The organism is Chryseobacterium herbae, assembly GCF_025154075.1.
In the GTDB taxonomy this organism is placed as follows: domain Bacteria; phylum Bacteroidota; class Bacteroidia; order Flavobacteriales; family Weeksellaceae; genus Chryseobacterium; species Chryseobacterium herbae.
Genome location: NZ_JAOAMU010000006.1, coordinates 115,343 through 173,013, shown reverse-complemented (window position 1 = coordinate 173,013; position 57,671 = coordinate 115,343). Strand labels below are relative to the sequence as shown.

Genomic DNA, 57,671 nt, shown 5'->3' with positions numbered 1-57,671 from the left:
TTTTTATCATCCACTTTTTCTACCAGTAAAGCAGTCATGATCTTAGGATATTCCTTATGAATGATTTCCAGTGTTCTGGGGTCAAACGACTGAATAATTACCCGGTCCTGAATACCTTTTTTGACAATAATTTCCATCATCAGCTTTACAAATTCCTTAGGTTCCGGATGAAATATGTTGTCAGAAAACGGACGTGTTTTAGTTTCTATATTATAAAAAGGCAAGGGTCTTTTCAGTTCACGGGAATAAGCCTCACAGGCATCTATTACATCTGCGAAGAGCGGCTTCTGAACCTTCATCTTCTTCTGGTCAGGATAGCGGTCAAGTTTCTTTGAGCCTACATCAAAGGTTTGAATCTTTGCATAGGACATATCATAAATTTTATAGTAAAACCCTGAGTCTTTAGGAATATAGGTTCCATCAGGTTTTGTTATTAATTCAGGGGAAAGGAAAGCATCATGGGAAAGGATTACTTTTTTGTCTTTCGTGATCGCAAGGTCCATTTCCAGCGTCGTCACATTCATTTTCAGGGCATTCTTCATGGCCGGAATTGTATTTTCGGGATATAAGGACTTTCCTCCGCGATGCGCCTGATTATCGAAAGACTGAGAGGAATACCATTGGGCCAATACCAGAAAAGCACCCGTTAAAAATACGTTCTTCATTTCGCTACAGTTTAAGAGAACAAATTTAGAATTTGCCCATGTACTGTATAATAAAGGAATATTAAGCTTTTGATACATTTATAAGAACAAAAAGAAGCCAGACTCAATGCCTGGCTCCTTCTTTTATTTTGAATGGTAGAATATTAATTAAATAATTCTACCTCCTCTCCTTTTTCTACAGGGTATTCTTCTGTGAAACATCCGAAACAGTGGTTGGAAGATCCTAAAATTTCTTTCAGGTTTTCTGTGCTTAAGAACTCTAAAGAGTCTACACCCAGATAATCTCTAAGCTCTTCGGTGGTCATGTTGGCTGAAATCAAATCATCTTTTGAAGGAGTATCGATTCCTAAGTAGCACGGAGCAATAATAGGTGGAGAAACACTTCTGAAGTGGATCTCTTTTACGCCTGCATCCTTTAGTATTTTCACCAATCTTTTGGAAGTAGTTCCTCTTACGATAGAATCGTCGATGATCACTACTCTTTTATCCTTGATCTCTGAAATAATCGGGTTAAGCTTAAGATTCACTACCCTTTCTCTCATTTCCTGAGTCGGAACAATGAAACTTCTTCCGATGTATCTGTTTTTGATCAGAACCGGACGGAAAGGTATTCCGGAGGCTTTTGAGAACCCTATGGCAGCCGGAACTCCCGAATCAGGAACCCCGATCACGATATCAGCTTCTACAGGTGCCTGCTCCCAGATCTTTTCCCCGGACTTTTCTCTGATTTCATATACATTGATATTTTCCAGCGTAGAGTCAGGTCTTGCGAAGTAGATGTATTCAAAAGAACAGATTCTCTGCTTCCCTCTTGCTTCATTCACCATATAAGACTGAAGTTTTCCAGGCTCATTTTCGTTGGTATAAATGATCTCTCCCGGAAGGATATCACGTACATACTGGGCGCCTACTGCATCCAAAGCCACAGATTCAGAAGCCACAACGTAAGTATTTTCGTTAACAGCACCTAAAACCAATGGACGGATTCCGTTGAAATCTCTGAATGCAAAGAATTTATTTCTCGTCATCCCTACTACGGAATAAGCGCCTTCAATTTTCTCCATGGTGGCTTTGATGGCTCCACGAAGTCCTAAATCAAGATTTTTCTGGATCAATCTTAAAATAACCTCAGAATCGGAAGTAGCCCTGAAGACAACGCCTTCAGCTTCCAGTTCATTTTTTAATTCTCTCGCATTGGTAAGGTTACCATTATGCGCTATAGAAAGAATAATCTGGTCGTACTCGTTTTTCGCGAAGAACGGCTGGAAATTATACTTCTTTTTGTCTCCTGCAGTGGTATAACGGGTATGCCCGATTGCAGAATTTCCCATAAAAGCCTCAGGTTCCTGAATTTCTTTATAAACGTCTAAAACCAGTCCTTCATCTTTCATGTTGGTGATTCTTCCATCTTTTAAAACGGAAATACCACACGCTTCCTGTCCTCTGTGCTGGAGGGCAAAAAGGCCGAACTGTGAAAGCGAAAACGTATCGAGATCATTGTCAGAATACAGTCCGAAGATTCCGCACTCCTCATTGGGAGCATCCAGTCTTTCTTCTTCCTGCGTTCTGAAAAGATTCCTCCCGTAGGTCTGGCCTTTAAACTGTTTTAAATATTCACTTTTATGAATGTCTAAACTTTTCATTTCTATTTTTTCTAAATTAGAAGTTAGATATTAGATGTTAGAAATTAGTCTAAGTCAACTTCAATTATAATTTTAAACTTTCTTTTAATGAGTATATCATCTTCTGAATTTCAGCTAAAAGTTCTTTTAAAGGTACTACTTTAGCTTCAGAAATAAAACCCAGATCTATTAATAACTGTAATTGGGTTTGCAGTTCATAGGTAGAACCAAATGCAATTCCAAGAAATTGATAGAACTCATTTTTATTATTTCTTCCAGCTCCTTCAGCAATATTAGAGGGTATTGAAACGGCACATCTTCTTATTTGAGAAAGTAAGCCAAATTTTTCTTCAACTGGCAGTTCTGCAGAAACCAAATAAACTTCTTTTACCAAAGCCATCGATTTCTTCCAGACCTTCAAATCTTCTATCCGGTGCGATTTCATACTAATTTCTAATATCTAACTTCTAACTTCTCCAATTTACTTACCAAGTAAATTTTTCAGTCGGTTGTAGATCTCTACGTAAGCTTCCGTCACTTCTCCAAGATCTCTTCTGAATCTGTCTTTATCCAGTTTCTTCATGGTATCTTTATCCCAAAGTCTGCATGTATCAGGAGAAATTTCGTCAGCAAGGATAATTTCCCCGTCTGCAGTTTTTCCTAATTCAATTTTGAAATCAACCAGGATGATGTTCATTTTATCAAAAAGATCGATCAGGATTTCGTTGATATCAGAAGTAAGCTCATACATTTCATCCAATTCCTCATAAGTTGCTGCTCCTAAGAAAACGGCATGGTGATCGTTGATAAGCGGATCTCCCAACTCGTCTTTTTTGTAGCAGATATCGAAGATGGTCACCGGAGATTTAATTCCTTCTTCCACTCCTAATCTCTGAGCCATACTTCCTGCAGAGTAATTTCTTACCACCATTTCCAATGGAATGATGGATACTTTTTTTACCAGCTGCTCTCTCTCGTCTAATTGTTTGATGAAATGAGTTTTAATCCCTTTTTCATTTAAGTATTCAAAAATCAGAGTGGTGATCGCGTTGTTCATTTCGCCTTTCAAATCAACAGACCCTCTTTTTTGAGCGTTAAATGCTGTAGCGTCGTCTTTAAAACGTACCACTACTTCATTAGGATTATCGGTAGCAAATACCTGTTTTGCTTTACCTTCGTACAACATTTCTTTCTTTTCCATTTCTAAATTCTTATTAGTTAGATTTATTTTATATTACTTTATTAAAATTCCTGTTAATACAGCCAATCCGAAACTCAACAACGTTCCGATCAGTACATATTCCGTGAGTTTTCTCTGTTTAGCCTGCGCCAGATCACTGAATCTGAAAACCGATTTGGCAGCCACCATAAAACCTACGCCTTCCCAGTGGTTCACCATAATAAAAGTGAAAACCAGAAGACGTTCTAAAATTCCAATATATTTTCCTGCACTCGACAGCGATTCGGTCTGCAAACTGCTTTGCGTTTCCGGAACCGGTGTCCATGAAGACAATAATATTTTAATAAAAATGGAGGCAGGTGTTGACAGAAACAATGCTGCCATCGCTATTTTTAAAGTTTCCTGATTGCTCAGAAAATCAAAATTGAATTCTTTGAAATAAAATGAAATTCCCAGAATCACAAGAATATGCAGCATCTGGTCAATGAAAAACCATCTTTTCTTATTCTTTACGTTTTGAAAGATCAGTTTTGAAGCATCAATGATAAGATGCGTGATCCCAACCAAAATGGAAACCCACCACAGATCTGCGTTCCAGAGGAAAATAAAACTTAAAACAGTATGGATCAGAACATGCAGGTACAAATACGGGCTTTTCAGCTTACGGCGTTCCTTATCTGCAACCCAAGAATCTGGCTGAAGAATAAAATCTCCGAATAGATGTGCCAATATGAGTTTAGTAAAGATCATGCTTACAGTTCTGAGATTTTCTTTCTAAAATATTGATTAGTTTCTACGATAAGTTCGTAGTTGGCGCGTTTCAGCCTCTGACTTACGGAGGACTGTGAGATGGCAAATTTCTTGGCGAGATCTTCCTGTGTGATATCCTGGTTCATGATCATTTCGTGAATGATCTCTGCCGTGGCTACCGTCCAGCTGTCGAAATCTTTGGAAGACCATTTCAGGAGGATGTTTAAATCCCGGTCTACGGCTTCGTTGGAGGTTTTTATAGAAACGGTGTGTCCGTCGCTTTTAAGGTCGTTGAGCAGTCGTCCGGAATGTACATAAGCCGTTCCATTGGATTCTGTGATTTTTTCAGAGGAAAAATTCTCTTCACCAATGCCTATAGCAATTCTTACATCTAAATTTTCCTGACTTCTTATGAGAGACTTTATGGCTAGAAAACGCCAGAACACTTCATCAATGCTACACTTAAACTGGAACTCGTCTCCTCTGTAGATTTCCCATGCGAGCGGTGAACTTCCCCAGTTTTCCAGGAGATTCTTGAGTCTGGTGATCCAAACTTCCGTGTCTGCATGCTGTGAATTTATAATATCACCGGTTATGACCGCTATCATTATGCAAATATAAGCATAATTACTTATAAATAAAAAATATAAGCAGAAACACTTATAGATATTGATTATTAGTGAATCTGCTTATATCAATTATGTATTGTTTATAAGCTTTTTAGCGAAATGAATAAAAATTAATTGCCATTATATGTAAGATTGCTTTGCTCCGTTTGCAATGACTGTTAGGTATATTTTTTATTTTTTAATAAACTGATACACTTTTTCATCAAGCTTTAAAAAATAGAAACCGGTAGAAAGATTCTGAAGAGAAATATTCTTCTTGTTTCTGAACGGATCCTTCTCCGTATAAATCACTTTTCCTGAAACATCCAGTACCTGAGCCATTTTAATATCCTGAGTTTCTCCGCTTACAAAAAGATCATCATGAACCGGGTTCGGATAAATCTTAAATTCTTTGTTTGAAGTGATAAGATCAGTCGTAGATAAAGTTCCCCCAAGATTCTGGCAGTAGTTTATAGCATAAGAATCCCATTCACTTAAAGTAAATGTGCTTGTCGGCTGGTTGACTGTGCTTTTTCTGTAAAGAGAAATATTACCATTTGCATTCGCCGTACTTTTCACACCGACTCCATCTACAGTACCAAAACCCTTATAGGCCAATTCTACATATTGACTTCCTGTATACGTCATAGGAGTAGAAGCCGTAACAAATTTAGCTTGTGAATTAGTATAACACGTGAATGCAGCGTTGGGATTTAAAACGACAAATGTTTGATTATTGGCAATTTTACCCTCAAGCTGAAAACTATCTGAGAAATAATAACTGGTTCCACTGCTAAACTGAATATTCAGATTGTAATTATTCAGATTAACTTCATGTCCTGTTTTATTGGTAATTTCTATAGCTTTATTATTGCCACTTCCTTCAATATATTTGGTAATCATTAAATCCTTTGAGAAACCGTCTGAAGCAATGGTGGCTGCCGTTGCGACGTTACTCATTGGAGATTCCAGATATCCCTTATCATAGGATTTTACGGTAAAAGTATAAGTTGTTGATGGAGTCAGCCGATCAATGGTGATATTGGGGCTTTTGGTCGTAGCAATAGGCGTTGCAGCACCATTCATATAAATTTTGTATCCTAAAACATCCGTATCTGTGCTTGGAGTCCAGCTTAAATTGACAAAATTGGCATTCTGTTGAGCCACCGACAGGTTTATCGGTGCAGAAGGTGCCGTTGTATCGGGTGCTTCAGACCAGATTGAATCAACCCAACCCGGGTTATCAATAAATGGATTTCTATTTTTCTGAATACTGTACACCGCATTATTTCTGTCTATTTCCCTTTGTGAAACAGGATCCAAAGCATTCCATTGTTTTAACATCGTAATATAAGCGGGTTCAAAGGCACGTTCTTCCGTTCCATCGAACTGGGATTCGTCATTGGCCGGAGTGGTTCCTGCATTATGATTAAAACCGTTCAGCTTTCCTTCATATCTTACCGCAAAATACAGTAATGCTCTGGCAACATCTCCTTTAAATTCATTGATTGGTTCATAAACACGTCCTGTATACGCCAAACCCGGAGTCGCATCGTTGGCTATCTTTGAACCATTCGTAAAATTATAATAAACTGTTGATCCCGCTACACCATAAGGGTAATTGGACCTTCTCTGATTGATCCATGCATCAACCGGTACTACATAAAACAGATCAGAATACATAGGATAATTACTGATGCTTCCTGTACTGAATGTACTTTGGGGAACCATATGCTCCCGGTTCCACGCCAGCCCTTCGCCTGTAATGGAACCAGATCCCTGCAATTGTGTGGAATTATACTCATACGAATCTGCTCCACCCGGAATTTCTGAGTAAATATCCAATAATATATAGTTCCCATTGGAAGGATTGTTGGTGTTATTATGATCATAATAAACATCTAAATCTGTCTGTTTATAATATTCCTGCAAATCGCCATAGTGCCAATTGACATTCTTTTCAGCAATAATATCATGCAACTTAGACTTCAGGGCGTAGCCCGTAAGTCCTACTGCTCCGTCATAATATCCCGCCGGAATCTGGGCGGAAACAAATGAAGAGATTAAAATAATAGGTAGTAGAAGTTTTTTCATTCCTTAAAAATTGGGAGGCTAAAATAGTAAATTAAAACACTTAAAGTTCTGAATAATTTATTAAAAAATCATTAATTATGATAATATAAAAAATTGATTATTAAAATATTGCGTAAACGATCTTATGAGCTAAACAATTATTTTTCGCTTTCCCGCAATTTAATTATCTTTGGGAACTAACTATTTTATCTATATGAACACAGAGACTATTGACAACATTAAAATGATAGCGGAAACAGCAAAAGAATTTGCTGAGAAAAATATCAGACCTAATATTATGGAGTGGGACGAGAGCCAAACATTTCCAAAAGACTTATTTCACCAGTTAGGAGAAATGGGATTTATGGGGATCGTAGTTCCTGAGCAGTACGGAGGTTCAGGTCTGGGTTATCATGAATATGTTACCATTCTGGATGAAATCTCTCAGGTAGACCCTTCTATCGGTCTTTCTGTAGCAGCACACAATTCACTTTGTACCAATCATATCTATGAGTTCGGAAATGAAGAGCAGAGACATAAGTGGCTTCCACAGCTTGCTTCTGGAAAAGTAATTGGCGCATGGGGACTTACAGAGCACAATACAGGTTCTGATTCAGGAGGTATGTCTACAACTGCTGTAAAAGACGGCGATGAGTGGATCATCAATGGAGCTAAAAACTTCATCACGCACGCGATTTCAGGAGATATTGCCGTAGTGATGACCAGAACTGGTGAAATAGGAGCTAAAAATAACTCTACCGCTTTTGTTTTGGAAAAAGGAATGGCGGGATTCACGTCAGGAAAGAAAGAAAATAAACTGGGAATGCGTGCTTCTGAAACGGCTGAGCTTATTTTCGACAGCGTTCGTGTACCGGATTCACACCGTTTAGGAGAAGTAGGTGAAGGTTTCAAGCAGGCTATGAAAATCTTAGATGGTGGTAGAATTTCTATCGCTGCTTTAAGTTTAGGAACAGCTAGAGGTGCTTACAAAGCTGCTTTAAAATATGCTAAAGAAAGACATCAGTTTGGAAAAGCAATCGCTGAATTCCAGGCCATCAACTTTATGCTTGCTGATATGGCAACAGAAATTGATGCCGCTGAGCTTCTGATCCAAAGAGCATCCACATTGAAAAATGCCAAGCAAAAAATGACCAAAGAAGGCGCAATGGCTAAATTGTATGCTTCTGAGGCTTGTGTAAGAATTTCCAACAATGCCGTTCAGATCTTCGGAGGTTACGGGTATACAAAGGACTTCCCTGCTGAGAAATTCTACAGAGATTCTAAATTATGCACCATCGGTGAAGGAACTTCAGAAATCCAGAGAATGGTAATCGGAAGAGACATTACAAAATAATTGATCATTTTCAAATACTGACCTAAAAATCAGATTGAGAATTATTTCATTAATAAACCAATAGCATACGTATTTTGCGTATGCTATTTTCTTTTTATGAGATAATATATTTTTAATAATATTTAATGTATTGCATAATATATTAAACAGACACTCTAAATTTTTCTTAAATAATTTTGTTTTTCGTAATATAATTTTTATTAGCTTTGATATTCCACAACCAAAACAAATAATTAATATGAAAAAACAACTATCCATGATTGGAATGCTTCTGATTACAGGCATTTCTTTCGCGCAGACTGATCGTCTCTGGAGTGAAGGTTCAAAAAAAGCACCTTCAGACATTTTTGAAAACAAAACCCAAATCACTAATCCGAAGATTTACAGCTTAGATTTCGCCGGATTAAAGAATGCACTTTCCAAAGCTCCCAAAAGATTAGCCGCGGGAGAAAAATCAGAAACCATCATTTCTTTTCCCAATTCTGAAGGGAAGATGGAAAATTTCAAAGTAAGGGAAAATTCAAACTTCGACCCTCAGCTTGCCGCGAAATATCCGGATATCAAATCTTATGTAGGCGAAGGCCTCAACGACCCTAATTCAACAGTTTATTTCAGTATTTCTTCACTCGGACTTTCTTCCATGGAGATTTATGGTGACAAATCTGCTGTTTTCATTGAACCCTACGCTAAAGATCTTTCTTCTTACATCGTTTACAGAAAATCAGACAAAAAAGATGATCTGAGTAAATTTGAGTGTACCGTTATTGATGTCGCTCAAAAAGGAGTATCCAACAGCAATATCGCTGCAAGACCCAACGCAGACGATGCTAAATTAAGAACATTCAGACTGGCACTTTCCAGTACCGGGGAATACACAACCTATTTCGGTGGTACGAAAGCCAACGCTCTCGCAGCAATGAACAACACGATGACCCGGGTAAACGGTGTCTTTGAAAAGGATTTTGCAGCCAGAATGGTACTTATTGCCAACAATGATGCTGTAATTTATACAAATGCCTCTACAGACCCATACTCTGCTGCTGCTTCAATGAGCAACTGGAACTCCCAGCTTCAAAGTACCCTTACTTCGGTAATCGGGGAAGCCAATTATGATATCGGCCATTTATTCGGAGCTTCCGGAGGAGGCGGAAATGCCGGATGTATAGGCTGCGTCTGCACAAACGGCTCAAAAGGAAGCGGATATACTTCACCACTGGACGCCATTCCTTCAGGAGATAATTTTGATATTGATTTTGTAGCTCACGAAATGGGTCATCAGTTCGGAGGAAATCACACCATGTCTCACAGCACGGAAAGATCCGGAAATAATATGGAGCCGGGATCAGGATCTACCATTATGGGATATGCAGGGATTACAGGACAGGATGTTCAGCCTCATTCAGATGCGTTCTTCCATGCGGTAAGTATCCAGCAGATCACCAATAATATTAAAGCCAAAACATGCCCGGTAAGCACTGCTACAGGAAATGCCATTCCTACAGCCAATGCCGGCCTTGACTATACCATTCCTAAAGGCACACCATTCATGCTTACAGGTGCCGGAACCGACACCAATGGAGATTCATTAACTTATATCTGGGAACAGATGGACAGTGCTACATCTTCCCAAACAGGAGCAAACTCTGCAGCTAGCGCGACCAAAGCATCCGGTCCTACTTTCAGATCATGGACACCTACTACTTCTCCAACGAGATACTTCCCAAGAATGGCATCCATACTAACGGGAGGTACTACTACAGCGGGTACAGAAATCACAGTAGAAGCCTTATCAAATGTTGCAAGATCATTAAATTTCAGATTCACTGTTCGTGACAACAGAGCCGGAGGTTCAGGAAACAATTCTGATGATGCTTTGATCACCGTAAACGGAACAGCAGGACCATTCAGTGTATCTTCACAAAACTCAGCAATATCTTATACGGGAGGGACCTCTCAAACTGTTACCTGGGATGTAGCAGGAACTACTGCCAACAGCGTAAATGCTGCTAATGTAGACATCCTTTGGTCAACAGACAGCGGAAACACCTGGTCTACTCTTCTTGCCGGAACGCCTAATGACGGATCTCAAGCGGTAACCATTCCAAATTCATCTACGACAACAGGAAGAATTATGGTAAAAGGTTCCAATCACATCTTCTTTGATGTGAACAATGCCAATATCACAGTCAATGCAGGTTCAGGTACAGATACCCTGGCTCCTACAGCTCCTACCCTTGCAGCTTCCGGAACTACAGCTACCACGACCAACCTTTCCTGGAGCGGCGCTACCGACAACGTGGGTGTTACAGGATATGATGTATATATGAACGGATCTGTGATCGGTAATATTGCATCTACGACTTATACTGTAACCAGCTTAACACCTGCAACCACTTACAGCTTCACTGTTAAATCTAAAGATGCAGCAGGAAATATATCTCCTTCAAGCAATACAGTGAGCGTGACAACACTTACAGGAGGAACTGTAACCTACTGTTCATCTTCTGCAAGCAATACAGCAGACGAAAGAATCGGAAACGTGAAATTCGGAACGATCAACAATACTTCAACAGGTACTGCCGGATATGAAAACTTCACGTCTGTTTCTACCAATGTAACGAGAGGAACCGCTTATACGGTCTCAGTAACTCCAACATGGACTTCAACGGTTTACAGCGAAGCTTACGCAGTCTATATCGACTATAACGGCGATGGCGACTTCACAGACAGCGGAGAATTAGCATGGACTAAAGCCGGCTCTACTACGACTCCGGTAACAGGAAGCATTACGATTCCTGCTACTGCTACCGTCGGGTCTACAAGAATGAGAGTGATGATGAAGTACAGCTCCATTCCTACTTCTTCATGTGAAGCGTTTACGTACGGTCAGGTTGAAGACTATACCCTTAATATCGTTTCTTCAGGCAGAGGAGAACTTTCTGATACCAAAGATTTAATCGCCGGATTCAGACTGTATCCAAACCCGGTAAAAGACGTATTACATATTTCAAACACGACATCTGAAGATTACAAGATCTTCGATATGGGTGGAAAACTAATCAATTCAGGAAAACTGGAAAGAGGCAGCGTAAATGTAAGCGGACTTATCAAAGGAGCTTATATGATCCAGATTGGAGACCATGCCAAGAGATTCATTAAAAACTAATAACCTCAGACCTATTTATTCAATACTGCCTCTTTTGAGGCAGTATTTTTTTTACACCTTATTTTCCTTTCAATTGTATTTTTTTATAGCGAACTAAAAATTGAATTATTATTTAATGTTAAAAATAAAAAGTTCATTAACGACTCCGTAAAACATTAATAATGAGTATGTTTTGAAATAAATTATTCACTAGATTTGGAGTAAACCAATTTTAAAACATCATATGAAAAAACAATTATCGATGATCGGGATGCTCATGATTACAGGCATCACTTTCGCACAGACTAATCAATTATGGTCTGTTGCTTCACTCAAAAAATCAGCTGAAGTATTTGGAAACAAAACAGGAATTGAAGAACCAAAAGTCTTCAGTCTTGACATTGCGGGATTAAAAAACGCACTTGCAAAAGCTCCCAAAAGATTGGCTGCGGGAGAAAAATCAGAGACCATCATTTCTTTTCCTGATTCTGAAGGAAAGATGGAATATTTCAATGTGACTGAGAATTCAAATCTGGCCCCTGAGCTTGCCGCAAAATACCCGGATATCAAATCTTATATAGGACAAAATGTAAAAGATGCAAGTTCCACGATCTTTTTCAGTCTTTCCCAATTAGGACTGTCATCTATGGAAATTTATGGGGACAAATCTGCGGTTTTCATTGAGCCCTACACAAAAGATCTTTCAACGTATGTGATTTACAAAAAATCGGATAAAAAAGAAGATCTGAGTGCATTTGAATGCAAGGTTGTAGATGAAGTACATAAAGCAGCTCCGAATACCACCGGAAGACCCAATGCTGATGATGCCAAATTAAGAACATATCGCATGGCATTATCCTGTACGGGAGAATACACTGCTTATTTCGGAGGAACTAAAGCGAATGCTCTAGCGGCCATGAATAATACCATGACCCGCGTCAATGGTGTTTTTGAAAAAGATATGGCCCTGAGAATGGTATTGATTGCTAACAATGATGCTCTTATTTACACCAACGCTTCCACAGATCCATATTCTCCCTCTTCTTCAATTGATAACTGGAATTTAGAATTACAGAATAACCTGACCAATACCATTGGGAATTCAGCGTACGATATTGGACATTTATTCGGAGCTACCGGTGGCGGCGGAAATTCAGGCTGCCTTGCCTGCGTCTGTAGAGATGATACAGCATCCACTGTTGATGAAAATAAAGGAAGCGCAGTCACTTCGCCACTTGATGCCATTCCTTCCGGAGACACCTTCGATATAGATTTTGTTGCTCACGAAATTGGACATCAGTTTGGCGCGAACCATACCTATTCTCATGGAAACGACGGAACCAATTTCAGAATGGAACCCGGCTCGGGATCTACCATTATGAGCTACGCCGGAATTACAAATCAGGATGTTCAGCCAAACGCAGATGCATTTTTTCATGCAATCAGTATCCAACAGGTTACCAATTATATCAAGACTACAACTTGTGCAGTTGCTACCAATACAGGAAATGCTATTCCTACTGCCAATGCCGGTCTGGATTATACCATTCCGAAAGGAACCCCATTTATGCTGACAGGAACAGGAACCGATGCGAACGGAGATTCTTTGACGTATATATGGGAACAGATTGATAGTGCACCATCTTCTCAAACCGGAACAAGTTCTGCAGCGAATGCCACAAAAACAACCGGTCCTACTTTCAGATCGTGGACTCCTTTAACTTCTCCTAAAAGATATTTCCCAAGAATGGCCTCTATTCTGACAGGTGCTACCACAACTGCAGGTACAGAGATCACAGTGGAGGCTTTATCAAACGTAGCAAGATCATTAAATTTCAGATTTACCGTTCGCGATAACAGAGCCGGAGGTGCAGGAAATAATTCTGATGATGCATTAATCACAGTAAACGGAACAGCAGGGCCATTCAGCGTAAGCTCACAAAACTCAGCAACTACCTATACCGGAGGAAGTTCTCAAACGGTAAGCTGGAATATTGCAGGAACAACTGCCAATGGAGTAAATACTGCCAACGTTGATATCCTATGGTCAACAGACAGCGGAAACACCTGGACTACTCTACTTGCAGCAACACCAAACGATGGATCTCAGGCAGTAACCATTCCTAATTTATCAACTACGACGGGAAGAATTATGGTAAAGGGTTCCAATCATATTTTCTTTGATGTCAACAACGCGAATATTAAAGTGAATGCAAGTGTCGCAAAAGCCGTTCAGGAAACCAAAGAAGTACTTACAGATATTAGAGTATATCCTAATCCTGTAAAAGATGTTCTGAACATTTCCAACACCATCTCTGAAGAGTATAAGATCTTCGATATGTCCGGAAAAATCATCAGTTCAGGAAAACTGGAAAGAGGCAGTGTGAATGTAAGTAAACTAATCAAAGGGGCTTATGTGATCCAGATTGGAGAAACCACGAAGAGATTTATTAAAAACTAACTACACTTTAATTATCATTTGAAAGGCCGTTCGTAATGAGCGGTCTTTTTTGCATGAATGAAAATGATGATTGATGAATGATGCTATTTCATCTTCATACTCATCAATAACAATAGATAAATATTTATTGTTAAAAATGAGTCAATTAACAAATTTAATTCATTAATAATATTTTATTTAAAAATATTCACCACAATTTGATTTTTTGATTTAAATTTATCACTCAAAATTATTCCTCAATTGTACCATTGAACTCGCTTTTATATAAGGAAATTTATGAAACTGAATTTTCTTCAGTCACTGCATTTGCAATTTCTGACAGGTATAATAAATTCAATCAACTTACTCCTTCTATGCTGGCCTTTTATATATCTTATCACTACTTCCAACAGGAACCGGAAGGGTGAATAATATACTTCTTCAAAAAAACTAAAACCATAAAAACTTTTACCATGAAACACTTATTTAAGTACATTTTCTTTTTTGCAATTGCTTCTTTTTCAATTGCCTGTAGCTCCGATAACGATGAGGAGATCATCATTGATCCGGGAGCCGTTACCCACGTATTTTATAAAAATGCGGACGAGTTTGCTTTAACCTATGATACGGCTGGAACTGTAAGTCCAACAATCAGAAACCAGGCCTTTGATCTGTACAAGCTTGGCAAATGGACTGAACTGGAAGCGCTTTTTAATGCCAATAACCTGAATGGAGGCTGGCCACCGGCAAACGGCGGATACAATATCTATGATGATGTTCCTTTCCAGACAGGGCAAAAATTTGACCGATACAGCGGGGCTGTCGGCAACTATAACGGAACTGGAGTCCCTACTTTAGGAGGAAGTTTCACCAGTCCGATTATCAATGGATATGTTTACACTTTTACCCAAAGAGCTTTAAATCAAGCTGAAAACAAATATGATTTCTATTATGAAATAGATGTTCTGAATAATCTACTGCCTTTCAAATCTCAGGTAGGAGACGTGATTCCATGGTTTAATCAAGCTGGTGGCGGGAAACAGACTATGTGGAAAATTCCGATTGATATCACAACAGGTTATCAGAAAACATGGAATAAATTAGCACAGGAAGGATATATAAAAATCACCATTAAAAGAAGTCCAAGCGGAAAATATAATAACTTAGTGGGCACAGTTATTCAGCAATAAATAAACTTATATGTATTCAATCTCAAAAAAAATAACAATTGGCCAACAAGCTCTTATTGCAAAGAATTTTTTCAGCAATGATGAGATTATTCCATCTGCCGTAACGACATTCACCTGTTGTGACTGTGGCCATACAAACACCATTACAATAATACCTTACGAAACCGGATTTCCGATCTTTCAGATTTACAATGAGGACAAAGTGTTGTCAAAAACAGAATTATTAAAAAACAAAATGGTCACCGAAACTTCAGCCAGGATGATTCATTTCGGAGCATTAACGGTTACTGATTTACCCACATTATACTTTGGAACTGAATGTGAATCCTGTCATTCAAACTACATCGTTGTATTCAGTTATGGCGAAAAGCAACCGGGACTAACCCTATTAAACATTTCAGGTGTCTGGAAATATGAGGATTCGGAATAATTCATTTTGAATACAATATATAAACATTCTTCTTGAAAACTCAGAATTCAGAAGATCATTCATAACAAATCCACAGTTTTCATGCTGTGGATTTTTCATGGACATATGGGCCACAATATGCAGTCTCCATTACAAATTTTCCGAAATCGTTTTCTATCTTTGCTGTAAATAATAAAATTCATGGATAAAATTGATAGTCTGAACCAAGTTGCAGAATTCCACACCACTTTTAAAGCCCCTATTTTAGATACACCACAGATCCCTTCTCAGGAAAGATGCAATCTTAGAGTTGAACTTTTGCAGGAAGAATTAAATGAACTGAAGCAGGCTATTGCTGACAATGATATCGTAGAAATTGCTGATGCTCTATGTGATCTTCAGTATGTATTAAGCGGTGCTGTTCTGGAATTCGGACTTGGCAGTAAATTTGTAGAGCTATTCAACGAAGTACAGCGCTCCAATATGTCTAAAGCTTGCGATAATGAAGAGCAGGCAGAGGAAACTGTAGCATTTTATAAAGAAAAAGGAGTAGAATCTTTTTATGAGAAATCAGGAGAGAAATTTAATGTCTACAGAAAAGCAGACCATAAAGTTCTTAAGAATAAGTACTACTCCCCTGCAGATTTAAAAACAATCATCGAAAAATAATATGAAGAAATTTATTACCAATATTGTTGCCGTTTCAAGTCTTTTTCTGGCTTCGCAGCAGTTCAGCGCCCAAAAAGTGGTGATGAACCGTGAAGTAGAGACTCAGAATGATGGCAAAATGCTTTTGGGAAACCAATTCAAAGAGCAGTTTTTAAAAGCTCCCTATGCAGACTGGTACGTGAAAGAGCATGATGAATATGCTGTAGATCAGAAAGCTGTAGATCAACTGAGAAAAGCTAAGTTCAATAGCTATTCACTGGTTGTTTTTATGGGAACCTGGTGTGAGGACAGTCACAGAGATTTCCCGAGACTGATGAAGATCCTGGAAGATTTAAAATATCCTGATAACAAAGTCACAATCATTGCTGTGAACCGCAAAAAAGAATCTCCCACGGGAGATGAAGTGCGTTACAATATTCAGAAGGTTCCGACTATTATCGTAGAAAAATATGGTAAGGAAATCGGAAGAATCATAGAAATGCCTACCTCCGGATATATTGAAAGAGATCTGGTTGAAATTGTGAAAAAAGATGACAGTTCTGTAATCAAAGAAATCTTTGGCAAATAGTGTTGAGAAATTATAAAGTAATTATATCATTCGCAGCGGGAATTCTCGTTATGCTGATTCTGTTTTTCGGGCTAAAATCATGTTTTAATCTCACCGAAAAAACGGAAAAGTCAGATTATTATATCCTGACCAACCAGATTTCCAAGATGAACAAAATGGTAGTCATGGAACAGGACATCTCCAGCATGCAGAAGACGAAAATGGGCTACGAAGTGTTTGGAAAAGAGGTTTCCAACAACAGCATTATCACGTACACCAAAACCAATGCGCAGGTTTCGTATGATCTTAACAAAATGAAGATCCAAGTAGATTCTATCAACAAGAAACTGGTGATTACAGCACTTCCTGACGCAGATATCAGAATTACACCAAGTGTTGAGATTCAGTCATTGGATGATTCTTTCTTCAACAGAATTTCGGAAAAGGATATTAAAAATGTAACCCAGAAAGCGAAGGAAACAGCCATTAATTCTGTTAATCAGAACCAGCTGAGAAACGAAGGACGGAAACAATTAATGGAAAATCTGAATAATATTTTCGTTTTGGCAAAAGCTTTGAATTATACTATAGAAGATGAAACCGGCAAGCTCGGTGTTTTAGGACTCTAAAAATTTAAAGCTATGGATTCAGAAGACCACAAAAAGAAGGAATCTGCCAATTCAGCAGAAACAAAAAAACAGAATGAGGATTTTCAAAATATTCCTGCTTCCTCAGAAAAAAGTAATCCACCTGATATTGACAAAGAAGATGTTCAGAAGTCTTCTAAAAACAAATCAGGAAAAACGGATAATACTAAAAAATAAACCAGAAGGTTCTGCTCGCTTGAGTGGAACCTTTTTTATGAGTAACCAAACCCCTTTCGTTATTGAAAATTTTAAACCACAAAAGTCACAAAAGCTTTTTGAACACTTAAGTTGATTTCAAGTTTAAATTCAAGCTGCAGAGAAGAGCACTTAAGTTTTATAAAAAATCAAAGATTTTTATTGATGATGTCAAAAAAATAAATGATCGTTTAATCTGGTAGAAAGAAAACTTTAAACCATTAAGGCTTATTAAGCTTGTAAGAATATTATGGTTTAGTTTCGCTTGAGGACGTACAACTTAAAAAATCAAATGATTTTTTCTTAACTCACCTTACATCCTTCATTGATCTTAATGTTTTAAAAAGCGTACATTAAAATCTGTGTCATCTGAGAAATCTGCGGGAGATAAAAAAACAAAAGCTTTTGTGACTTTTGTGGTTAAAAAAAAGTAAAATACTAAGCAGCCAGAAACAGAAAGATTCCGCTCAAATGAATGAACAGAACCTTTCTTTCTAATCTATTATTATATGGACTTAAATGATCATACGATGGTGGATTTTCCTATTTTGATATTTTCAAAATTGTAATAGGATTTCTCAGAGTACTTAATATAATCCGCGATAAAACTTCCCACTTCACTTGTAGAATAATACTGCTCCGTATTTAGATCTATTGTGACATACCTGTTCTCTATAGCGTGCTCCACCGCTCTTCTCAATTTTTCTGCCGCTTCAGGAAGTTCGAGATAATCAAGCATCATCGCAGTACTTAAGATTGAGGCTATAGGATTGGCAATACCTTTCCCCTTCGCCTGTGGATAAGAACCGTGAATAGGCTCAAACAGTGCATTTTCCTCGCCAATTGATGCAGAAGGCAGAAGCCCGATAGAACCACCGATAACGCTCGCCTCGTCAGAAATAATGTCCCCGAACATATTTTCAGTAAGGATGACATCAAACTGTTTCGGATTGAGGACCAGCTGCATCGCTGCATTATCTACAAACATATAATTCAGCTCCACATCAGGATATTGAACAGCAATTTTCTGGCAGGTTTTTCTCCAGAGTCTGGAAGTGTCCAAAACATTCGCTTTGTCAATGAGCGTCAGTTTTTTCTTTCTTTTTTCTGCTTCTCTAAAGGCCATGTGCGCGATAGGAATAATATCTTCTGTGCTGTATTTGCAGACATCGTAAGCATATTTTCCATCGGGATCTGTAAATTTTTCTCCGAAATAAATCCCGCTCACCAACTCCCTGAAGATCTGAATATCCGTTCCTTCAATAATCTCCCTTTTTAAAGGGCTTTTGTCAATCAGTGAAGCATACGTTTTCAAAGGTCTGATATTCGCATACAATCCCAGTTCTTTACGAAGCTTCAACAAACCTTGTTCTGGTCTTACTTTAGCTTCGGGATTATTGTCGAAAACCGGATCTCCGATGGCCCCGAACAGCACTGCATCAGAATCTTTGCAGATCTTCAATGTTTCATCAGGCAACGGATCACCTGTTTTAAAAATAGCTTCAGCACCCATTAATCCATAGGAAAACTGAAAATTACATTTAAAAACTTCCGCCACAGCATCCAGTATTTTAATGCTTTCGCCGACTACTTCTGGCCCAATCCCATCTCCGGGAAGGACCGCAATTTTAAAATAACTGTTGCTCATACTTTTGTGTTTTTAGTTCAAACTGTTTTATCGCCTGTTTTTTGCTGATTAAAAAATCAATATCGTCATAGCCATTGAGAAGGCATATTTTTTTATAGGAATCAAGTTCAAAAGTTTCCGTTTTTCCGTTAAAGCTGATCGTCTGCTGCTCTACATCCACATCAATTTCTGACTCAGGGTTTTCTGTACTATTTTTTAAAATTTCCTTTAAAAATTCTTCTGAAACTTTTACAGGAAGAAGCCCATTATTTAAGGCATTTCCTTTAAAAATATCCGCAAAATAACTTGATACAATGACTTTAAATCCATAATCCGTCAAAGACCACGCAGCATGCTCTCTGCTGCTGCCACAACCGAAGTTGTTGCCGGCAACCAGAATTTCTCCGCTGTATTTGGTGTTGTTTAACACAAAATCAGGATTAGGTTCTCCGGTATGGATATTAAACCTCCAGTCTCTGAAAAGATTCTCTCCAAAGCCCTTTCTGTCGATGCTTTTCAAGAATCTTGCTGGAATAACCTGGTCTGTATCTATATTTTCTGCCGGTAATGGTACGGCGCGGGATTTTATACGTTTTAATTTTTGCATTACGTCTGTTTGATCTTTTAGTTTAAGCTTTCAAAAGCTGAAATTCTACCTTCTATCGCTGCTTTGGCTGCAGTAAGCGGACTAGCGAGAATTGTTCTTGCTCCTTGTCCCTGCCTGCCTTCAAAATTCCGGTTGGAGGTGGAAACACAATATTCACCTTCCGGTATCTTATCATCATTCATGGCCAAACAGGCTGAACATCCCGGCTGACGGATCTGAAATCCTGCATCGTTGAAGATTTTATCCAAACCTTCTTCATAAATCTGTTTAACGACCTGCTGAGAACCCGGAACGATCAGAGCTTTTACATTGTCTGATTTATTTTTTCCTTTAATATACTGAGCGGCAGAACGGAAATCTTCTATCCTGGCATTGGTACAGCTTCCGATAAATACATAATGGACTTTAATACCTGAAACTTCCTGTCCGGCTTTCAGTCCCATATACTGAAGTGCTTTTTCTTCAGATTCATTCTGTGGGACAGGAATAACTTCATGCACTGAAATTCCCATTCCCGGGTTGGTCCCGTAAGTGACCATCGGGAATATTTCTGAGGCATCAAAGGTTAATTCTTTATCAAAAAGGGCTCCGTCATTGGTTTTCAGGGTTTTCCAATACTCTAGTTTATCAATCCATTCATCACCTTTTGGGGCAAATGTTCTTCCTTTTACGTATTCAAATGTGGTTTCATCCGGAGCAATCATTCCGCCTCTGGCTCCCATTTCAATACTCATATTACAAACCGTCATTCTTCCTTCCATGGACATTTCTTCGAAAACATTTCCGGCATATTCACAGAAATATCCTGTGCCGCCATCGGTTCCGATTTTAGAAATGATGTACAGAATCACGTCTTTTGACTGAACATGATCATTCAGCTTTCCATTGACAGTGATTCTCATAGATTTAGGTTTATTGAGTAACAGACACTGACTGGCAAAAACCTGCGCCACCTGGCTGGTTCCGATCCCGAAAGCAATGGCACCAAATGCACCATGCGTTGAAGTATGACTGTCTCCGCAAACGATACTCATTCCCGGCTGGGTAATGCCCAGCTCAGGAGCGATAATGTGCACAATTCCCTGGTACTGATGACCCAATCCGAATAATTCAACATTATTTTTTTTACAGTTTTCCGTAAGCTGTTCCACCTGATTTCTTGATAATTCATCCCGAATCGGTTCCTCCTGATTCAGAGTCGGAACATTGTGATCTGCCGTAGCAACAATCTGTCTGGGTCTGAAAACTTCAAGATTTCTTGCTTCAAGTTCGGCAAAAGCCTGAGGACTGGTTACCTCATGGATCAGATGTTTGTCTATGTAAATGATTTGAGGACCGTCCGGGACCGTTTCCACAACGTGAGCATCCCAAACTTTATCAAAAAGTGTCTTTCTATTATTATCCATATTCAATATTAAAATCAATCTCTATACTATTTTACGGCTGCAGACTTCCATGATCATATACAGATCGTCGTTTTTCACTTCTTTTTTCATATCAGCAACTTTTAAAAATTCCTGATATAAGAAATCAAGTTCGTTTTTTGTGATATCAAAACCGATGTGTTTGAAACGGTAAGCTAATGCTGAGCGTCCGCTCCTCGCCGTAAGTATAATTGATGAAGCATTCACGCCTACTTCCGCAGGATCTATAATTTCGTATGTTTCTCTGTTTTTAATTACCCCATCCTGGTGAATTCCTGAACTGTGGGCAAAAGCATTGGCTCCGACAATAGCTTTGTTGGGCTGAACCGGCATTCCCATCAAATCAGAAACCATCACACTCATCTCATTCAGCATCTTTGAATTGATATCGGTGTGAAGATTTAAATCTTTATGCTGCTTTAAGATCATCACTACTTCTTCCAAGGCTGTATTTCCGGCTCTTTCCCCCAATCCGTTGATGGTACATTCGATCTGACGGGCTCCGTTGACCGCTCCTGCAATGGAATTGGCTGTAGCGAGTCCCAGATCATTATGGCAATGGCAGGAAATAATTGCTTTTTCAATGCCTTTTACATTTTCTCTCAAATATTTAATTTTCTGACCGTATTCTTCCGGAAGACAATATCCTGTAGTATCCGGAATATTTAAAACAGTAGCTCCTGCTTTGATCACTTCTTCACAGACCCTTGCTAAATAGGCATTGTCTGTTCTTCCGGCATCTTCTGCATAAAATTCCACATCTTCTACATAGCTCTTGGCATATTTTACAGCTTCAACGGCGCGTTCCAGAATATCTTCACGGGTTGAATTAAATTTAAATTGAATATGAGAATCAGAAGTTCCGATTCCTGTATGGATGCGTGGCCTTTTAGCATATCGTAATGCTTCCGCAGCTACATCTATATCTTTTTTATTCGCTCTTGTCAGTCCGCAGACTTTAGCATTTTTAACAAGCTTTGAAATTTCTGATACCGACTCAAAATCTCCTGGACTTGAAATTGGGAAACCAGCTTCTATTACATCAATCCCTAGCTTATCGAGCCTTTCTGCTATCAGCAGTTTTTGTTTTGTATTCAGTTTACATCCGGGAACCTGTTCCCCATCCCTCAGCGTAGTATCAAAAATTTCGATTTTTTCGGAATTCATAATGAAGTTTTTTACTTAATTTTGATCAAAACTACAGCTTACAATATTTTTGCGTTTTCATCTTTTCTGAAAATTACAATATTCAACAGCCGACCAAATAGCCGCATTTATTTAATAATCAATTTATTACATTTTACAAATTTACAATGGCAGAATTGCAGAAAGATTTTTTGTTTGTCCTGATTAAGTCATTAACCACTTCTGAAAAACGTCAGTTCAGGCTGTACGTGAACCGTCTCGGAATCAATGTCGATGCTAAATTTCTGCTCCTTTTTTCGGAACTGGATAAGATGAAAGAATATGATGAACAGATCATCATTGAGAAAAAAATTTCCACAAAACAGCAGCTTTCCAACCTGAAAGCTCATTTGTACAAACAGATTCTGGTGAGCTTACGAATGAATCCAAGTCATCAGAACTACAGAATACAGCTTCGTGAGCAGCTTGATTTTGCCAATATCCTTTACCAGAAAGGACTTTATAAACAGGCTTTAAAAATATTGGACAAAACCAAACAATCTGCTCTGGAACTGGATGAAAAAAGCATTGCATCAGAGATCATCAACCTTGAAAAAGTAATTGAATCACAATTCATTACCAGAAGTATTGAAGGTCGTGCCTATGAACTGATCGAGCAATCGACCGAAATCAGCAGGCAGAATCATTATGCAACGGAACTGTCCAATCTTTCTCTGAAATTATACAGTGAAATGCTGACGTACGGTTATGTAAAAAATGATACGGACCGGGAAAAAGTATTAAACCTTTTCAATGATCAGATTCAGAAAATTAAACTTGATCAACTGAATTTCACAGAAAAACTTTGGTATTTTAAGGCCCATGTCTGGAAAAACCAACTGCTGCAGGATTACAAATACACACTGAAATACGCCTATCAGTGGGTAGATCTGTTTCATAAAAAACCGGAGATGATCATCAATCATCCGGTGTGGTATATCAAAGGAAATACTTACTTGTTGAAAATCCTTTTCATGTATGGAAATATTGATATTCTGGAGGAGCATTTTGAGAATTTCAAAACTATGGTGAATTCCCAGAATTTTGCTCAGAATGAAAATCTGCAGGCACTGATCTTTCTTACCCATTACAATACTTTAATGAACATTCATTTTGTAAAAGGTGAATTTTTTACAGGCACAAAACTTATTCCTGAGATAGAGCTGAAAATGGAAAGACTTCGGGAAAGAATTGATGAGCACCATTTTATGATCCTTTATCTGAAAATGGCAGCGATGTTTTTCGGAAGCAAAAAATTTAAAAAATCGATTGAATATTCCATGAAGGTTGTCGAGTGTAAAGGCAACGTTCAGGAAGATCTTCTGTTCCATACAAGGATCCTGATCTTAATGGCAAAATACGAATCCGGAAATGATGAAGACTATGATGAATTCATCAATTCTACCCGGAAATTTGCCCGAAAAATGAAAAAGCCGGAAGCATTTCATTTTGAAAGCATTGAGTTTTTCAAAAATATTAACAACCTGGTATTAGATCAGCACCAGAAAGCTTTTGAGGCTTTTGATGAAGTACTTAACGGATTTTCTCAAAATGAATATTACAGGAGATCCCTGTTTTATATTGACATCCATGGATGGGTGCAGTCTAAGGTGAAAAATATGGATGTGATTGAGATTATTAAGCAGAAAGTAAAGTATAAGAGGAAGAGTTGAAAAACTAGAGCTTCGCTGGAGTATTATGATGGCTTCGAGGGCCTCAGCCACCAATTGGAATCCCAGTTATTAGTTGGAATATTCATTTGAAATGCAGCATAATGGTGGCTTCGAGAACCTCAGTCACCAACCGTTTTTTTTTATTTTATCCAAAGTAGAATTAGTTCATAGTAAAGTCTATTGGTAGCTGAGGGACTCGAAGCCACCATTTCCTTATATCCTATATTCTTTCAATAAAATTCAAAGCATTTTTATAGCTGATTTTTTCCATGAGTTCCGTGGAGAAATCCTTTTCCAGTCTCGCATTAATTGAATTCAAAGCTGAAGCATCATCATATCCTTCAAAGAAAAACGGAAAACGTGATTTATCAGGATGGTCTTTGCAAAAGAAGAAATCGGCACCATAAGAAATGGCATCTTCTGCTCCCAAATCCAGTCCGTACTGAACATGTTCATACAACACCTCAGGATTCGTTTCATCTACACAGTTTCGGATGAAGTTCAAACCTATCAAACCTTTTCTTTTAATCACTTCTTTCGCCAGTTCATCAGGAAGGTTTCTGTTCTTATCATGAACCACACGGTAATTGGAATGACTTGCCAGAATAGGAATATTATAATTCTTCTGGTCTATATAATTAAGAATGCCGTAAGCCAGCTGATCGCTTGTATGGGCAAGATCAATAGGAATTCTTTTGTCTGAAATATAGTCGATCAGTACTTTTCCGTCCTCTTTCAATCCTACATCAGTATTGTTTCCGCCTCCAAAACGGTTTTCGGTGTGGTGGGTAATTCCCAGATAAATAATTTTCTGTGTTTTTTCAATCATCGCATCCAGATTTTTAAACCCGGAATCTAAAGAATCATCTTCTCCACAAAACCCTGATGCATTTTCAATAGAAGCAATCACTCCCACCCTATTTTCATTCTCAGGGTTTTTATAGTTTTCCCCTTCAAACAGGAAGAAATTTTCATTTTTCAACAGATCAGAAAACAGTTCACTTTGCCTCGCTCCATCAGCGGTACTATTCGCTCCGGTCGCTGAATAAATAGCCATCACCTGGAGTTTTACATGGCCTTCTTTTAAATAAGGAAGCGAACATCCCAGCTCTTTATCATCAATTGTAGCGCCCGGGCTTAATAAATGGCATAACAGATCGCAGTGCAGATCAATATTAAAGTTTTTCATATCATCGTTCATTTTATCATTTCTTTTTCTCAAATCACTATAGAATTTTAAAGCGTACTACCTTCATTTTCAAATCATTATTACTTATGAATAACGAAAATTACAGAGTGCCTTTGTATGAAAAAATTGGATTAGGGAGGAATACATTTAAAATCATGAATCGAAATTTGGAGATTCATCAGTAATTCTTATTTCAAATATACTTTAAAAATAGCATATTATTTAAAAAATGCGTATTTTTGCATCTTAAAATTTCTTAGTAAACAATGATAAAAATTACACTTCCAGACAATAGTGTCAAAGAATTCGAAGGAGAAGTTACTCCTTTAGATGTGGCAAAATCTATCAGTGAGGGATTGGCTAGAAATACCATTTCCGCAGTTGTAAACGGCAAACAAGTAGAAACGACCACACCTATAACCACGGATTCAACGGTACAATTGTTAACATGGAATGATGATCTTGGAAAGAAAGCCTTCTGGCACTCTTCTGCCCACTTGCTGGCGCAGGCTATCCTTGAATTTTATCCTGATGCTAAGCTGACGATAGGACCTGCTATTGATAGTGGATTCTATTATGATGTAGATTTCGGAGACGAGAATTTATCCGAAAAGGATTTCGAGAAGATTGAAAAGAAAGTTCTGGAAAATGCCAAGAAAGGTTCAACATTCGCTCTATATCCTGTTTCTAAAGAAGAAGCATTAAAAACGTACGCAGATAATCCTTACAAAGTAGAGCTTATCTCTAATCTTAATGATGGAGAGATCACTTTTGTAACCCACGATAACTTCACCGATTTATGTCGTGGAGGTCACATTCCTAATACAGGAATCGTGAAAGCGGTTAAAATTTTAAATGCAGCCGGAGCTTACTGGAGAGGAAATGAAAAAAATCCTCAGCTGACAAGAGTTTACGGTATTTCTTTCCCTAAACAGAAAGAACTTACTGAATATCTTGAAAGGCTGGAAGAAGCCAAAAGAAGAGACCACAGAAAACTGGGTAAAGAACTTGGAATTTTTGCTTTCTCTGAAAAGGTAGGTGCAGGTCTTCCGTTATGGTTACCAAAAGGGACTGCTTTAAGAAGAAAATTAGAGAATTTCCTTTCTGACGCTCAGAAAAAAGGAGGTTATGAATTCGTAATGTCTCCGCATATCGGATCAAAAGAATTGTATGTAACTTCCGGACACTGGGATAAATATGGAGCAGACAGCTTCCAGCCGATTAAAACTCCAAATGAAGGAGAAGAATTCATGCTGAAACCTATGAACTGCCCTCACCACTGTGAGATCTACAAAACTTCACAATGGAGCTACAGAGATCTTCCAAAGAGATATGCAGAATTCGGTACGGTTTACAGATATGAGCAAAGTGGAGAGCTTCACGGACTGACAAGAGTGCGTGGGTTTACTCAGGATGATGCTCACCTTTTCTGTACTCCGGATCAGCTTTCAGAGGAATTTGAAAAAGTAATCGATTTAACGCTTTACGTGTTCAAATCATTAGGTTTTGAAGATTTTGTGACTCAGGTTTCCTTGAGAGATCCTGATAACAAAGAAAAATATATCGGTTCCGATGAAAATTGGGAAAAAGCCGAAAACGCTATTATTAATGCGGCAGAGAAAAAAGGATTGAAGACTATTGTGGAATACGGTGAAGCTGCATTCTATGGTCCGAAACTGGATTTCATGGTGAAAGATGCGTTGGGAAGAAAATGGCAGTTAGGAACGATCCAGGTAGATTATAACTTACCGGAAAGATTTGATCTTCACTATATCGGAAGCGATAATGAGAAGCACAGACCGGTGATGATCCACAGAGCGCCATTCGGATCTATGGAGCGTTTTATCGCGATCTTGCTGGAGAATACTGCAGGTGATTTCCCGTTATGGCTGAGCCCGGATCAGTTTATTATTCTCCCGATCAGTGAAAAATACGTAGATTATGCAAAAAAAGTTTCACAATTTTTGGAAAATCACGATATTAGCGGTCTGATTGATGACAGAAATGAGAAAACAGGGAAAAAGATCCGTGATGCGGAATTGAATAAAATCCCATTCATGCTGGTTGTAGGTGAAAATGAAGAGGCTGAAGGTACAATTTCTGTAAGAAGACGTGGTGAAGGTGACCTTGGAGTGATGAATATGGAGGACTTTGTTTCTTACTTTAAGAAAGAAGCAGCGATATAAAAAATATTAAAAGATTTAAGAATTAAAAAAATTGAAAGATTATTGAGTTTAGATTAATCTTTAAATGATTTAAATTTTTAATCCTTAAATTTAGAAAGATAGATAAGTAATTAACCAATAAAATTATAATACAATAGCACAAAGATTTAACAACAGGGGCCCACAGAGACGTCCTGTACAGGAGGACTTACACTTGATCAACGATAAAATTCGTGTGAGAGAGCTTCGTTTAGTGGGCGATAACGTAGAGCCGGGAATTTTTCCAATCGACAAAGCAAGACAACTTGCTACGGAACAAGAATTGGATTTAGTGGTAATTTCGGATAAGGCTGAACCTTTCATTGCAAGGATATTAGACTATAAAAAGTTTTTATACGAGCAAAAGAAAAAGCAGAAGGAACTAAAAGCTAAGCAAATAAAAGTGGTTGTCAAGGAGATCCGTTTCGGACCTCAGACAGATGATCATGATTATGAATTTAAGAAGAAACATGCTGAGAAATTCCTTGAAGAAGGGTCAAAATTGAAAACCTACGTATTTTTTAAGGGACGTTCAATTATCTTTAAAGACCAGGGAGAAATTTTGCTTCTAAAACTTGCTCAGGAATTGGAGCACGTTGGAAAAGTAGATCAGCTGCCTAAGCTTGAAGGAAAAAGAATGATCATGATGATGAGTCCTAAAAAACCAGCTAAATAGTTTTAACAGACGGAATGTCTGTTTCCTATATATAAAACCTCAAAGTAATTTGAGGTTTTTTATTTTTTAAAATTTATTAAGTTAGTATTAAATATTATCCTATATCAATATCCAATGAAAGATATAAGTATACATTTGTATTGTAATTAACAAACAACAATATTTATTATATTATTAATAATTTAAAATAGGAAAAATAATGAGCACACTTACATTAAAAGACGGAACGGAGATTTATTACAAAGATTGGGGGAAAGGACAACCTGTATTTTTTCACCACGGATGGCCATTATCCAGTGATGACTGGGATGCGCAGATGCTATTCTTTTTAGAGCAGGGTTACAGAGTAATTGCTCATGACAGAAGGGGACACGGAAGATCCGAACAGACTCCGGAAGGACACAATATGGATACTTATGCATCAGATGTTGACGAAATTGTAACTGCATTAAATCTTACCAACGTCATCCACGTAGGACATTCTACAGGAGGCGGTGAAGTGATCCGTTATGTAGCACAACACGGTAAAGGAAGAGTGGCAAAAGCAGTTTTAATAAGTGCCGTGACTCCAATTATGGTTAAAAACGAAAACAATCCGAATGGTGTCTCGATTTCTGTTTTCGATGATATCCGTAATAATACCGCTCATCACAGACAACAATTCTATATCGATCTTACCTTCCCTTTTTACGGATACAACAGAGAAGGTGCTACAATTTCCGAAGGCATCCAGAGAAACTGGTGGAGACAAGGAATGATGGGATCTATCAAAGCTCATTATGACTGTATCAAAGCTTTCTCTGAAACAGACTTCACAGAAGATCTTAAGAACACTGACGTTCCTGTTTTGGTTCTTCATGGTGAAGATGACCAGATTGTTCCTTTTGAAACTACCGGTAAAATAGCCGCTACCCTTCTTAAAAACGGAAAATTAATTTCTTATCCCGGGTTTCCGCATGGAATGCCTACCACGGAAGCAGAAACTATTAATAAAGACTTATTGGCCTTTTTTAAATCATAGAATTTTATACTTGAACAGTATATAGAGAGAACTGCAGGTAATTATATCTGCAGTTTTGCTTTTAGGAATCTGACACTCCGATTAAGAGTGAATATATCAGAGTCCTTATTATTGGAGAAATTATGATAAAATCTATTGTGTCAGGAAAAGATTGATGTTTTTTTTGTATCTTTGCCAACTGTAATTCCTGAGTAATACAAAGGAATCAAGGACAAGATATTGATAACAAAACAATAAAAAAGCAGAACAATGCCAAAATTAAAAACGAAATCAGGTGCTAAAAAGCGTTTTAAACTTACCGGAACTGGGAAGATTAAAAGAAAAAATGCTTTCAAAAGTCACATCTTAACTAAGAAAGAAACTAAGCAGAAGAGAAATCTTACGCAGACTTCTTATGTTTCGGCTGTGGACACAAAAAGCGTTCTACGTCAATTAGCAATTAAGTAGTTTTTATAAATCTATATTCGGTTTATAAGAATTCAAACAAATTCAACAATTTAACCCTGAAATGGAGCCACTAAGAGTAATGAAACAATTACCGCACATTTCAAAAAAACAATTTAAATTATGCCAAGATCAGTAAATGCAGTAGCTTCAAGAGCTCGCAGAAAGAAAATTATTAAGCAAGCTAAAGGTTTTTTCGGTAGAAGAAAGAACGTTTGGACTGTAGCTAAAAACGCGGTAGAAAAAGCAATGCAATATGCTTACCGTGGAAGAAAAGAGAAAAAAAGAAACTTCAGATCACTTTGGATTACTCGTATCAACGCGGGTGCCAGAGAGCATGGAATGTCTTACTCTCAATTTATGGGAGCTCTTAAAAAGAACAACGTTGAGCTTAACAGAAAAGTTTTAGCTGATTTAGCAATGAATCACCCTGAAGCTTTCAAAGCAGTTGTAGATCAAGTAAAATAATGTAGAATTTTTTGTTATCAATATAATCCCGGGCTTTGCTCGGGATTTTTTTTTGCCCATTCATTACAATTATTATTTTTCATTAAAAAACACATATAATAGATTAAATTTCATCATTTTAAACCTATAAAAAAAAATAAAGTCCAATAAGTGAATTTTTCCTTTTCGCATAAAATAAAATTGGTTTTTATTATCTACATTTGCTGAATTATTAAATCTTTAAAACTTCAGCGAAAAGTGAAAAAAATAACGACTATTTTACTCCTTTCTTTATCAGCTTATAGTCTTCAGGGCCAGAATTTTATACAGGCTTACCAAACCAGAGTTGATAAAATATCTCAAACCACTATTACAGCCAATCTGCAGAGTTTTGCCAACCTCGGCATAAAAACTACAGGCTCTGCTGAGAATACCGATGCACTGAACTGGCTTAAAGCACAATATCAGACCTTTGGATATAGCGCAAGTCAGATCACCGAAGACAGCTTTACCTATAACGGCAATACATCCAAAAATTTAATTATAACCAAAACAGGAACCGTCTACCCTAACACGTATGTGATCATTTGTGGTCATTACGATACTGTAGTAGGTCCCGGAGTAAGTGACAATGGCAGTGGAACTTCTATTTTGCTGGAAGTAGCTAGAATTTTGAAAGATGTCCCTACAGAATATTCCATAAAATTCATTCACTTTTCCGGAGAAGAACAGGGTTATCTGGGAAGCTCCCATTACGTCAATAATGTTGTTTTCCAAAATAATGCACGTCAGCTCAACCTGAAAGTTGTTTTCAATATCGATCAGGTAGGTGGAAAAATAGGCAATGCCAACACGAATATCAACTGTGAAAGCGATCAGAGCGGTCAGTCAGGAAATAATGCCACTTCATTAACCATGACCCAGCAGTTAGCGGCCTGTACCAGCTTATACTCCCCGCTTCAGCCTACGATGTCCAATGCGTATAATTCAGACTACATGCCATTTGAAAACAAAGGGGATATCATTACCGGTTTTTATGAAACGACAAGAAGTCATAATGAACATACGGTAAATGACACTTTCGCCAATGTAGATCCCGTATATGTTTTCAATGTAGGAAAAGCAGCCTTAGGGGCATTGCAGCATTTTGCCGTAGCATCCGTTACGACGTTAGCAACAGATGATGTACAGGCTGCAAATTCATTGGAAACCATCAAAATCTATCCTAATCCGGCGCATGATGTGCTTCATATTGAACTTCCGAAAGATCACAAAGAATTCAAAGTAGAGATCAGTGATATGAATGGCCGATTGATTTTAAATGCAGACAACGAAAAGAAAATGAATACTTCCGGTCTCACCAACGGAACGTATATGGTGACTGTAAAATCTGATCAGAAGAGCGTCACCCGAAAAATCATTATTGAAAAGTAAAACACATCCATCCAAAATATAAATTAATATGAAAAAAATAACACCCTTTTTATGCACTGCATTAGCGGTGGGAAGCCTCAGTGCCCAAACCCTCATCCAGACCTATAAAGACAGAGCCGATCTGGTCTCGCAAACCAACATTACCAACAATCTTCAAGAGTTCTCTAATTTTGGGATCAAGGCCACCGGTTCTGTTAATAATGCCAATACTCTGGCGTGGATCAAAAACAAGTACACTTCATACGGATATTCTGCCAGCCAGATTGTAGAAAACCCCTTTACTTTCGGGGGTATAAGTTCTAAGAATTTAGTGATTACCAAAACAGGAACGCTTTATCCTGACAAATATGTAATTATCTGCGGACATTTTGATACCATCACAGGTCCTGGTACCAGCGATAATGGCAGTGGAACTTCGGTAATTTTAGAAGTGGCCAGAATTTTAAAAGATGTTCCTACAGAATACTCTATCAAGTTTATTCATTTCTCCGGAGAGGAAGATGGCTTATATGGAAGCTCCCATTATGCCAATAAGGTTGCGTTCCAAAATGGCGTGAAAAAACTTGATATCAAATTGGTATTCAATCTTGATCAGGTAGGCGGTAAGATTGGCAACGTGAATAATACGATCATTTGTGAAAAGGATACGGGTGGACAGTCAGGAAACAATGCGGCTTCCGAAACAATCACACAGCAGCTGGCTACATGCACTACCTTGTACTCTCCTCTTCAGACCAGTATTTCCAATGCCTATTCCTCAGATTATATGCCTTTTGAGAAGAAAGGATATGTGATCACCGGGTTTTATGAATATACCAGAAGTTATAATGAACACACTGTTAATGATACATTTGCCAATGTAGATCCGGTGTATGTATTTAAAGTTGGAAAAGCTGCTGTAGGCGCTATGCAGCACTTTGCGACGGCATCTACTGTTGCACCGGCGCCCGTTGCTAAAGAAAAACAAGTGAAGTCATTAGAAGCTGTAAAAATATATCCTAATCCGGCTAAGGATGTTCTGACGATTGAGCTTCCGGATTCAACCACGAAAAACTTTACAGTTGAAATCACTGATCTGTCCGGACAGTCTTTTTTAAAGGAAGAAAACCAGGCTCAGCTTAATATTTCACGTTTAGCGAAAGGGATTTATTTATGCACAATAAATGCCGAAGGCTCCAGCGTTACCAAAAAAATCATTATTGAAAAATAATTGTAACTCTTAAGTCCTGGATTTTAATCCGGGACTTTTTAGCCTTTAGTTTCATCACCAATCACCACACCATAAAATAATTAATATGAAAAAGACCATTACTATTCTGTCGGTTTGTTTAGCAACATTCGGCGGTAAGGCTCAGAGCTTTATTCAGGCTTATCAGGACAGGGCAAACCTGGTATCACAGACCAATATTACAACGAATTTACAGCAGTTTGCGAACCTCGGTATCAAAACAACCGGCTCTATCAATAATGCCAATGCATTAACCTGGCTGAAAAACAAATACACTGCTTTCGGATACTCTGCCAGCCAGATCGTGGAAGATCCTTTCACTTTCGGAAGTACAAGTTCAAAAAACCTTGTGATTACCAAAACGGGAACACTTTATCCTAATAAATACGTCATTATTTGCGGGCATTTTGACAGCATCAACGGTCCCGGAGTGAATGACAACGGCAGCGGAACGTCCATTATCCTGGAGGCGGCAAGAATTTTAAGAAATATCCCTACAGACTATTCCATCAAGTTCATCCATTTCTCCGGAGAAGAACAGGGATTGAGAGGGAGTACCCATTACGTCAATAATGTAGCTTATCAGAATGGCGTACGTGTTCTGGATATCAAGTTGGTATTCAATCTTGACCAGGTAGGCGGCGTTATGGGAAATAATAACAATACGGTCTACTGCGACCAGGATCAGGCCGGGCCAACGAGCAATAATGCAGCTGCCGCAGCGGTGACACAGCAGCTCAGAAACTGCACAACATTATATTCTCCTCTTCAAACAGCTGTAGATCCCGCAGAAGATACGGATTACATTCCTTTTGAAAGAAAAGGGGAAATCATTACCGGTTTTTTTGAAAGAATAAGAAGTACCTATCCGCATACCTCCAATGATACGTTTGCGAATACAGATCCTGTGTATATTTTCAAAATTGGAAAAGCAACAGTTGGGGCTTTGCAGCATTTTGCAGTGGCCACTTTTGCCAGTTCTTTGGTTATGAATACAAAGGAAACTATTTCGAATAATTCCCTTGAAGAGGTTTCCATTTATCCTAATCCTTCTAAAGACATCATCAATATTGAACTTCCGCGCACCGCCAGTAAAGATTTCAGCTTTGAAATTACTGAACTGTCCGGAAAAGTACTTTTAAAAAAGAACAATGAAACGAAAGTCAATATTTCAGAACTTGCTGCAGGAGCGTACATCAGTGTGATAAAAGCTGATGGTCAGACGGCTGTGAGAAAAATTTTGATTGAAAGATAAGGAAGTTGAGAGCCGGAAGAAGGAAGATATTGAAGTCCGAAGATAATTGATTTTCAAGATTTCATCACCAGATTTTAACGCGGCTCAGCTTAGATATAGGGCAGGAAGAATTTCTTTCTGCTTTTATTATTTAAAAAGGCCTTTCAATTTTCACTAAAAATCAGTCAGGGCATCTTCCTTCAAATATTTCAGTTAAATTCTAATCTAATTTCAAAACTTGAAAATACTGTTTCAAATCGCTGGAGTCTAGCTTTACAGGGACTTCATTAAATTTCCATCCATTTAAAGGCCTTTTAATGGAATCCGGCAGTGGATGATTATACAGCATTATATAATTCTTTGGAGCTATAGAATCATAAAGAACGATATACCGTGTTCCTTTTTCTAAATTATTGGCACAGGTTTTTTCTATTTTCTCTCCATTTACTTCGTATGTGAAATCAGTTCCAACCCCATTATTGTTTTTCTGATGCCAATTGCTGGTTATATAAGCTATGGTATACTTTGAATTTTTTTTGGCATTTTTCAAGTCATGACGGGATAAAAAAAGTGTTGTGATAATAATTATCAATGTAGCCAAACCTAAGATGATATGATAATTATTCTTTATTGCCTTCAATATTCCCTTTATACCCTCCATAGTTGTTCTTAACCTAATTTGATTTTAGTAATTATAAATGTAATACTTTTTCTTATTGAAAATATACACAAATAAGCTTCCCTGCCTTCCTATTTCAAATATATTGAGACTTACCGATCCCTATTCTGAAGAATCCCCTCAATATCCTCCATAGAAAACCCTTTCGCCTTAAGCAAAATCAAAAAGTGGTACATCAAATCTGCGGCTTCATTTTTAAAAAGATCATCATTACTGTCTTTAGCTTCAATAACCAGCTCTACAGCTTCCTCTCCTACTTTCTGAGCCATTTTATTGATTCCTCTCTGATACAGCGAATACGTGTACGAATCTTCGGCCTTACCGTCTATTCTGTCACTTATTTTCGCTTCCAGTTCGTACAGAAATCCTTTCGATTGTTTTTCTCCGAAACAGCTGAAACTTCCGGTGTGACAAACCGTATTTGTAGGAACTGCCTGAATTAATACCGTATCCTGATCACAGTCTATACTAATATTTTTTACAGTCAGGAAATTCCCGGATTCTTCGCCCTTTGTCCAAAGTCGATTTTTGGATCGGCTGAAAAAAGTGACAATGCCTTCTTTTTCTGTTTTTTCAAAAGCCTCTTCATTCATGTAGCCCAGCATCAATACCTGTTGAGTTCTGCTGTCCTGAATGATCACCGGAACCAGGCCGTTATCTTTATTAAAATCTATTTTCATCGTACGGGAATTTTTTGAGTTTTTAATTGTCTTTTTAATTCTTGAATAGGTACTTCATTAAAGTGGAAAATACTGGCTGCCAATGCACCTGTAGCTTTTGTTTCATTAAATACTTTAACAAAGTCATCTGCATTTCCAGCCCCTCCGGAAGCAATTACAGGAATACCGACCGCCTCGGAAACCAGCTTTGTGATACGAATATCGAAGCCGTTTTTTGTTCCGTCGCCATCCATTGAGGTCAGAAGAATTTCGCCGGCCCCTAAAGATACCGCTTCTTTTGCCCATTCTACAGTATTTAAGTTGGTGGCCAGTTTTCCTCCTCTGACATACACCAGATCTGATCCATTGGTCAGTTTTGTGTCTATTGCTACAACGATGCACTGGCTTCCAAATTCTTTCGATAACTCCTCGATGAGTTTTGGATTTTTAACGGCAGAAGAATTGATGCTGATCTTGTCTGCGCCTGCTTCCAAAAGTGTTCTGACATCTTGAATAGAAGAAATTCCGCCTCCTACTGTAAAAGGGATGCTTAGCTGTGCTGCAATATCTTTCACCAGTCCGGCAAATGTTTTCCGGTCTTCCACCGTTGCAGTAATATCCAGAAAAACCAGTTCATCAGCGCCTTCCTGCTCATATCTCACAGCGAGCTCAATAGGATCTCCTGCATTGCGTAAGCCTTCAAAATTCACACCTTTTACCGTTGTCCCGTCTTTGATATCGAGACATGGAATAATTCTTTTTTTAAGCATTTTCAATAAAGTCCTGAAGTTGTTGTAATGTTATTTTTCCCTCGTAAATCGCCTTTCCGATAATTGTTCCCGAACATCCGATTTCTTTCATTCTGTAAACATCTTCGATACACGAAATCCCTCCGCTTGCTGTAAGTTTTATCGATGTTTTCTCCAGAATTTCTTTATACAGATCTGTAGAAGGGCCTTCCAGCATTCCGTCTTTTGAAATATCTGTGCAAATGGTCTGAATGATTCCTTTTTCTTTGTAATCCAATAGAAAATCAATGATATCCAAATTACTTTCCTCTTCCCATCCGGAAGTCTTTATTTTCCTGTTTTCACAGTCTGCGCCTAAAATAATATTTTCACTGCCGTATTTTTTGATCATTTCAATACAGAATCCCGGATCCTGGACCGCAATACTACCAAGGGTGATCTGTTTTGCCCCTGAATTAAAAGCGGTTTCTATATCAGTCCCGGTTTTCAATCCGCCTCCGAAATCAATGTGAAGCGATGTTTCCCTGGCAATATTTTCCAATACCTTCTGATTGACAATGTGTTTAGATCTTGCCCCATCCAGATCTACAAGATGTAGAAACTGAATTCCATAGCTTTCAAATTCTTTGGCCGTTTCTACCGGATCTTCACTATATATTTTTTTTGTAGAATAATCTCCCTTTGAAAGACGGACACATTTTCCGTCGATAATATCAATAGCTGGAATAATTTTCATCATTTACAGTTTTATAAAGTTGTTTAATATTCTACTGCCTGCAATTCCTGATTTCTCCGGGTGAAACTGTACCGCAAAGAAATTATCCTTCTGCAGCGCTGCACTGAACGGCAGAATATAATCGCAAACGGCAACCGTAGAATCTACCAGTCCACAATAATAACTGTGCACAAAATAGACATCATTACTTTCTTCAATCCCTGAAAATATGGGACTTTTAAGATCCGAAAGCGTATTCCAGCCCATATGGGGAACCAGATCTTCCGGCGGAAATCGTTTAACATCAACATCAAATATTCCCATACCTCTTACATTCCCTTCTTCATTATCGCCACACATCAGCTGCATACCCAGACAAATCCCCAGAACAGGCTGTTTCAAAGAAGGAATAAGCGTATCAAGGCCTTTTTCTTTTAACACCTTCATAGTGGAAGAAGCTTCTCCTACGCCTGGAAAAATCACTTTATTTGCCTTCAGTATCAATTCCGGATCATCGGTCACTATCGATTCAATGTTCAGCCGGGACAGCGCGTTCTGGACTGAACTGACATTTCCTCCGTTGTATTTTATTAGTGCAATCATCTATAAACTTCCTTTGGTTGATGGTAAATTATAACTGCTATCGGACTGATTCACCGCCATTTTAACAGCTTTTGCAAATGCTTTGAATACCGCTTCTATTTTGTGGTGCTCATTGCCTCCTTCTGCCTTGATATTCAGATTGGAACGGGAAGAATCTGTAAAGGATTTAAAAAAGTGAACAAACATTTCTGTAGGCACATCCCCAATTTTTTCCCTTTTGAAATCAACATCCCAAACCAGCCATGGTCTGCCTCCGAAATCTATAGCCGCCTGAGCCAGACAGTCGTCCATCGGAAGCAGAAAGCCATACCTCTCGATTCCTTTCTTGTTTCCCAGAGCTTTTAAGAAGGCTTCTCCCAATGCAATTCCTGTATCTTCAATCGTGTGGTGCTCATCGACCTGAAGATCACCATTCACTTTGATTGTAAGGTCTAAATTTCCGTGTCTGGCAATTTGGTCCAACATATGATCAAAAAAATGAAGTCCTGTTGAAATTTCAGAAACTCCTTTTCCGTTAAGATCTATTTCAATATCAATCTCAGTTTCATTCGTTTTTCTATAGACTTTTGCCTTTCTGGATTCCTGTTTTAAAAATGAATAAATCCCGTTCCAGCTGTCTGTACTGAGCGTTGCTTCTTCATTAAAGTTTTCATTGAGAAAAATAGATTTAGTCCCCAAATTGACAGCCAGTTGGACATCCGTACTTCGATCACCAATTACATATGAATTTTCAAGATCATAAGATCCATAGATGTATTTTGAAAGCATCCCGATTCCCGGTTTTCTGGTAGGGAGATTTTCATGTTCAAAGCTTTTATCAATCAGAATGTCGCTGAAAATAATTCCTTCATTTTCGAAAGCTTTCAACATTTTTTCGTGAGGTTTTATAAAGTCTTCAAAGGGAAAACTGTCAGTGCCCAAGCCATCCTGATTGGTCACCATCACCAGTTCGTAATCCATTTCTCTTACAATTCTGGCAAGATTCTGAAAAACTCCCGGATAAAATTCCAGCTTCTCCAGAGCATCTACCTGAAAATCTTCCGGCGGTTCTACGATCAGGGTTCCGTCGCGGTCTATGAACAATACTTTTTTCATGATGGTATTCCTTTTAAAACGTTAATCAGTTTTTCATTTTCTTCCCGGTTTCCTACATTGATTCTGATGCAATCTGGAATGGCGGGCGCTCTCTGGCTGGTCAAAACTTCTTCTTCAAGCATTTTCTCATACACTTTTTTCCCATCTCTCATTTTAATCAGGAAGAAATTGGCATCCGTAGGAAATACTTTTTCTATGCATGAAATGGTTTTAAACTGTTCTTCCAGCCACGCTCTTTCCTGTAAAACATTTTCAACATTTTCTTTAAGCCTGTTTTCATCATCCAAGATGCTTAGAACAAGCTCCTGGCTTAGAGAATTGACGTTATAAGGCGCTTTTACTGTATTGATAAAACGGATGATCTCTTCGGAAGCATAAGCTGTTCCTACCCTTGCTCCTGCCGTTCCCCAGGCTTTTGAAAAAGTCTGAAGCACAATTAGATTAGGATATTGAGCCAGCAGTTCAATCCCTGATCTGTTTCCTGAAAATTCGATATACGCTTCATCAATAACAACGATACCGTTAAAATTTTGGATGAAAAATTCGATGTCTTCTACACTGTTTCCGGTTGGGTTATTCGGGGAACACAGGAAGAAAATTTTAATCTCCTTTTCCTGAGTGATTTTTAGGAAATCGTCTTTTACAATTTCAAAATTCTCATCCAGATCCAATTTCAAAACATCATTTTCATTCACTGTAGCATAGAAACCGTACATCGCAAAAGAAGGATTCATCATCAGAATGGCATCTTTTTTAGGTTCACAGAAGATTTTAATGATCAGGTCGATCAGTTCATCACTTCCGTTTCCTATGGCGATCTGCGCCGGTGAAAGACCTTTAAGGCCGGCTAATTTACTTTTAAGCTTTTTTTGAGACGAATCCGGGTACCTGTTGAATTCTCCGAACGGACATTCATTAGCATCCAGCAACACCGGAGCATTGAACTCATTGTGATCCCTGAAACTGATATAAGGCTGTAATTTTAATATATTTTCTCTTACTAAACTGTTGGTATTGAATTCTTTCATTGTATTATTTTAATCTGATAGATACTGCATTTTTGTGGGCGATAAGACCTTCTGCCTCTGCCATAAGTTCGATGGTTTTTCCTATATTTTTAAGACCTTCTTTGGAAAGGTGCTGGAATGTAATTTTCTTAACAAAACTGTCCAGAGAAACCCCGCTGTAGTTCTTTGCATAGGCATTCGTAGGAAGCGTGTGATTGGTTCCGCTGGCATAATCACCGGCACTTTCACAGGAATAATTTCCAAGAAAAACGGATCCTGCATTGCTGATCATCGGAATATATTGTTCAAAATCTTCCAAAGCCAGAATAAGATGTTCCGGAGCGTATAGATTACTGAATTCCAAAGCTTCCTCGATAGATTGGGTCACCATAAAAAGACTGTGATTCAGTGCCTGTTGAGCCATTTCATTTCTGGGAAGTTTCTTGATCTGCTCTTCTACTTCTTCAATGGTTTTTTCAAAAATTTCCAAATCTGTAGTGATAAAAACTACCTGACTGTCGCTTCCGTGCTCCGCTTGGGAAAGAAGATCTGCTGCACAAAATTCAGGAACAGCTTTACTGTCTGCAATAACCAAAACTTCACTGGGACCTGCCGGCATATCAATAGCCACACCAAAACGCTGCGCATATTCTTTGGCAGCTACTACAAACTGGTTTCCCGGTCCGAAAATTTTATACACCTTCGGAATACTTTCTGTTCCTAACGTCATGGCAGCGATAGCCTGTGCGCCACCTGTTTTGAATATTTTGGTGATCCCGCAAAGTTTCGCCGTGAACAGAATAGCCGGGTTAATATTCCCGTTACTGTCAGGAGGCGTGCAAAGAATAATTTCCTTACATCCAGCGAGATTGGCAGGTACAGCAAGCATGAGAACTGTTGAAAATAAAGGGGCTGTTCCACCGGGAATATAGATGCCTACCTTTTCTACAGCGCGGTTTTCTCTCCAGCAGATTACTCCTTTTACGCTTTCAATTTTCTCTGTTTCCGTTATCTGAGCCGCGTGGAATTTTGAAATATTTTCCTCGGCCTGTCTGATGGCTTTCTTTAAGTCTTCTGAAACTTCGTTTTCAGCATTCTCAACTTCTGCTTCTGAAACCAGAATTTCCAAAGTTGCTGCTTTATCAAATTTTTTATTGAACTCAATAAGCGCTTTATCACCGTCTTTTTCTACTGTTTCAAATATTTGCGTGATCAATTCTGAGATTTCTTCACGCTTCAATACCGGCCGTTTTACAAGGTCTGGCCAGGTCTTTTGTTCCGGATATCTGTATATTTTCATCATTAAATAACCATTTTATCGATTGGAATAATAAGAATATCCTGAGCTCCGTTTTCTTTCAACTCATCAATGACGTCCCAGAATCTTTCTTCATCAATCACCGAATGAATGCTGCTCCAGCCTTTTTCCGCCAAAGGAATAACCGTAGGACTCTTCAATACAGGAAGGACCGATGCAATATCACTGATTTTGTCATTGGGAACATTCATCAGGATGTATTTTGAATTTTTTGCTCTTAAAACGGATTGTATGCGGAACAGAAATTTATTAAGAATAATTTCTTTTTCAGGATTGAGTACGGATGTTTTTGCTAAAACTGCTTCAGATTTCAAAAGGGTCACAGTTTCTCTCAAACCGTTTTTAAATAAGGTACTTCCGGAGCTTACAATATCACAGATTCCATCTGCCAAACCAATATTCGGGGCGATTTCAACGGAGCCGGAAATGATGTGAATGTCGGAAGTGATTCCTTCACGATCAAGAAAATTTTTAAGGGTATTGGGGTAAGAAGTAGCAATTTTTTTACCTTGAAAATAGGAAAGATCATCTGTTTCCACTTCTTTGGGTACAGCCAGCGAAACCCTGCATTTTGAGAATCCAAGCTTCTCAACGATCTGGATATTCTTTTGTTTTTCAGCCAATAGATTTTCGCCCACAATGGCGATGTCTACCACTCCGTCTTCAAGGTATTGGGGAATGTCTGAATTTCTGAGATACATGATCTCCATGGGAAAGTTGTCTACAGAGACTTTCAGCTGGTCTTTTCCGTTGTTGACGAAGATCCCGCAGTCTTTCAGGAGCTGTAAAGATTCTTCGTAGAGCCGGCCGCTTTTCTGGATCGCAATTTTTAATTTACTCATTGTATTGTTTTGGGGTCTGAGTAAATGAAAACTGATCTGTTGGATATTTCCGGGAGAATTCGGAAACAAAAAAACCGTCTGTTTACTCAGACGGTTTTAATTATTTTTGATTTTAACACATGTTTATATCAACCAATTCCGTCTTAGCAGAGATGATGATAATAATGATGAAGTGTTAAAAAATTCGGTTTCATTGTTTTGAATTGTGGTACAAATGTAGGACTTATTTTTAAACTGCAAAGTTTTTTTTACAGAATTTTTTTGTAAAGATCTATCAATTGAGCTCCAATGGGTTCATCATTAAATTTCTGAACAAACATAAAACTCTTTTCTGCACGGCGTTTTCTCTCGGATTCATTTTCCCATAAAAATTTGATTTTGGCTCCGATATCTTCATAACTTCCCGGATCTACGTAAACAGAATCTTCTCCTCCCGCTTCCGGAAGACAGCTGATGTTGCTGGTAATAACTGCCGTTTTTGAGAAAATCGCTTCTATAACAGGGATTCCGAAGCCTTCAAAAAAGCTCGGATAGACAAAAATATCGGCCAGTTTATAGATCACAGCCAGTTCATCCATGGAAACACCTTCCAGAAAGAGGATCTGCTTTTCTATCTTGTTTTTTTTGATGAAAGCTTCTACTTTTTTATAGTAATTCGTCTTTCTTCCAACGACAACCAATGGAATTTCGGTTCCGCTGATACCTTTGACAATGCTTAAAAGATTTTTACGGTCTTCAATGGTTCCGACATTTAAGATAAATCGTTCAGGAAGGTTGAATTTCTCTTTGGTAAGCTGAATAAACTCCTCAGACTGCTGTTCTTTAAATGCTTTGTGACAGCCCTGATAAATGACTTCAATTTTGGTTTCGGGAACTTTTAAATAAGTGATGATATCTCTTTTAGTCTGCTCAGAAATGGCGATGATCTTATCTGCAGAAACAGCCGCCTTTTTAAATTTCCACAGATGTATTTTCCTGTCAAAGAAAGAATAATACTGAGGATATCTCATAAAAATCAAGTCATGGATGGTCACTATTTTTTTGATGGGTTCTTTTCCCCACTTCAACGGCAGCTCACCGGACAAGCCATGAAATATCTGTGCGCCTTCTTTTTGGGCATCTTTACCCATTTTAAACTGGCGGGAAAGATTTCCTTTTGAGGTTTCCACAAAACGGACATCAGGTCTTTCGAGGATCTCTTTTCCTCTTTCTGAACGGTTTTTGTTCAGCAGCAGGTATTCATTTTCAGGATAGTACTGAGAAAGAATCCTGACCAGGTCTCTTGAATAATTGCCCAATCCGGACGTATTATGAAAAAAACGTTTTGCGTCGAAGGCAATCTTCATATCAATGTTTTTAGTAAGCTTTTTTAAGCGGTTTAAAGGTATAAATAAAATAAACCCTAAATGACTATTCAGGGTTTATTGTATAAATTTTAAAAATCAATCTTCAAAATTTAGAGAAAACACAGCTTATACGGCTACATTGTTCTCTCTTAAAGCATCATTAAGAGATGTTTTTTTATCTGTTGATTCTTTTCTCTGACCGATGATCAATGCACAAGGAACCTGGTATTCTCCTGCAGGATACTGTTTTGTATAACTTCCCGGGATTACTACTGAACGTGCAGGAACTCTTCCCTTGATTTCAATAGGTTGGTCGCCTGTAACATCAATGATTTTTGTAGAAGCTGTCAATACTACATTAGCACCCAATACGGCTTCTTTTTCTACGTGAACTCCTTCTACCACGATACATCTTGAACCAATGAAACAGTCGTCCTCAATGATCACAGGAGCTGCCTGTAACGGCTCCAATACACCACCGATACCTACACCACCACTCAGGTGAACGTTTTTACCGATCTGTGCACAGCTTCCCACTGTAGCCCAAGTGTCTACCATTGTTCCTGAATCTACATAAGCTCCGATATTCACATAAGAAGGCATCAAGATCACGCCTGAAGCTACGAAAGATCCTTCTCTGGCGATCGCATGCGGTACAACTCTTACTCCTTTTTCAGCATAATTTCTCTTCAAAGGAATTTTGTCATGAAATTCAAACGGACCTACTTCAATAGTTTCCATCTTCTGGATCGGGAAATACATTACTACGGCTTTCTTCACCCACTCATTCACCTGCCATCCGTTTTCCGTAGGCTGAGCAACACGAAGTTCCCCGGAATCCAATAAAGAAATAACCTCTCTTATCGCCTTCTGGCTGTCTTCGTTTTGTAATAAATCTCTATGATCCCAAATGTTTTCAATTGTTTGTTGTAACGACATGTTTCTTATTTGATTTTAGTATAAATTATCCCTGCAGCTTCCCGCAGTTCCGAAGGTCAAAAGTACAAAAGATTGTTCTAGTATACAAGTTCGGAAACAAGTCTTCGATGGGAATTATTTACGGTTATCTACAGCTTCATTATTCGCAAATAACGAACTCTATGGTCTTCTCAACGTGTTTTTGTTCAACAATCCCTTTCGAATATTTAAGATTAACGGCTGTATTATATTTTGTTAAATAAGCTGTATTAATGTCGGGCGTAAGTTCTTTGAGGTTATCAGGAACGAGTGCTTTTATATTGAAAATCTCGTCTCCACATCTGATCTGCCCTTCCGGATCTTTCAAAAATGTATTGTACCAGCTCTTTTCTGCGAGGCCCCATGATCTGGCGAAAATTCTGTCGTTAACGGTCACCATCCAGATTTCAAGGAAAGTGGTTCTGTGATTGCCTGCTTTTATTTCGGTAAGATTATGACTATTGATGTAATGCAGTGCTTTGTCTTTATTCATTGCTATTTTTTCACGAATGTAAAATGAATACAGCAGTTTAACCAATTTATTATTTGGCCTGAAGGAAATATGATGTGGATTGGTGATTTTCTGATGTTTTCTATTTTTTGAAGTCGCTAAATTCAAGTTCTGAAACCATGTCACGGTTTTTAACGACGAATGATTTAAAATAGTATTTTTTTTTCGATTATTTTTTCAAAGCATCATTTTATTAAGTGCCGTAATCAGACAGTCTTTATAGCTTTTCGCCACGGCAATTTTCTGATCCTGCCATACAAGCTGATTGTCTTCGAAGTATTCGATATTCGTTAAATTGACAATATAGGAATTGTGAACCCTCATGAATTCGTCCGGAAGACTTTCAATTAAATCTTTAAGGGCTTTGTAGTAGATGTATTTTTTATTGGAGGTGGTATTGATTTCCACGTAATTACCCAAACCTTTGATAATGGTTATGTCTTTAAAGAACAGTTTTACCAGTTTTTTATCTGTTTTAATAAAAGCAAAAGTCCGGTTCTCCATATCAATAATCAGTTTAAGTAATGTCTATAAAACTCTTTGAGCGTGGAGATAAGCTTTGTTCCAGTATTTTTCATTTAATGAAGAAATCATCACTCCTTTTGAGGTGGAAGCGTGGATAAACTTCACTTCTCCGTCAGCACCGATATCATGAACGATTCCCACATGAGAAACTCTGCTTCCTCCGGCTGTTGCAAAAAACAATAGATCGCCTGGTTTTACTTCTTTGATGTCAATTTTCTGACCGGCATCAGCCTGATCTGTAGATCTGCGTGGCAGAGAGAAATCATTTTCCTCAAACACCTTTACGGTAAATCCGGAACAGTCAAAACCTGAAGAGGTATTTCCCCCAAATTTGTATGGGGTTCCAATATATTTTTCAGCATCTTTCAGAATATCACCAACGGATCTGGAAATTTTTCCATCAAATTTGGAATCCAGTTTTCTGAGATTTTCAGCTTTCGCAACGGTTTTGGTGCCTGTATTTTTCTTGGAAGATACATTTTTAGACGATCCACACGAAACGACAATGGCAGAGGCAATCAGCAGAACAGAAATCTGCTTTATTCTTAAGTTTTTTTCAAATAATCCCGGTTTCATAGTCATCTGATTTTAAATGAAGTAACTAATTATATACAAATATACATTTTATATTTAAATTATAGGATAAGTATACTACAACTATATGATAAATATATGTTAAAATTTTAATTTCTCTTATTTATTAGTATATTTGAATTCAATTTTGCGATATGGCAACGTACGAAAGTTTAATAAAGATCAACGGGAGTATAGGCGATCTGGTTTTTTATAATCTGAACGGTAAAAACGTCGTGCGGAAAAAAAGCGGATTTAATAAAACGGCCTTCAAGAAAAGCCCTTCTTATGAGAAAGTAAGGCAGAACAGCTCTGAATTCGGGCACTGCTCCAAAGCTGGAAAAACGATACGAAGCTGCATTGAAAGCTATACGAAAGAAGCTGGTGATCCACTACTCTATCAGAAGTTTGCCAAGCTGATGACCGCAATCAAAGATTTGGATACGGTTTCAGCACGGGGAAAAAGAACGGTACAGAATGGTCTTTTGACTCCCGAAGGATTAAAGTTGCTGAGAACATTCAGCTTTGGAGAAAAAGAAAATATCCATCCGGAAATGTATATTTCAGGTGATAAAGAAAACAGGATTCTCAATTTGGGTGAAAAATTTTCAGGTGAGGAAATCATTATCGTGACGATACAACCTGATTTTGACGCTTATGCTGCGGAATATTTTGAAGAGAAACTTCCGGTAAAAGCACTAAGTAAAGAGCTTGGTTTTGAAAAGCATTTTTCAGAAGCCACGCTCATACTCTACTTTTTAGTTATTAGATATAAAGAAGAAATTACCCAAATGGGATTTGTTGGGATTTAGAATTTCAGACATCAGACATCAGACTGAATTTGTTAAGATTAAGGAACGTTTTTTACCAGCCACTCTACACAGATCCGAAATTCTAAATTACTCAAATCCTCTGATGTTAAAACGCGTATCACGGAACCCGCTATCTATAAATCTTAATATTCTTATCCCGATTAAAGAGAAATAAAAAGCCTGCAGAATGATCTGCAGGCTTTCTGTTTTATTTTTTGTCTCCTGTCCAGGTACCGGATCTTGCCGGTGTGGGAACAGCGTTTGTCCAGCTTCCGTTGCCTTTTTTCTCTCTTGAAAGGGTTCCATTGAATTCTCCATCTGAAGGAAGCCCGATTACAGCAGTAAGATCGCCGGTTTCAGTTAGGCGTCCGGAAATGTTATAATTTTCATCATTTACTGTAGAATGCATCGTTCCGGTTACTTTTCCATCGCTGGCAACTACAAGGTTCCAGGTTCCGTCATCGCTTCCCGTATACTTTCCTGCCCACGTTCCTATATAATCATAAATAGTATCGTCATCAGAACTGCATCCGATAAATAAAAAAGCTGTAAAAAGAAGTAAAAAAAGTTTCTTCATAGTTTCTAATAGTTTTATAACCTAATCAAATTTATTATTATCTGTTTAAATTCTGTTCCTGAAACAGAGAACTGAATTAATATTCATTATTTTTCCGCCTTGTTCCGTGCAAATCTACTAATTTTTTTATTCAGATTATCTGAATTTTAATCAGCTGTTTATATTTTTATGAATTCGGCTCTTATTTTGGCTAAAATACGATTATTTCCCAAATGGAAAGACGCAATCAGACGGCAAACTTTCAAAAATATGCACCAATATCGACATTAGTAATATTTCAAAATAATATGTTTATTTTACATTAATTTTTCATTATAAATTATTTTTATTCTAATATTTATAATTTAAATGAAATTTGTTTTCATGATAACAAATATTTCTTAATTTAGTGAAAAATCTAAAAACTCATTAAAACCCAATAAATAACATGAAAACAAGAATAATCTTTTTTGTTGCAGTCATTTTTTTCAGCAGCTTGCAATCTCAGGTAGGGATTAATACAGAAACACCTTCCCATACTTTGGATGTAAACGGATTGGTGCGAGTAAGAGGCCTAGCCAACGCTGAGAATAAAATTGTTGCAGCCAATTCACAGGGCGTTTTAACCCTTCTCTCTCCTGAAGAAATTTTTTCTCCAAAAGCATTCCTGAACACTTCTACATCAGCTGCGGAACAAAGGCTGACGATCTATGAAGGACAATGTTTTCAGCCTACTGACAACGCTTCTTCCTGTACGGTGAGAGTCAATCATTACAGTTCATGTGCAGGTTTTGTTCGTGCAGTAGATACCCAGATCGTAGTAGGACAAACCATCAATACGGTTAACGGACAGTTTTTGGGAACCTGGGCATCTAGATTTATCGATCACAAAGGCTACGTAGGAGGTATAACAGCCGCTGAGCAGATAGCTCCCGATTATCCAAGAATCTCCTATCCTACTGCCAATTCTTCCAACTATTTAGGAAGTGGCAGTTTCTCAGGGCAATGTAATGCAGATCTGGTAACGACGATTAACCAGACCACCGGAGATGTTAAGATAGAATCTGTGAAGAGAAGTATGTTTGCGCATTTGGTATATCTTCTGTCTATTTCGCGCTCAAGAAGTAACTAGAAACCAATCTTTTTCAAATATAAGATAGCTGCATTGTTATGATGCAGCTATTTTTTTTATCAGTAATCAATATTTCAGTCAATTCATCACAGAATCTCCTGTCTTTTTTTATATTTGACTAATGATTATCAGGTAAATACGATCTATAATCATTCAAATCTCAATCCATCTCATTAAAAAAGTAATACTATGAAAATATTAAATGCTGCTGATGCGTTTGACAAGTCAGCAAAAATCTATCAGGATAAATTTATGGATGTAAGTTTGTTTGCAGACACTTTCAATTTTTTCTGTGATCATATACAAGCAGATGATGCTGAGATCTTGGATATAGCCTGCGGTCCGGGAAATATTACGAAGTATGTACTGGACAGAAAACCGGATTATAAAGTATTAGGAATTGATCTGTCACCCAAGATGCTGGATCTCGCTCAGGCTAATAATCCTACTGCAGCATTTGAACTCATGGATTGCCGGGACATCGGACAGATTGAAAAACGGTTTGACGGAATCATTTGCGGCTTTTGTCTGCCCTATTTGGTTCGTGAGGAAGCTGTTGATTTGATCGCACGGGTAGCAGAACTGTTAAAACCAGGAGGTATATTTTATCTGAGCACTATGGAAGATGATTATGCAAAATCCAGATTTCAAACTTCCAGTACCGGTGATCAGGTGTATGTGAACTATCACCAGGAGGATTATTTAACCGAAGCTTTTCAGACGAATCATTTTGAGATCATCAATATGCAACGCTTTACTTCCTATGATAAAGATAATGTAATGATCACAGATCTGGTATTCACCGGAAAGTTGATTTAATCGGAGAACCGTTTTTTATTAGGATTACCGAATCGGAATCATTTCATTATTTATCGCTCAGGAAGTCACTGGAAACCCTTCTTTTTCATTTAAATCATCATAGCTGTATCATAAACATGCAGCTATTTTTTATGGGATCATCTTTCCGGCTTCTTTATATCCACTACTATCCATTTCATGGCTATAATCCACTGAAAATGAATCATCAAACCTTTTCCATTGAATACAGTCTGGTGATATTTTTAAATGGAAAATCGTAAGTTCTGTGAAAAAATTTATACATATTACTATACTCGGCAAATTTATATTTGTAAACAATTTCTTTCGTCATCAGATTTGAAAACATCAAATCCTCAACGACATCCATCATTTTAAGCTTAATGGTAAAATCGTAAAAGGTAGTCCCAAAATACCGTCTGCAATCTTTTTGAAACTGCAGATAGCTTAGATTGTTTATTTTGCTCAGGTCCCTGATATTAACGGAAGGATCTGCCCTGAATTTCAGAAGAATATCATCCAGATAACTTAAAGTGTGATCGGAAAAATTCATCTGGCGCGCATTCATTATAAATTCATGAAAAAAACTTTGAGCGGTCTGTGTTGAATGATCAATGACACAGATTCCAAACAAAGCCGAAAAATCTGAAAAACCCTGAAAATATTGCAGGTGCAAGGGCACAACAGTATACCCGGAATCTGAAGTATGATCAGATGCAGATTTTATGCTCTCACGAAGATAAGACAGAGTTTTCCTGTTCAATTGTTCATTACAGACTATTTCACCTCCATTACCATGATGAACCTGTATTTCCCGTACAGAGTATAAATAATCACTGGGCACAATTTCAAGAGCCTTGAATAGGGCAATATAGGTATCCATTACCAACTGAGTATAATGAGTAATCTGCTTTTCAGGTAAATCTCCAAGGGTTTTATGATTGGATAAAAATTCAGACAATAATTTTACAGCCCTATTGACTCTTCGCTCAATCAGAGAAAGAAGTCTGACATTCATAATTAGTTGTTTTCATAGTTAGGTTTGTTTCTTTACATTAAATCACTTAATAGCGACTAATATATATTAAAAATATGTTAATTTCCAATAAATCTTAAAATAAAAGCAATTAAATTTCTCATTTCCGTTCGTAAGAGGTTCTCTTACAGCTTTAAAAATATTCGGCTTCAAATTTTCAGTCAGAATATTGTACTCGTTTTTGATTTTCGTCAAGATAAATCATTAATAAAAACTTTTTTTAAACCGACATCAACAAAACAAAATCACCACGAAGTGATATTGAAAGTCACAGCACTAAAAAAAAATAAATTTCAACACCATTTTAAACTATTGATAATTAAATAATTATACTATTAACCCTAAATAAAAATTATTTTTTATTTGAAAATTTAAAAAATATTATTTCCTTAGTCGGAGAAAAAACTAGAAATGACCAATACAAAACTTCTGCTTACGGCACTTGCCTTCGGTATGCTATCCGGCACGGTAACTGCGCAACAATTTACACTGAGCGGAAGTGTAATGAATGGTTTTCATGAACAGCTCCGAAATACAGATTTACTGTTAAAGAATAAACAAAATCAAAGTATCATCAATGCACAGACTGATACTTCAGGTAAATTTAAAATACGTTTAGACAAGGGAGCCTACACTCTTTTGATTACTCAGCTAGGAAAAAAATATTACGAAAAATCAATTGAACTGAACGGGGATCTTGATTTGGGTATCATTACCATCAACAATGACATTTTACTGGAAGGTGTGGTGCTTAACGGACAAAAACAACTTATTGAAAGAAAAACAGACCGTTTAATCTTTAATGTTGAAAAATCCGCATTTGCCACCGGTGGAAACGGACTGGATGCGATCACTGTAACACCGGGTCTTCAGGTGACCAATGAAACCATCACCATGCTCGGAAAAAGCGGAATGGGAGTAATGGTTGACGGCAGAATCATGAATATGGCAGGTGATGCGCTCATCAGTTATTTAAAAAGCATTCCCAGCAGTGATATTAAGAGTATTGAAGTCATTACCAATCCCCCGTCTAAATACAGTGCTGAAGGTAACAGCGGATTGGTTAATATCGTTTTAAAAAAATCAAGAACAGATAATTGGTCGTCCACGGTTACAACCAGTTATCAGCAAGGGAAATATGCACAGCAGTCTTCCTCGGCCAATCTTAATTATAAAAAGAATAAGCTTTCTTTATTTTCAAACCTGAATTACAGCTATGGCAAATATTACGGTCAGGAGGAACTGGAAATAAAATATCCCGAAACCTACTGGCATTCTGACAAGCAGTATCAATATAAAATAAATGCCCTGTCCGGACGAATTGCTCTTGATTATGATATCTCGAAGCGTCTTCAGATCGGTGCGATGTACAACGGAAGTTTAAGCCTGCCAATCACGGAAGATTTTGATTCGTCTCTGCAAAAGACTTCGGCTTCAGCCAACCAGTATTATACTGTGGGCAGAACGGAGAGAAAAAGACAGTTACACACGGTTAATTTTCATACGGTGTACAAGATAGATACTTTAGGAAAACAGCTGAATGCGGACTTTGATTTTTTCACTTATAGAGACAACAGTGACAGAAATTTTAACCTGTCCTCAAATACTGATGACAATTCTGAGAGCAGAAATCAAAACAATGCTTTTCAAAATATAGAGAACTATTCTGTAAATCTTGATATGGATCATCCGCTAAAATTCATCAAACTGAACTATGGCGCAAGATTTTCCTTTTCGAAAACGGTTAATGATCTTTATTCAGATCTGCAGCAGGTAGGTTTTGTACAGCAGGATCGTTTTACGTATCAGGAAAATACACAGGCTCTTTTCTTTTCCGGTGAAAAGGAAATGGGTAAGAAAAAGAACTGGTCTGCCAAAGTAGGCCTGAGGATTGAAAATACACAACTGGAATCTGAAAATGTTTTTATTCAGAATAAAAATAATACAGACTATCTGAAATTCTTTCCAACGGCATACCTTCAGTATAAACCTACTGAGAATAATACCATTTCGCTGGATTATGGCAAGAGAATTTCCAGACCTTCATTCACGAATCTGAATCCTTTTCGGATCTACGGCAGCCCGTTTAGCTATTGGGAAGGGAATCCATCATTAATGCCGTCCTACACTCATAATGTTGAACTGAACTATATCTATAAAGATTATCTGCAAAGTGTTGTATACTATGAAAAGATTGACAATATGTTTGGGGGTATTGTCTTATTAAACAACGATAATGTTACCCAGCGCATCACGCAGCTTAATTATGCAGAGGGACAGACTTACGGACTGAGACAAACCTACGTTTATAAAAAAAAGAAATGGCTTGAAAGTTATATCACAGGGTATCTGGGGTATCAAAAAGCAAAATCAAACATCTATCCTTTAACCCCGAAGGAAATGGAAGGATTTTTCAGTATGATCTCTCTTTCCGGAAATTTTTTAATCAGTAAAACCATTAGTACAGGCTTTAATTTACTGCATAGATTCCCAAATAAATCTATAGATCTGGTTGAAAATAAGACCAATACTCTTTTAGATTTTTATTTTAAAGCTAAACTCTGGAATAAGCTGGGACTTGTATTATCAATTAATAACATACTTAAAGAATATCAATTTAATTCTACCTCTGAACGAAGCGGCAATACCACTTATACAAACGGGTATTACGATTCAAGATATTTCAGATTATCGCTCAACTACTCCTTTGGAGGGCAGCTCAATGTCAATCAGAGAAGCTTCAGAAATCAGGAAGAGCGAAGTAGAACCAACTGATTTGTCATTCATCAGGGTAATGGCCATACGCTGAATGAATTATAAATATGCTTGCAAGCAAAGTCCAATAAACGGTTAATGACTTTAAATATTTACCGCATACTAATTACAAATATTATTATCATGAAATCAACAAACGAAAACAAATTTGACATTGCAAAATTTACTCAGGAAAACGAAACAGCAAAAGGAGGCTTCTCAAAAGCATTAGGAGGTACTAATGCAGGATTTGCCAACGCTGGAACAAACCTTGGAAACTGTCCAGTAACAAACAGTGGAAACTGCGTAGCAGGATGTGGCGGAACTACTCAGCCAACTCATCCAACGCTTCCAACTACATCTTTATAGTAAGTAATACTTTCTGTAGACTAAAGGGCATTAGTGCCCTTTAGTTTTTAATCAAAAACCTAACTAACTATGAAATATAGCCAATTCAACTCAATTGTACCCTTCAATAATCAGTACGCCTTATTTAATTCATTTGAGAAAAAAGTTATTTTTTTAGAGCCTGAACTGAGGGAACTTCTGGAAGCCGGAAAAAGAGACGGTATCGATGAACTTTCTGAAATACATCCCGATTTCTATGATTATCTGAAAGAAGAATATTTTCTTATCGATGAACATACCAACGAAGTTCAAAAGGTAAAAGAGGTATCAAAAAAAATTGACAATAATCCCAATATGTTTTTTTTGATTGTAAACCCTACCATGAATTGCAATTTCAAATGCTGGTATTGCTATGAAACCCATATCAAAAAATCAAGGTTAGAGGAAACAGTACTGGACTCGGTCAATAAGTTTATCACAAAAACCGTTTCTCAGGAATCTATAAAGGATTTCACACTGTCTTTTTTTGGTGGTGAGCCTCTGTTATATTTTGGCAGGAATGTAACCCCAATGATTGATCATCTTGTACAAGAATGTAGAAAATATGATACCACTTTTAATATTGCCTTTACCACCAACGGGTATCTCCTGAATGATGAATTCATCAACTATTTTGTTGACAGAAACCTTGAAGCGGGTCTTCAGATCACATTTGACGGATACGGCGAAGAACATGATAAAGTACGCTTTGTGAACAAGACAAGAGGCAGCTACCATGAAATTGTAAGTAATATTAAAAACTTACTCAAATATGATAACTTTTTCGTTCGCGCAAGAATTAATTATACCCACGAAAATATCCACAACTGCTTTAAAATCGTTGACGAGTTTTCTTACTTAACTGAAGAAGAGAAAAAAACAAAATTGCTTTTTGACTTTCACAGAGTCTGGCAGGATGATGAGACTGATAACACCAATGTAGTCGCGGATGAGAATGCCGAAAAAATGCAAACCAAAGGGTTTAATACCAAAGTGATGTACTCCATCAACAACGTTCAGGATCCTTGTTACGCTGATAAAAGAAACAGTGCAACCATCAATTATAATGGTGATTTATATAAATGTACCGCCAGAGATTTCCTGTCTAAAAACAGAGTCGGATATCTTACCCAGGACGGAGATCTTGTTTGGGAAAACAATCATCTTGAGCACCGGATGGAGGCTAAATTTAAAAATAAGCCCTGTCTGCAATGCAGATTATTGCCATTATGTAACGGCGGATGCAGCCAACATGCAGTAGAACACCAGGAAACAGGTGACGAATACTGTATTTATAATGGTGACGAAAACGAAAAAGATAAAGTAGTACTCAGTAAAATAGAAGAAATAGTGAATGCGCTGGCCTAGAAATAAATTTGCATTTTACCATCAGCTGCAAAGCACAGATTGCGCAGCAGCATGTCTTGCCATGATTCTTAGTTATCATGGTAAAAAAAAATATTCCTTTACTTTTGTAAAATCTTTATTTGAATTTACCCGGATCGGAGTTTCCGTGGATGACCTGGTGGCTGCTTCAAGCAAAGCCGGACTCCACTCCACTCCTGTACAGGTAACTATTTCTAATTTAAAGGAAATTCCGCTGCCCGTCATCTTATTCTGGAAACAGGATCACTTTGTGGTACTGGAAAATATTACAGATAAAAACAATCAAAGCACTTATTTTCTGGCGGATCCTGCCTACGGAAGAATTAAACTGGATGAAGAAGGTTTTTCCAATGAATGGCGCGGAACCGGAGAAAAAGGTATCCTTATTTATTCTGAAAAAAATCCGGACTGGGAAGGAAAAATTCCGGTAGACCAACCTGAAAGTTTTCTAAAATCCGGCTTTTTCCAGGAAGCGATTAATTATATCAAAGCCCGTAAAGGAAGCTATCTTCTGGCCATCCTTTTAATCATTGTCGGATTGGTCATCAACAGCTGTATTCCTTTTGTTTTTAAAAATATTATTGATGAAGGTATACTTCAGAAAAACTCCAACCTTATCCTTTTGTTGCTTGCATCGCAACTTGTCCTCTTTATTTCCAGCTTTCTCAGTGATTTTTTCAGCAACCTTTTACTGACCAAAATCAATTTTAATTTAAGTATTTCGCTTAAAAGCAATCTCCTGAAAAAACTGATGAATCTGCCCATCCGGTATTTCGATACAAGGTTAAATACAGAAACCCTGCAGCGGATCAATGACCAGCAGAAAATCCAGAACTATGTTACGTGGAAAGGCGTTGACTTTTTAATCAGCATCCTGAACATTTTATTATTTGGAGGTATCCTGTTTTATTTCAGTCAATGGGTGTTTATTGTTTATCTCATCCTCTCTGTCATGAGCGTTGCATGGATTTTCCTGTTTCTTAAAAAACGGGCCATTCTTGAATATGCTTTATTTCTGAGACAATCTGAAAACAGCAACCATATTTATGAATTCATCATGAATATGCCTGAGATAAAAGTAAATAATGCTCAAAATTTTTCCATCAATAAAATCCTGGCGATCCAGGAAAAACTCAATACCATAGAACTCAATTCCCTGTTTCTGAATATGTACCAGCTGGTAGGTGTGAATTTTTTATCCAAACTTAAAGAGATCACAGCTATCGGTATTTGTGCGATTCTGATCATGGATGGGAAAATGAGTTTAGGCGTTCTGATGAGTATTTCCTACGTTATCGGCCAGCTCTCTTCCCCGATCAACAGACTAGTAAGCCTGGTAAAGGATACCCAAGATGCCGAAATTGCCTCTAAAAGAATAGGTGAAATTTATAATGAGCAGGAGGAAAACGTAGCCAGAACCGTGAATCTTACGACACAGGTTAACACACTTTCTATCAATAATATCTCTTTCAAATATGCAGGAAATTTCAATCCCTTTGTATTGAATGATATCAATTTCAAAGTCCTTCCCAACAAGGTTACAGCCATCGTAGGCTCCAGTGGAAGCGGTAAAACCACCCTGCTTAAAATATTACTGGCCTACTACCCTGTCACCTCCGGAAAAGTATTGTTAAACGGAATGAATCTTAATGATATCTACGCAGATCAATGGCGAAAAAGATGCGGAATTGTTCTTCAGGACGGACATATATTCAGTGGTACGCTCGCTGAAAACATTGCTTTCACTGAAGATAAGATTGATTATGACCGATTAGCCGAGGCCGCACGAATTGCATGCATTGATTCGTTTATAGAATCACTTCCTATGGGTTACAATACCAAAGTCGGAAATATTGGGATTCAGTTAAGCGGCGGGCAGAAACAGCGTATTTTAATTGCCAGAGCCGTATATAAAGATCCCGAATTCTTATTTCTTGACGAGGCTACCTCAGCGCTCGACGCCGAAAACGAAAAACAGATTTATAATAATCTTCAGTCTTTTTTTGAAGGAAGAACCGTTGTTGTAATAGCACACAGGCTATCAACCGTTAAGAATGCGGACCAGATTATCGTCCTGAAAAACGGAAAGATTGCAGAAGTAGGCAATCATTATAAACTGGTGGATACAAAAAATGAATACTTCAATCTCGTCAGAAATCAACTCGAGCTGGGTAATTAGACCCAATGAATATTTTTATATCCAAATAATAAAATAAAGCCCGTGATTTTTATAATGACGGGCTTTATTCAACAAATTTCCATGAGTATTTACATTGAAATGCTACTTGATAAGAAATCTGAACTTATTAATATTTTTAAGAGCAATCCCGGTTCCACGAACAACAGCCCTTAGCGGATCTTCTGCAACACAAACCGGCAATCCTGTTTTCAGGTGAATTCTGTCTGCCAGACCATTCAGCAATGCGCCTCCTCCGGCAAGGAAAATACCCGTTTTATAGATATCCGATGCCAATTCTGGCGGAGTTATAGCAAGCGTTTCCATGATCGCATCTTCTATTCTCATAATAGATTTATCAATGGCTTTGAACACTTCCTTGTAGCTGACCATAATTTCTTTTGGCTTACCGGTGATCAGGTCTCTACCTTGTACCGGAATATCTTCAAGAGGAAAATCCAGTTCTTCCAGTGCCGAACCTATTTCAATTTTAATTCTTTCCGCTGTTCTCTCCCCAATATCCAGATTATACTGAGATCTGATAAAGTAGGCAATATCATTGGTGAAAACATCACCGGCTATCTTTAACGACCTGTCGCATACAATCCCGCCCAGTGCTATAACTGCAATTTCAGTAGTTCCTCCACCTATATCAACAATCATGTTTCCTTCAGGATTTTCAACATCGATCCCTGCTCCGATAGCGGCTGCCATAGGTTCATAGATCAGTTTTACTTCTTTCGCATTTACTTTCAATGCCGAATCTTTAACCGCTCTTTTCTCTACTTCCGTAATTCCGGATGGAATACAGATAACAATTCTAAGGGCCGGCTGCATAAACTTTCCTCCAATATCCGGAATCTGCTTAATAAATTCCTTAATCATATGTTCAGATGCATGAAAATCTGCGATAACCCCGTCTTTTAAGGGACGTACGGTTTTAATATTTTCGTGGGTTTTCCCCTGCATAAGCTTTGCCTGTGTCCCTACTGCAATAGGCTTTCCCGTTGTCCGATCAATAGCAACAATAGAGGGTTCGTCTATGACAATCTTATTGTTGTATATGATCAGGGTATTAGCAGTTCCAAGATCAATCGCAATCTCCCGTGTAAACATATCAAACAATCCCATATTCCATTATTTTATTGAC

At 37.8% G+C, this 57,671-nt stretch carries 54 protein-coding genes (1 of these 54 cut by a window edge); 25 read left to right on the top strand and 29 right to left on the bottom strand.

Going from position 1 to position 57,671, the window contains the following annotated elements; genetic code table 11:
* The 7 genes from N0B48_RS18020 to N0B48_RS17990 form a co-directional block, all read right to left on the bottom strand.
* A protein-coding gene (locus N0B48_RS18020; RefSeq protein WP_259840348.1) for a glycerophosphodiester phosphodiesterase family protein crosses the window boundary here: on the bottom strand, positions 1–665 show its 5' portion. 283 nt of this gene lie to the left of the window's left edge; the window shows 665 of its 948 coding nt (coding positions 1–665); it begins with the start codon at positions 663–665; its stop codon lies off the left edge, out of view.
* Positions 666–808: 143 nt separating this feature from the next.
* Entirely contained in the window at positions 809–2,308 is a 1,500-nt protein-coding gene (gene purF, locus N0B48_RS18015; RefSeq protein WP_259840347.1) for an amidophosphoribosyltransferase, read from the bottom strand.
* Positions 2,309–2,372: 64 nt separating this feature from the next.
* Complete coding sequence (locus tag N0B48_RS18010) at positions 2,373–2,732, bottom strand: four helix bundle protein (RefSeq protein ID WP_259840346.1); 360 nt, start codon at positions 2,730–2,732, stop codon at positions 2,373–2,375.
* Between the two features lie 36 nt (positions 2,733–2,768).
* Positions 2,769–3,488, bottom strand: a complete 720-nt coding sequence (gene purC / locus N0B48_RS18005; RefSeq protein ID WP_034730194.1) for a phosphoribosylaminoimidazolesuccinocarboxamide synthase — start codon at positions 3,486–3,488, stop codon at positions 2,769–2,771.
* Positions 3,489–3,521: 33 nt separating this feature from the next.
* On the bottom strand, positions 3,522–4,217 hold the full coding sequence (locus N0B48_RS18000) for a DUF3307 domain-containing protein (RefSeq protein WP_259840345.1): 696 nt from the start codon (positions 4,215–4,217) through the stop codon (positions 3,522–3,524).
* A gap of 2 nt (positions 4,218–4,219) precedes the next feature.
* Positions 4,220–4,825 (bottom strand): SatD family protein, encoded by a 606-nt coding sequence (locus N0B48_RS17995; protein ID WP_034730188.1) that lies wholly within the window; start codon positions 4,823–4,825, stop codon positions 4,220–4,222.
* A 192-nt stretch (positions 4,826–5,017) separates the two neighbouring features.
* Entirely contained in the window at positions 5,018–6,919 is a 1,902-nt protein-coding gene (locus tag N0B48_RS17990; protein ID WP_259840344.1) for an endonuclease, read from the bottom strand.
* Positions 6,920–7,112: 193 nt separating this feature from the next.
* Between N0B48_RS17990 and N0B48_RS17985 the strand changes: the two genes are divergently transcribed.
* The 9 genes from N0B48_RS17985 (at position 7,113) to N0B48_RS17945 (ending at position 17,476) form a co-directional block, all read left to right on the top strand.
* Entirely contained in the window at positions 7,113–8,252 is a 1,140-nt protein-coding gene (locus N0B48_RS17985; protein WP_259840343.1) for an acyl-CoA dehydrogenase family protein, read from the top strand.
* 238 nt (positions 8,253–8,490) lie between these two features.
* A complete protein-coding gene (locus tag N0B48_RS17980) occupies positions 8,491–11,418 on the top strand; it encodes a reprolysin-like metallopeptidase (RefSeq protein ID WP_259840342.1) in 2,928 nt (975 codons plus the stop codon).
* Positions 11,419–11,641: 223 nt separating this feature from the next.
* Positions 11,642–13,858, top strand: a complete 2,217-nt coding sequence (locus tag N0B48_RS17975; protein ID WP_259840341.1) for a zinc-dependent metalloprotease — start codon at positions 11,642–11,644, stop codon at positions 13,856–13,858.
* Between the two features lie 452 nt (positions 13,859–14,310).
* Entirely contained in the window at positions 14,311–15,027 is a 717-nt protein-coding gene (locus N0B48_RS17970) for a TNT domain-containing protein (protein WP_259840340.1), read from the top strand.
* Positions 15,028–15,037: 10 nt separating this feature from the next.
* On the top strand, positions 15,038–15,457 hold the full coding sequence (locus tag N0B48_RS17965; protein WP_259840339.1) for a hypothetical protein: 420 nt from the start codon (positions 15,038–15,040) through the stop codon (positions 15,455–15,457).
* A gap of 180 nt (positions 15,458–15,637) precedes the next feature.
* On the top strand, positions 15,638–16,105 hold the full coding sequence (locus tag N0B48_RS17960) for a pyrophosphohydrolase domain-containing protein (RefSeq protein WP_034730168.1): 468 nt from the start codon (positions 15,638–15,640) through the stop codon (positions 16,103–16,105).
* Between the two features lies 1 nt (position 16,106).
* The gene (locus N0B48_RS17955; RefSeq protein ID WP_259840338.1) at positions 16,107–16,673 is read left to right on the top strand and encodes a TlpA family protein disulfide reductase; all 567 of its coding nucleotides are present in this window, start codon (positions 16,107–16,109) and stop codon (positions 16,671–16,673) included.
* 2 nt (positions 16,674–16,675) lie between these two features.
* Positions 16,676–17,281 carry a DUF4230 domain-containing protein gene (locus N0B48_RS17950; RefSeq protein WP_259840337.1) on the top strand — a complete coding sequence of 202 codons (606 nt, stop codon included), beginning with the start codon at positions 16,676–16,678 and terminating at the stop codon, positions 17,279–17,281.
* Between the two features lie 12 nt (positions 17,282–17,293).
* A complete protein-coding gene (locus N0B48_RS17945; RefSeq protein ID WP_259840336.1) occupies positions 17,294–17,476 on the top strand; it encodes a hypothetical protein in 183 nt (60 codons plus the stop codon).
* A gap of 541 nt (positions 17,477–18,017) precedes the next feature.
* Here the strand turns inward: N0B48_RS17945 and leuB are convergent.
* Genes leuB through N0B48_RS17925 form a run of 4 tightly spaced genes read right to left on the bottom strand, consistent with a single transcriptional unit; the run spans position 18,018 to position 22,319 of the window.
* Complete coding sequence (leuB, locus tag N0B48_RS17940; protein ID WP_259840335.1) at positions 18,018–19,142, bottom strand: 3-isopropylmalate dehydrogenase; 1,125 nt, start codon at positions 19,140–19,142, stop codon at positions 18,018–18,020.
* On the bottom strand, positions 19,123–19,728 hold the full coding sequence (gene leuD / locus N0B48_RS17935; RefSeq protein WP_259840334.1) for a 3-isopropylmalate dehydratase small subunit: 606 nt from the start codon (positions 19,726–19,728) through the stop codon (positions 19,123–19,125). The genes leuB and leuD overlap by 20 nt, the downstream gene beginning before the upstream one ends.
* A gap of 17 nt (positions 19,729–19,745) precedes the next feature.
* The gene (gene leuC / locus N0B48_RS17930; protein WP_259840333.1) at positions 19,746–21,134 is read right to left on the bottom strand and encodes a 3-isopropylmalate dehydratase large subunit; all 1,389 of its coding nucleotides are present in this window, start codon (positions 21,132–21,134) and stop codon (positions 19,746–19,748) included.
* Between the two features lie 21 nt (positions 21,135–21,155).
* Positions 21,156–22,319 carry a 2-isopropylmalate synthase gene (locus N0B48_RS17925; protein ID WP_259840332.1) on the bottom strand — a complete coding sequence of 388 codons (1,164 nt, stop codon included), beginning with the start codon at positions 22,317–22,319 and terminating at the stop codon, positions 21,156–21,158.
* A gap of 146 nt (positions 22,320–22,465) precedes the next feature.
* Here N0B48_RS17925 and N0B48_RS17920 point away from each other — a divergent pair, with 146 nt between their 5' ends.
* Positions 22,466–24,010, top strand: a complete 1,545-nt coding sequence (locus N0B48_RS17920) for a hypothetical protein (protein ID WP_259840330.1) — start codon at positions 22,466–22,468, stop codon at positions 24,008–24,010.
* Positions 24,011–24,230: 220 nt separating this feature from the next.
* Here N0B48_RS17920 and N0B48_RS17915 read toward each other — a convergent pair whose 3' ends face one another.
* Positions 24,231–25,199 carry a dipeptidase gene (locus tag N0B48_RS17915; RefSeq protein WP_259840329.1) on the bottom strand — a complete coding sequence of 323 codons (969 nt, stop codon included), beginning with the start codon at positions 25,197–25,199 and terminating at the stop codon, positions 24,231–24,233.
* Positions 25,200–25,465: 266 nt separating this feature from the next.
* Between N0B48_RS17915 and thrS the strand changes: the two genes are divergently transcribed.
* The 8 genes from thrS (at position 25,466) to N0B48_RS17875 (ending at position 33,908) form a co-directional block, all read left to right on the top strand.
* Positions 25,466–27,385 (top strand): threonine--tRNA ligase, encoded by a 1,920-nt coding sequence (gene thrS, locus N0B48_RS17910; protein WP_259840327.1) that lies wholly within the window; start codon positions 25,466–25,468, stop codon positions 27,383–27,385.
* 193 nt (positions 27,386–27,578) lie between these two features.
* Positions 27,579–28,079, top strand: coding sequence for a translation initiation factor IF-3 (gene infC, locus N0B48_RS17905; RefSeq protein ID WP_175548907.1), 501 nt, complete (start codon positions 27,579–27,581; stop codon positions 28,077–28,079).
* Between the two features lie 199 nt (positions 28,080–28,278).
* The gene (locus tag N0B48_RS17900) at positions 28,279–29,100 is read left to right on the top strand and encodes an alpha/beta fold hydrolase (protein WP_259840326.1); all 822 of its coding nucleotides are present in this window, start codon (positions 28,279–28,281) and stop codon (positions 29,098–29,100) included.
* 249 nt (positions 29,101–29,349) lie between these two features.
* Positions 29,350–29,547: a 50S ribosomal protein L35 gene (gene rpmI, locus N0B48_RS17895; RefSeq protein WP_034705991.1), complete on the top strand. Its 198-nt coding sequence runs from the start codon at positions 29,350–29,352 to the stop codon at positions 29,545–29,547.
* Positions 29,548–29,667: 120 nt separating this feature from the next.
* Positions 29,668–30,012, top strand: coding sequence for a 50S ribosomal protein L20 (gene rplT / locus N0B48_RS17890; RefSeq protein ID WP_034705993.1), 345 nt, complete (start codon positions 29,668–29,670; stop codon positions 30,010–30,012).
* A 237-nt stretch (positions 30,013–30,249) separates the two neighbouring features.
* Positions 30,250–31,425, top strand: coding sequence for a M28 family metallopeptidase (locus tag N0B48_RS17885; protein ID WP_259840325.1), 1,176 nt, complete (start codon positions 30,250–30,252; stop codon positions 31,423–31,425).
* A gap of 28 nt (positions 31,426–31,453) precedes the next feature.
* Positions 31,454–32,635 carry a M28 family peptidase gene (locus N0B48_RS17880; protein WP_259840324.1) on the top strand — a complete coding sequence of 394 codons (1,182 nt, stop codon included), beginning with the start codon at positions 31,454–31,456 and terminating at the stop codon, positions 32,633–32,635.
* A gap of 85 nt (positions 32,636–32,720) precedes the next feature.
* Positions 32,721–33,908: a M28 family peptidase gene (locus N0B48_RS17875; RefSeq protein WP_259840323.1), complete on the top strand. Its 1,188-nt coding sequence runs from the start codon at positions 32,721–32,723 to the stop codon at positions 33,906–33,908.
* A gap of 199 nt (positions 33,909–34,107) precedes the next feature.
* On the opposite strand, the gene N0B48_RS17870 is transcribed toward N0B48_RS17875, so the two are convergent.
* The 14 genes from N0B48_RS17870 to N0B48_RS17805 all read right to left on the bottom strand — a co-directional run bounded on the left by N0B48_RS17870 (position 34,108) and on the right by N0B48_RS17805 (position 45,469).
* A complete protein-coding gene (locus N0B48_RS17870) occupies positions 34,108–34,548 on the bottom strand; it encodes a hypothetical protein (protein WP_259840322.1) in 441 nt (146 codons plus the stop codon).
* Between the two features lie 110 nt (positions 34,549–34,658).
* Positions 34,659–35,246 carry a bifunctional phosphoribosyl-AMP cyclohydrolase/phosphoribosyl-ATP diphosphatase HisIE gene (gene hisIE / locus N0B48_RS17865; protein ID WP_259840321.1) on the bottom strand — a complete coding sequence of 196 codons (588 nt, stop codon included), beginning with the start codon at positions 35,244–35,246 and terminating at the stop codon, positions 34,659–34,661.
* Entirely contained in the window at positions 35,243–35,995 is a 753-nt protein-coding gene (gene hisF / locus N0B48_RS17860; protein ID WP_259840320.1) for an imidazole glycerol phosphate synthase subunit HisF, read from the bottom strand. Before hisF ends, hisIE begins: the two co-directional genes overlap by 4 nt.
* Positions 35,988–36,710 carry a 1-(5-phosphoribosyl)-5-[(5-phosphoribosylamino)methylideneamino]imidazole-4-carboxamide isomerase gene (hisA, locus tag N0B48_RS17855; RefSeq protein WP_259840572.1) on the bottom strand — a complete coding sequence of 241 codons (723 nt, stop codon included), beginning with the start codon at positions 36,708–36,710 and terminating at the stop codon, positions 35,988–35,990. The genes hisF and hisA overlap by 8 nt, the downstream gene beginning before the upstream one ends.
* 3 nt (positions 36,711–36,713) lie before the next feature.
* Positions 36,714–37,292, bottom strand: coding sequence for an imidazole glycerol phosphate synthase subunit HisH (gene hisH / locus N0B48_RS17850; RefSeq protein ID WP_259840319.1), 579 nt, complete (start codon positions 37,290–37,292; stop codon positions 36,714–36,716).
* Positions 37,293–38,387, bottom strand: coding sequence for a bifunctional histidinol-phosphatase/imidazoleglycerol-phosphate dehydratase HisB (hisB, locus tag N0B48_RS17845; protein WP_259840318.1), 1,095 nt, complete (start codon positions 38,385–38,387; stop codon positions 37,293–37,295). It abuts the gene before it with no gap.
* The gene (hisC, locus tag N0B48_RS17840) at positions 38,384–39,415 is read right to left on the bottom strand and encodes a histidinol-phosphate transaminase (protein ID WP_259840317.1); all 1,032 of its coding nucleotides are present in this window, start codon (positions 39,413–39,415) and stop codon (positions 38,384–38,386) included. The genes hisB and hisC overlap by 4 nt, the downstream gene beginning before the upstream one ends.
* 4 nt (positions 39,416–39,419) lie before the next feature.
* On the bottom strand, positions 39,420–40,697 hold the full coding sequence (gene hisD / locus N0B48_RS17835) for a histidinol dehydrogenase (protein ID WP_259840316.1): 1,278 nt from the start codon (positions 40,695–40,697) through the stop codon (positions 39,420–39,422).
* Positions 40,697–41,554: an ATP phosphoribosyltransferase gene (gene hisG, locus N0B48_RS17830; protein ID WP_259840315.1), complete on the bottom strand. Its 858-nt coding sequence runs from the start codon at positions 41,552–41,554 to the stop codon at positions 40,697–40,699. The genes hisD and hisG overlap by 1 nt, the downstream gene beginning before the upstream one ends.
* A gap of 248 nt (positions 41,555–41,802) precedes the next feature.
* On the bottom strand, positions 41,803–42,900 hold the full coding sequence (locus N0B48_RS17825; protein WP_259840314.1) for a glycosyltransferase family 4 protein: 1,098 nt from the start codon (positions 42,898–42,900) through the stop codon (positions 41,803–41,805).
* A 126-nt stretch (positions 42,901–43,026) separates the two neighbouring features.
* Positions 43,027–43,839, bottom strand: coding sequence for a 2,3,4,5-tetrahydropyridine-2,6-dicarboxylate N-succinyltransferase (locus N0B48_RS17820; protein WP_223607977.1), 813 nt, complete (start codon positions 43,837–43,839; stop codon positions 43,027–43,029).
* Between the two features lie 139 nt (positions 43,840–43,978).
* Positions 43,979–44,350 carry a DUF2255 family protein gene (locus N0B48_RS17815; protein ID WP_259840313.1) on the bottom strand — a complete coding sequence of 124 codons (372 nt, stop codon included), beginning with the start codon at positions 44,348–44,350 and terminating at the stop codon, positions 43,979–43,981.
* 195 nt (positions 44,351–44,545) lie between these two features.
* Positions 44,546–44,872, bottom strand: a complete 327-nt coding sequence (locus N0B48_RS17810; protein ID WP_259840312.1) for a LytR/AlgR family response regulator transcription factor — start codon at positions 44,870–44,872, stop codon at positions 44,546–44,548.
* A 24-nt stretch (positions 44,873–44,896) separates the two neighbouring features.
* Positions 44,897–45,469 carry a C40 family peptidase gene (locus N0B48_RS17805; protein WP_259840311.1) on the bottom strand — a complete coding sequence of 191 codons (573 nt, stop codon included), beginning with the start codon at positions 45,467–45,469 and terminating at the stop codon, positions 44,897–44,899.
* 152 nt (positions 45,470–45,621) lie between these two features.
* On the opposite strand from N0B48_RS17805, the gene N0B48_RS17800 reads away from it, so the two are divergent.
* Complete coding sequence (locus tag N0B48_RS17800; protein ID WP_259840310.1) at positions 45,622–46,278, top strand: hypothetical protein; 657 nt, start codon at positions 45,622–45,624, stop codon at positions 46,276–46,278.
* Positions 46,279–46,486: 208 nt separating this feature from the next.
* Here N0B48_RS17800 and N0B48_RS17795 read toward each other — a convergent pair whose 3' ends face one another.
* On the bottom strand, positions 46,487–46,855 hold the full coding sequence (locus N0B48_RS17795; protein ID WP_259840308.1) for a hypothetical protein: 369 nt from the start codon (positions 46,853–46,855) through the stop codon (positions 46,487–46,489).
* 427 nt (positions 46,856–47,282) lie between these two features.
* Between N0B48_RS17795 and N0B48_RS17790 the strand changes: the two genes are divergently transcribed.
* Together N0B48_RS17790 and N0B48_RS17785 are read left to right on the top strand one after the other, a co-directional pair.
* Positions 47,283–47,966 carry a hypothetical protein gene (locus N0B48_RS17790; protein WP_259840306.1) on the top strand — a complete coding sequence of 228 codons (684 nt, stop codon included), beginning with the start codon at positions 47,283–47,285 and terminating at the stop codon, positions 47,964–47,966.
* 189 nt (positions 47,967–48,155) lie between these two features.
* Positions 48,156–48,785, top strand: a complete 630-nt coding sequence (locus N0B48_RS17785) for a class I SAM-dependent methyltransferase (protein WP_259840304.1) — start codon at positions 48,156–48,158, stop codon at positions 48,783–48,785.
* Positions 48,786–48,990: 205 nt separating this feature from the next.
* Here the strand turns inward: N0B48_RS17785 and N0B48_RS17780 are convergent, their stop codons facing one another.
* The gene (locus N0B48_RS17780; protein ID WP_259840302.1) at positions 48,991–49,800 is read right to left on the bottom strand and encodes a helix-turn-helix domain-containing protein; all 810 of its coding nucleotides are present in this window, start codon (positions 49,798–49,800) and stop codon (positions 48,991–48,993) included.
* A gap of 429 nt (positions 49,801–50,229) precedes the next feature.
* On the opposite strand from N0B48_RS17780, the gene N0B48_RS17775 reads away from it, so the two are divergent.
* The 4 genes from N0B48_RS17775 (at position 50,230) to N0B48_RS17760 (ending at position 56,524) form a co-directional block, all read left to right on the top strand.
* Entirely contained in the window at positions 50,230–52,593 is a 2,364-nt protein-coding gene (locus N0B48_RS17775) for a TonB-dependent receptor (protein ID WP_259840300.1), read from the top strand.
* Positions 52,594–52,716: 123 nt separating this feature from the next.
* Positions 52,717–52,941 (top strand): hypothetical protein, encoded by a 225-nt coding sequence (locus tag N0B48_RS17770; protein WP_259840299.1) that lies wholly within the window; start codon positions 52,717–52,719, stop codon positions 52,939–52,941.
* Positions 52,942–53,010: 69 nt separating this feature from the next.
* Positions 53,011–54,327, top strand: a complete 1,317-nt coding sequence (locus tag N0B48_RS17765) for a radical SAM/SPASM domain-containing protein (protein ID WP_259840298.1) — start codon at positions 53,011–53,013, stop codon at positions 54,325–54,327.
* A complete protein-coding gene (locus tag N0B48_RS17760) occupies positions 54,314–56,524 on the top strand; it encodes a peptidase domain-containing ABC transporter (RefSeq protein ID WP_259840297.1) in 2,211 nt (736 codons plus the stop codon). The genes N0B48_RS17765 and N0B48_RS17760 overlap by 14 nt, the downstream gene beginning before the upstream one ends.
* Before the next feature lie 102 nt (positions 56,525–56,626).
* Here the strand turns inward: N0B48_RS17760 and N0B48_RS17755 are convergent, their stop codons facing one another.
* A complete protein-coding gene (locus N0B48_RS17755) occupies positions 56,627–57,652 on the bottom strand; it encodes a rod shape-determining protein (RefSeq protein ID WP_259840296.1) in 1,026 nt (341 codons plus the stop codon).
* Positions 57,653–57,671 lie beyond the last annotated feature (19 nt).

What these genes read in the sequence shown, in the direction of transcription:
- N0B48_RS17870 (WP_259840322.1), bottom strand. Translation starts at nt 34,548, where the DNA reads ATGGAGGGTATAAAGGGAATATTGAAGGCAATAAAGAATAATTATCAT.
- N0B48_RS17995 (WP_034730188.1), bottom strand. Translation starts at nt 4,825, where the DNA reads ATGATAGCGGTCATAACCGGTGATATTATAAATTCACAGCATGCAGAC.
- N0B48_RS17955 (WP_259840338.1), top strand. Translation starts at nt 16,107, where the DNA reads ATGAAGAAATTTATTACCAATATTGTTGCCGTTTCAAGTCTTTTTCTG.
- N0B48_RS17985 (WP_259840343.1), top strand. Translation starts at nt 7,113, where the DNA reads ATGAACACAGAGACTATTGACAACATTAAAATGATAGCGGAAACAGCA.
- N0B48_RS17795 (WP_259840308.1), bottom strand. Translation starts at nt 46,855, where the DNA reads ATGAAGAAACTTTTTTTACTTCTTTTTACAGCTTTTTTATTTATCGGA.
- N0B48_RS17970 (WP_259840340.1), top strand. Translation starts at nt 14,311, where the DNA reads ATGAAACACTTATTTAAGTACATTTTCTTTTTTGCAATTGCTTCTTTT.
- N0B48_RS17925 (WP_259840332.1), bottom strand. Translation starts at nt 22,319, where the DNA reads ATGAATTCCGAAAAAATCGAAATTTTTGATACTACGCTGAGGGATGGG.
- N0B48_RS17915 (WP_259840329.1), bottom strand. Translation starts at nt 25,199, where the DNA reads ATGAAAAACTTTAATATTGATCTGCACTGCGATCTGTTATGCCATTTA.
- N0B48_RS18010 (WP_259840346.1), bottom strand. Translation starts at nt 2,732, where the DNA reads ATGAAATCGCACCGGATAGAAGATTTGAAGGTCTGGAAGAAATCGATG.
- N0B48_RS17765 (WP_259840298.1), top strand. Translation starts at nt 53,011, where the DNA reads ATGAAATATAGCCAATTCAACTCAATTGTACCCTTCAATAATCAGTAC.
- hisC (WP_259840317.1), bottom strand. Translation starts at nt 39,415, where the DNA reads ATGAAAGAATTCAATACCAACAGTTTAGTAAGAGAAAATATATTAAAA.
- N0B48_RS17775 (WP_259840300.1), top strand. Translation starts at nt 50,230, where the DNA reads ATGACCAATACAAAACTTCTGCTTACGGCACTTGCCTTCGGTATGCTA.
- N0B48_RS17965 (WP_259840339.1), top strand. Translation starts at nt 15,038, where the DNA reads ATGTATTCAATCTCAAAAAAAATAACAATTGGCCAACAAGCTCTTATT.
- rpmI (WP_034705991.1), top strand. Translation starts at nt 29,350, where the DNA reads ATGCCAAAATTAAAAACGAAATCAGGTGCTAAAAAGCGTTTTAAACTT.
- N0B48_RS17785 (WP_259840304.1), top strand. Translation starts at nt 48,156, where the DNA reads ATGAAAATATTAAATGCTGCTGATGCGTTTGACAAGTCAGCAAAAATC.
- leuB (WP_259840335.1), bottom strand. Translation starts at nt 19,142, where the DNA reads ATGAGCAACAGTTATTTTAAAATTGCGGTCCTTCCCGGAGATGGGATT.
- purF (WP_259840347.1), bottom strand. Translation starts at nt 2,308, where the DNA reads ATGAAAAGTTTAGACATTCATAAAAGTGAATATTTAAAACAGTTTAAA.
- N0B48_RS17815 (WP_259840313.1), bottom strand. Translation starts at nt 44,350, where the DNA reads ATGAATAAAGACAAAGCACTGCATTACATCAATAGTCATAATCTTACC.
- N0B48_RS17980 (WP_259840342.1), top strand. Translation starts at nt 8,491, where the DNA reads ATGAAAAAACAACTATCCATGATTGGAATGCTTCTGATTACAGGCATT.
- N0B48_RS17960 (WP_034730168.1), top strand. Translation starts at nt 15,638, where the DNA reads ATGGATAAAATTGATAGTCTGAACCAAGTTGCAGAATTCCACACCACT.
- hisIE (WP_259840321.1), bottom strand. Translation starts at nt 35,246, where the DNA reads ATGAAAATAGATTTTAATAAAGATAACGGCCTGGTTCCGGTGATCATT.
- purC (WP_034730194.1), bottom strand. Translation starts at nt 3,488, where the DNA reads ATGGAAAAGAAAGAAATGTTGTACGAAGGTAAAGCAAAACAGGTATTT.
- N0B48_RS17820 (WP_223607977.1), bottom strand. Translation starts at nt 43,839, where the DNA reads ATGTCGTTACAACAAACAATTGAAAACATTTGGGATCATAGAGATTTA.
- N0B48_RS17945 (WP_259840336.1), top strand. Translation starts at nt 17,294, where the DNA reads ATGGATTCAGAAGACCACAAAAAGAAGGAATCTGCCAATTCAGCAGAA.
- hisD (WP_259840316.1), bottom strand. Translation starts at nt 40,697, where the DNA reads ATGATGAAAATATACAGATATCCGGAACAAAAGACCTGGCCAGACCTT.
- hisA (WP_259840572.1), bottom strand. Translation starts at nt 36,710, where the DNA reads ATGAAAATTATTCCAGCTATTGATATTATCGACGGAAAATGTGTCCGT.
- N0B48_RS17760 (WP_259840297.1), top strand. Translation starts at nt 54,314, where the DNA reads ATGCGCTGGCCTAGAAATAAATTTGCATTTTACCATCAGCTGCAAAGC.
- N0B48_RS17790 (WP_259840306.1), top strand. Translation starts at nt 47,283, where the DNA reads ATGAAAACAAGAATAATCTTTTTTGTTGCAGTCATTTTTTTCAGCAGC.
- N0B48_RS17780 (WP_259840302.1), bottom strand. Translation starts at nt 49,800, where the DNA reads ATGAATGTCAGACTTCTTTCTCTGATTGAGCGAAGAGTCAATAGGGCT.
- leuC (WP_259840333.1), bottom strand. Translation starts at nt 21,134, where the DNA reads ATGGATAATAATAGAAAGACACTTTTTGATAAAGTTTGGGATGCTCAC.
- N0B48_RS17755 (WP_259840296.1), bottom strand. Translation starts at nt 57,652, where the DNA reads ATGGGATTGTTTGATATGTTTACACGGGAGATTGCGATTGATCTTGGA.
- N0B48_RS17805 (WP_259840311.1), bottom strand. Translation starts at nt 45,469, where the DNA reads ATGAAACCGGGATTATTTGAAAAAAACTTAAGAATAAAGCAGATTTCT.
- N0B48_RS17990 (WP_259840344.1), bottom strand. Translation starts at nt 6,919, where the DNA reads ATGAAAAAACTTCTACTACCTATTATTTTAATCTCTTCATTTGTTTCC.
- N0B48_RS17810 (WP_259840312.1), bottom strand. Translation starts at nt 44,872, where the DNA reads ATGGAGAACCGGACTTTTGCTTTTATTAAAACAGATAAAAAACTGGTA.
- rplT (WP_034705993.1), top strand. Translation starts at nt 29,668, where the DNA reads ATGCCAAGATCAGTAAATGCAGTAGCTTCAAGAGCTCGCAGAAAGAAA.
- N0B48_RS17800 (WP_259840310.1), top strand. Translation starts at nt 45,622, where the DNA reads ATGGCAACGTACGAAAGTTTAATAAAGATCAACGGGAGTATAGGCGAT.
- thrS (WP_259840327.1), top strand. Translation starts at nt 25,466, where the DNA reads ATGATAAAAATTACACTTCCAGACAATAGTGTCAAAGAATTCGAAGGA.
- N0B48_RS17880 (WP_259840324.1), top strand. Translation starts at nt 31,454, where the DNA reads ATGAAAAAAATAACACCCTTTTTATGCACTGCATTAGCGGTGGGAAGC.
- N0B48_RS17920 (WP_259840330.1), top strand. Translation starts at nt 22,466, where the DNA reads ATGGCAGAATTGCAGAAAGATTTTTTGTTTGTCCTGATTAAGTCATTA.
- N0B48_RS17975 (WP_259840341.1), top strand. Translation starts at nt 11,642, where the DNA reads ATGAAAAAACAATTATCGATGATCGGGATGCTCATGATTACAGGCATC.
- leuD (WP_259840334.1), bottom strand. Translation starts at nt 19,728, where the DNA reads ATGCAAAAATTAAAACGTATAAAATCCCGCGCCGTACCATTACCGGCA.
- hisF (WP_259840320.1), bottom strand. Translation starts at nt 35,995, where the DNA reads ATGCTTAAAAAAAGAATTATTCCATGTCTCGATATCAAAGACGGGACA.
- hisH (WP_259840319.1), bottom strand. Translation starts at nt 37,292, where the DNA reads ATGATTGCACTAATAAAATACAACGGAGGAAATGTCAGTTCAGTCCAG.
- N0B48_RS17875 (WP_259840323.1), top strand. Translation starts at nt 32,721, where the DNA reads ATGAAAAAGACCATTACTATTCTGTCGGTTTGTTTAGCAACATTCGGC.
- hisG (WP_259840315.1), bottom strand. Translation starts at nt 41,554, where the DNA reads ATGAGTAAATTAAAAATTGCGATCCAGAAAAGCGGCCGGCTCTACGAA.
- N0B48_RS17825 (WP_259840314.1), bottom strand. Translation starts at nt 42,900, where the DNA reads ATGAAGATTGCCTTCGACGCAAAACGTTTTTTTCATAATACGTCCGGA.
- N0B48_RS18000 (WP_259840345.1), bottom strand. Translation starts at nt 4,217, where the DNA reads ATGATCTTTACTAAACTCATATTGGCACATCTATTCGGAGATTTTATT.
- hisB (WP_259840318.1), bottom strand. Translation starts at nt 38,387, where the DNA reads ATGAAAAAAGTATTGTTCATAGACCGCGACGGAACCCTGATCGTAGAA.
- N0B48_RS17770 (WP_259840299.1), top strand. Translation starts at nt 52,717, where the DNA reads ATGAAATCAACAAACGAAAACAAATTTGACATTGCAAAATTTACTCAG.
- N0B48_RS17900 (WP_259840326.1), top strand. Translation starts at nt 28,279, where the DNA reads ATGAGCACACTTACATTAAAAGACGGAACGGAGATTTATTACAAAGAT.